This is a genomic window from Streptomyces sp. NPDC002911 (assembly GCF_053591835.1).
This window is the reverse complement of the sequence record NZ_JBSFUO010000004.1, coordinates 1-54,910: the sequence shown is the minus strand read 5'-3', so window position 1 is coordinate 54,910 and position 54,910 is coordinate 1. Positions and strand designations below refer to the sequence as shown.

The following is a 54,910-nucleotide window of genomic DNA, read 5'->3' as shown; positions in this document are numbered from 1 at the left end:
ACTCCAGCGACGACCAGATCGGCTCCACCGTGGCCTACGCGCTGATGTACGCCGTGGTGAACCTCGGGGCCTTCGCGGTGGCCGCTCTCGTGGCCCGCAGCCACCCCGGCAACCGGATCAGCGACTACCGCGGCCTGTACTCCACCCGCCCCCTGGCCGCGCTCGCCATGGGTTTCTTCCTGCTCTGCCTGGCGGGCCTGCCGCCCGGCATCATCGGCCTCTTCGCCAAGGTCACGGTCTTCTCCTCGGCCGTCGACGCCGGCCTCGGCTGGCTGGCCGTCGTCATGGCCGTCAACGTGGTGATCGCGCTGTACTACTACCTTCAATGGACAGCCGCCCTCTTCCGGGCCCCCGAGACACCCCCGGGCGCCGAGCAAGCGCCCACCGCACCCGGGCACCGGGTCCCCGCCCCGCTCGCCTGGGTGATCACCCTCACCGCCGTAGCCGGAATCACACTGTCCGGCGCCCCCCAGCTCATCCTCAGGTTCGCCGCGGCCGGCCTCTTCTGACGGCTCCGACCAGCTTGCCCGTGCAGCCGCGCACAGGGCATGGTCATGCGTGCACAGGTCACGTAAAACACGCAAGAAGAACAAAGAGGAGCCAGAGCGGTGCTGAACGGGTTCAAAGACTTCATCCTGCGCGGAAACGTCATCTCCATGGCCATCGGCCTCGCAGTGGGAGCCGCCTTCACCGCCGTCGTCACCGGCTTCAGCAACGCGTTCATCGTGCCGCTGATCGGCGTCTTCACGCGCGGAACGGGTGACTTCAGCAAAGCCACCTTCACCGTCGACGGCGCGATCTTCCCCTACGGCCTCTTCATCAGCGCCGCCATCGCCTTCCTCATCACCGCCGCCGTTCTCTACTTCCTGGTCGTCGTCCCCATGGCCAAGGTCCAGAACCGCTTCACGGCCAAGGAGGAGGAGCAGAAGGCGGACATCAAGGCCGCCCTCCGCGACTGCCCGCGCTGCTACACCGAGATCCCCGCCATCGCCACCCGCTGCGCCCACTGCACCAGCGATGTCGAGCCGGACGCGGAAGCCCGAGCGCTCGCAGGGCTCCCCGCCCAGCGCTGACCCGCTGCCGCAGGCCCCGCAGACACGCCACCCGTACGGCCCAGGGGCGGATCCACCCGGATCCGCCCCTGCTGTCCACGCCCCCGGCCACCTCGCACAAGGGAACTAGCTTCCTCCGCCTCGCGTTGACCATTTCGGGAAGTTCCACTGGGGAGTGGAGCACCACGAGCAAGGGTTCCCCTGCTGCACCACTTGGAGGGCGTACCGTGCACCGCCGGCACAACGGGCTGAAAACCGCTGCACTCCTCGGGGGCCTCTCGGCCCTCATCATCGTCATCGGCAGCTTCTTCGGACGGGCCGGCCTGATCGTGGCCCTCCTCGTCGCGCTCGCCACCAACGCCTATGCGTACTGGAAGAGCGACAAGCTCGCCCTGCGCGCCATGAGGGCACGCCCGGTCAGCGAATTCGAGGCGCCGCAGCTCTACCGCATCGTCCGCGAGCTCTCGACAGCGGCACGCCAGCCCATGCCCCGGCTGTACATCTCCCCGACGCAGGCACCCAATGCCTTCGCCACCGGACGCAACCCCCGGAACGCCGCAGTGTGCTGCACCGAAGGCATCCTCCAGATCCTCGACGAGCGCGAGCTGCGCGGCGTCCTCGGCCATGAGCTGAGCCACGTCTACAACCGCGACATCCTCATCTCGTCCGTAGCGGGCGCCCTCGCCTCGGTCGTCATGTTCCTGGTCAACTTCGCGTGGCTCATCCCCGTGGGACGGTCCGACGACGACGACGGCCCCGGGCTCCTCGGAATGCTCCTGGTCATGATCCTCGGCCCGCTCGCCGCCTCCGTGATCCAGCTCGCCGTGAGCCGTTCCCGTGAGTACCAGGCAGACGCGTCCGGGGCTCAGCTCACCGGCGACCCGCTCGCCCTGGCGTCCGCCCTGCGCAAGCTCGACGCCGGGACCAAACAGCTTCCGCTCCCGCCCGAACCACGGATCGAGACCGCGAGTCACATGATGATCGCGAACCCGTTCCGGCCCGGCCAGGGCCTGTCCAAGATGTTCTCGACCCACCCGCCCATGGCTGAACGCATCGCCCGACTCGAGCAGATGGCAGGGTATCGACCGTGAAGACAATCCTGAACGTCATATGGCTGGTCCTGTGCGGACTCTGGATGTTCCTGGGCTACATAGCCGCAGGGATCCTGCTCTGCATCACGATCATCGGCATCCCCTTCGGCCTGGCCGCGTTCCGTATCGGCGTGTACGCCCTCTGGCCCTTCGGCTACACCGTCGTCGACCGGCATGACGCCGGAGGCGCCTCCCTCATCGGCAACGTCCTCTGGGTGATCCTGGCCGGCTGGTGGCTCGCGCTCGGCCACATCTTCACCGGCATCGCCCTGTGCGTCACGATCATCGGCATTCCGCTGGGCCTCGCGAACTTCAAGCTCATCCCGGTCTCGCTGATGCCCTTCGGTAAGGAGATCGTCCGTACGGACCAGCCGTTCGCCACCCGCTGAGGGCGCCCGGCAGGCAACCGCACCCGTCCCCGCAGGCGTCCTGGCTTGCAGGAACAAGTGACGGGTAGGTACGCGAACATGAGCATCATCAGTTGGATCATCCTCGGGCTGCTGGCCGGAGCCATAGCCAAGTTTCTTCTGCCGGGCCGCGACCCCGGCGGCATCATCGGCACCACCCTCATCGGCATCGTGGGCGCCTTTCTCGGCGGCTGGCTGTCGTCCCGCTTCCTCGACCGCCCGATCAGCACAGACTTCTACGACACGGCCACCTGGGTCGCGGCCATCGCCGGGTCCCTCGTCCTGCTGATCGCCTACCGGCTGCTCTTCGGCAACTCCCGCGACCGCCGCTGACCCCGCCCGCGCAGGCCCCCGGATACGGCTACGGGGCGGGCCATGCCGACCGGCACGCCCCGCCCCGCCCGCGACCCGCTGCACACGGCAGCGAACCGCCTACCGGTAGTTGGCGAACTGCACCGCGAAGTCGAGGTCCTTGCCCTTGATCAGCGCCTGCACGGCCTGCAGGTCGTCCCGGCTCTTCGAGCTGACCCGCAGCTCGTCGCCCTGGACCAGTGCCTTGACGCCCTTCGGGCCCTCATCGCGGATGATCTTCGCCACCTTCTTGGCGTTCTCCTGGGAGATGCCCTCCTCGATCGTGGCGAAGATCTTGTACTCCTTGCCGGAAAGCTGCGGCTCGCCCGCGTCCAGCGACTTCAGGGAGATCCCGCGCTTGATCAGCTTGGACTGGAAGATGTCGAGGATCGCCTTGACCCGCTCCTCGCCGTTCGCCTCCATCAGGATCTTCTCGCCGGACCAGGAGATCGACGCACCCGTGCCCTTGAAGTCGTAGCGCTGGGAGATCTCCTTGGCGGCCTGGTTGAGGGCGTTGTCGACCTCCTGCCGCTCGACCTTCGAGACGATGTCGAAACTGGAGTCGGCCATGACGTGTGGCTCCTTGCGTCGTATGCGTTGAGGTACGGCCCAAAGCCTAGCCACACCCGCGCGCCCGGTGCTGATCAATCAGGTGGCGGAGCACCCCTGAGCATCAGGTATCGTTTACGTCGTCGCCAAGGAGCCCCCACAGGGATCCAACGCGTCGTTCCAGGCGGTGTGCCCGAGTGGCCAAAGGGAGCAGACTGTAAATCTGCCGGCTCAGCCTACCCAGGTTCGAACCCTGGCGCCGCCACAGGACGGGAAACCCCGTCCGACCTGCTTAATCCGCAGGTCGGACGGGGTTTCTGCGTGTGTGCGCACCGCCCGCCTGCGGTCAGGTCCCCTCCCCGGCAGGCCGCCGCACGAGGTAGGCGCCGGCGCACGTGACCAGCACAGCCATGCTCGCGATGAAGACCAGGCCCGCGTCCTGGAGGCCGAGGTGGTCCGAGAGGACGCCCACGCCGATCACCGGCAGCGAGATGCCCGCGTACGCCACCACGAACAGCGTCGAGATGACCGCCGCCCGCCGGTCCGCGGGTGACGCCGCTGCCACTTGGGACAGGGCTGCCCGGAAGGCGAGCCCCTGGCCCCCGCCGCCGAGGAGCGCGCTCAGTACGACCAGGGGCAGCGGGTGCCACCACAGTGCGGCGGCGAGCAGGGCCAGCCCGCCGAGGAGGCCGGCGCAGCCCAGGGGCAGTGACCGCCGCTCGCCGATCCTGCCCACCAGCGACTGCCCGGCGATCGAGGCGAAGAAGGCCAGCGCGACGATCAGCCCGCTCACGGCGTGGTTCTCCACGTCCAGGAACTGGGAGAGGAACGCCGGGCTGACCGACGTGAACACCCCGAACAACGCGAACCCCACGAACGAGGCGAGCGCCGCGGGTCGGAAAACAGCCCGGACCTCGGGCGGCAGCCCGGGCCGCTGCGGGCGGACGGTGTTCAGGGGCCGCCGCTCGGTCACGGTGTCTCCCAGGCCGAACAGGAGGACCGCCGAAGCAGCCAGCAGCACCAGATGCACGACGAACGGCAGATGCAGCGGCCAGGGCGCGTACTGCGCGAGGATTCCGGCGAGCAGCGGCCCGCAGCCCAGGCCGCCCATGTTGGCGGCCGTCGCCACGAACGAGGCTCTGAGGGAACCCTTGCCGGGCGCCAGCTCCATGACGTACGCCGTGGCCGCCCCGGTGAACAGCCCCGCGGAGAGGCCCGACAGCAGCCGTCCCGCGTACAGCCCGCCGAGAGTCGTGGCGCACAGGAAACAGGTGGCGCTCGCCGCCGCGCAGCCCAGGCCCCACAGCAGCACAGGGCGCCGGCCCACCGCGTCGGAGACGTTGCCCGACAGCAGGAGTACCCCGATGACGCCGAAGGCGTACACGGCGTACACCACGGTCACCGTCAGCTCGGAGAACCCGAGCTTGTCCTGGTAGAGGCTGTAGAGGGGGGTCGGCAGGGTGGTCCCCGCCATGCACACGGCGAACACCGCCCCGCCGAGGTAACAGGGGAGCCAGCCTCGGCGGTCAAGGACACCGTCCATGTGGCCGACGCTATCCCGCGGAGGCTTCCGCATGCCTGAACGCCTCGCGCTGGGGGTCCGGCGGACACGCCGGTGCGTCAGTCAGCCGTTCCCCGTAGAACAGGACGGCGCCCGGCCTCAGTTTCCCGCGATGTCCTTCACCGCGACGGCCACCGGCTTGGACCCGCTGATCAGCTCCAGCGTCAGGCCCGCCGTCGCCGGGGTGTCCAGCAGCTCCAGCAGCACCGCCGCCACGTCGTCGCGGGGGACCGGGCCACGGCCTGTCGACGCGGCGAGCAGGATCTGGCCGGTGCCGGCGTCGTTCGTCAGCATCCCGGGGCGCAGGATCGTCCAGTCCAGACCGCTCCTCGCACATACGTTCGCGTCCGCCTCGCCCTTGGCCCGCTGATAGACGTCGAAGACCTCGTCACCCTGGTGGCCGGGGTCGGCCCCCATGGAGGACACCACGACGTAGCGCCGTACTCCCGCCTGTTCCGCCGCGTCCGCGAAGAGCACGGCCGCTCCGCGGTCCACCGTGTCCTTGCGTGCCGAGCCGCTGTTCGGGCCGGCGCCGGCCGCGAAGACTGCCGCGTCCGCCCCGCGCAGAACCTCCGCCGCCGCCTCGACGGACGCCGATTCGAGGTCGAGCACGACGGCTTCCGCCCCTGCCGCTCTCAGGTCCTCGCCCTGCTGCGGGTTGCGGATGACGCCCACCGCTTCGTCACCGCGCGCGGCGAGCAGCCGCTCGAGCCGCAGCGCGATCTGACCATGTCCACCTGCAATGACAATGCGCATGCTTCCGACCGTACGCCGCGCCGCGCGCTCGCGCTCAAGGCCCGCCGCCGGAACCGGAATCGGCGCGTCCCTGATGCGGAAGACCGAGGGTGGCCGCAGCTGCCCCGGAGTCGCGGTACTCGCGTACGGCGCTGGTCCGCGCCACCACGCGTCCGCGGTGCACCACGATCCTGCTGTACGCGAGCGAGAGCGCCCCGGCCAGCCCGTCCCCGCGCACGGCGAGCAGCTCGGCCGGGAAGCCGGCCTCGACGCGTACGCCGGGCAGGCCCAGGGCCGCTCTGGCGGCGCCGGCCACGGCGTCGTAGGCGTGCTCGGGGCTGAGGCCCTGCTGCGCGGCCAGTAGGTACGCAGCCTCCAGGGGGTCGCCGCGGCCGACCGGGTTGGACCTGTCGCGCAGGGCTCCGCTGCCCGCCGCGATCCGCACCCCGGCGGCGCGCAGCAGCCGTACGGGAGGTGTTCCGCGGAGCAGCGCGACGGAACAGCCGCCCTGGGGGAGGCAGATCACGGTCACTGCGGCGGCGGCGAGCCGGTCCGCGGCGCGGGCCGCCTCGTCGGCGGGGAGGCGCGAGAGGCCCGCGCAGGGGCTGACGCAGACGCCTGGACGGAGCCCGTCGGCCATGGCGGCCAGTTGGGTGAGGCGGGCTGGGTCGTCACCGTCCGTGTGCAGGTCGAGTGGCCTGGCATAGGTGGCGGCGAGATCCAGGACGGCCTCGGTCCAGCCGGCCGGATCGGGGTCGAGGTCAGGGCTGCCGCCGATCACCCCCGCGCCCATCTCCAGGGCGTCACGGAGCGTGGCGAGGCGGTCGGCGCCCGCGACGCCGGTGAGGAGCCGGGGCACGGCGACGGCGGACAGGTCGGTGAGCCCGCGCAGCGAACGGCGAGCCGCCAGGACGCCTTCCAGGGCGCCGAGGCCGTGTTCGCCGCCGACACGCACGTGGGCGCGCAGCGCGGTCGCCCCGTGGCTGAGCTGGAGCAGTGCGGCCTCGGTGGCGCGGCGCCGGACGTCCTCGGGCCGGTGGGGCGGCGGATCTTCCGCGGTGGCGGTGAGGGCCGTGTCGGCGTGGGCGTGGGGCTCGGCGGGGGCGGGCAGCAGGAGGTAGCCGCCGAGGTCCAGGCGGGTCCCCCGGGTGGTGAGGCTGCCCGCTGTCCCGACCGCCTCGACGCACGGGACGCCGATCCGCACGTCGACGGTGCGCCCGTCCGCGAGCCGTGCCCCGCTGAGGAGCAGTGTGGGCGCGTCGCCGGGACTTTCGGGCATCGCGCCGCTCCTGGAAGAAAGCAGGATCACACAGAATGCGACGAGCCTAGGTGTGGGCCGGCCCGCTCCGAGGAGGGGCGGATCAGTCATACGAATGCGACGCCGTGGAGCGGGCGCGGAGAGGGAGGCCGCAGGAGCCTGAGCGGTGGTCCGCCGAGAGGGCGTACGAGTTGATCAAAGGCCTGATCAGGGGGGCGGCGGCAGGGGTCGCAGTGAGGTCGGGAGGGGGGCCGGTGGGGGCGACGGAAACGGATTTGGGCGATCGGCGACAGACCGTGTAATGTCTTCCTCGCTCGCCCCAATAGCTCAGTCGGTAGAGCGTCTCCATGGTAAGGAGAAGGTCTGCGGTTCGATTCCGCATTGGGGCTCTGGTGATCGGGTAACCCCGCTTCGGCGGGGAAACTCGGCATCAAAGCGGTGTAGCTCAGTCGGTAGAGCAAGCGGCTCATAATCGCTGTGTCACCGGTTCAAGTCCGGTCACCGCTACTAACGGTAGCCGATTGTGGGGTCGGTCCTTCGATCGGCTACTCTTTTTTGCGTTCATCCGTCCATCGTCCGTCCAAGGAGCACTCACGTGGCTGCCACCGACGTCCGCCCGAAGATCACGCTGGCCTGCGTGGAGTGCAAGGAGCGGAACTACATCACCAAGAAGAACCGGCGTAACAACCCGGACCGTCTTGAGATGAAGAAGCATTGCCCGCGCTGCAACTCGCACACTGCGCACCGCGAAACGCGCTGAAAACAGGCTCGTACACGAGGCCGTCCCCGTTGGGGGCGGCCTCGTGTCGTTGTATGGGTTGTCACTCGCCCTATTCGACTTTTCATCAGGAGGTACCGGGCTCATGGCGCTCGACCAGTCCTTCGTGGGGCGGACCTATCCGCCCACCCCGGCGTACGAGGTCGGCCGGGAGAAGATCCGGGAGTTCGCGGAGGCGGTGGGTGACACCCACCCCGCCTATGTGGACCCGGAGGCCGCCAAGGCTCTGGGGCATTCGGACGTGATCGCCCCGCCCACGTTCGTCTTCTCGATCACATTCAAGGCAGCAGGCCAGGTGATCCAGGATCCGCAGCTGGGTCTGGACTACAGCCGTGTGGTGCATGGTGACCAGAAGTTCGCGTACAGGCGTCCGGTACGGGCAGGGGACAGGCTGACGGTCACCTCGACGATCGAGGCCGTCAAGTCCATGGCAGGCAACGACATCCTGGATATCCGGGGCGAAGTGCACGACGAGTCGGGCGAGCACGTCGTGACCGCGTGGACGAAGCTGGTGGCGCGTGCCGCCGAGGAGGCGTGATGACGGCGAGTGTGGAGTACGTGGCCGTCGAGGTCGGCACCGAGCTGCCGGCGCAGTCGTTCCCGGTGACCCGGGCGACGCTGGTGCAGTACGCGGGCGCCTCGGGCGACTTCAATCCGATTCACTGGAACGAGAAGTTCGCGCGTGAGGTCGGGCTGCCGGATGTGATCGCGCACGGCATGTTCACCATGGCCGAGGCGATCCGGGTGGTCACGGACTGGGTCGGTGACCCGGGTGCGGTCGTCGAGTACGGCGTGCGGTTCACCAAGCCGGTCGTCGTACCGAACGATGCCACCGGCGCGCTGGTCGAGGTCAGTGGCAAGGTGGCCGCCAAGCTCGACGACAACCTCGTGCGGGTCGACCTGACGGCGATGAGCGACGGCAAGAAGGTACTGGGCATGTCCCGCGCCGTCGTCCGACTCGCCTGAGACCGCGACCGCCCACGACAGAGCGAAGGGCGCCTCCCCGGGCCGTCCCGGGGAGGCGCCCTTCATGCCGTCCGTGGCCCCGCCCGAGCGGCGCGGCCACGGACCGTACTCTTGTCCCCGTGCAGGAACTCCACGACGCCACCCTCGCCCCCCTGACCACCTTCCGGCTCGGCGGCCCGGCCGACCGCCTCCTGACGGCCGCCACGGACGCGGAGGTGATCGCCGCCGTACGCGAAGCCGACGACAGCGGCACCCCGCTCCTGGTCATCGGCGGCGGCTCCAACCTGGTCATCGGCGACAAGGGATTCGACGGAACAGCCCTGCGCATCGCGACGAAGGGCTTCGAGCTCTCCGGCACGACGCTCGAACTGGCCGCCGGTGAGGTCTGGACCGACGCCGTGGCCCGTACGGTCGAGGCGGGGCTGGCCGGGATCGAGTGCCTCGCCGGGATCCCCGGTTCCGCCGGGGCGACCCCGATCCAGAACGTCGGTGCCTACGGGCAGGAGGTGTCCTCGGTCATCACCGAGGTCGTCGCCTACGACCGGCACACCCGGGAGACCGTCACCCTCCCGAACGAGGCCTGCGCGTTCTCGTACCGCCACAGCCGCTTCAAGGCCGAATCCGACCGCTTCGTCGTACTGCGCGTGCGGTTCGCGCTGGAGGACGCGGGTGGGCAGTCCGCGCCCCTCCGCTACCCCGAGACGGCCAGGGCCATGGGCGTAGAACAGGGTGAGCGCGTTCCCGCCGCCTCCGCCAGCGAAACCGTCCTCCGGCTTCGGGCCGGCAAGGGCATGGTGCTCGACCCGGATGACCACGACACCTGGTCGGCCGGGTCCTTCTTCACCAACCCGATTCTCGACGAGGCCGAGCACGCGGCGTTCCTCGTACGCGCCGAGGAGCGCCTGGGCGGGGACATCACGCCCCCTGCCTTCCCCGCCGGCGAAGGCCGGGTCAAGACCTCGGCCGCCTGGCTCATCGACAAGGCGGGCTTCACCAAGGGGTACGGCACGGGTCCCGCGCGTATCTCCACCAAGCACACGCTCGCCCTCACCAACCGGGGCGGCGCGACCACCGAGGACCTGCTGGCCCTGGCCCGCGAGGTCGTCGCGGGGGTCCACGCGGCCTTCGGGGTCACGCTCGTCAACGAACCGGTGACGATCGGCGTCAGCCTGTAGCCGGCCTTCCCCCGGCCTTCCGGTCCAGGGCCTCGACGCCTGTCTCCGTGCGCCTTGCAGCAGCGGCATCAGCCGGCGAGCCACGCGTCGATCCCGCCCAGCAGCTTCTCCCGCACCTCGACGGGTGCCACCGACCCCCGCACGGACTGGCGGGCCAGCTCGGCCAGTTCCTCGTCGGTGAAGCCGTGATGGCGCCGTACGAGGTCGTACTGCGCGGCCAGCCGGGAACCGAACAGCAGGGGGTCGTCCGCGCCGAGCGCCATGGGTACCCCCGCGTCGAACAGCGTGCGCAGAGGGACGTCGGTGGGCTTCTCGTAGACGCCGAGCGCCACGTTGGAAGCCGGGCAGACCTCGCAGGTCACCCCTCGCTCCGCGAGTTTGCGCAGCAGCCTCGGGTCCTCGGCCGCCCGCACCCCGTGCCCGATCCGGGCCGCGCCGAGGTCGTCCAGGCAGTCCCGGACGCTGGAGGGGCCGGAGAGCTCGCCGCCGTGCGGGGCCGCGAGCAGACCGCCCTCGCGGGCGATGGCGAAGGCGCGGTCGAAGTCGCGGGCCATCCCGCGGCGTTCGTCGTTGGAGAGCCCGAAGCCGATGACACCCTGGTCCGCGTACCGCACGGCGAGCCGGGCCAGCGTGCGGGCGTCCAGTGGATGCTTCATCCGGTTCGCCGCGATCACCACCCGGATTCCCAGCCCGGTCTCGACGGCCGCACGGTCCACGGCGTCCAGGATGATCTCGATCGCCGGGATGAGCCCGCCGAGCAGCGGGGCGTAGGAGGTCGGGTCGACCTGGATCTCCAGCCACCCGGAGCCGTCCGCGACGTCTTCCATGGCGGTCTCGCGCACGAGCCGCTGGATGTCCTCCGGCGAGCGGAGGCAGGACCGGGCGATGTCGTAGAGGCGCTGGAACCGGAACCAGCCGCGCTCGTCGGTGGCCCGTAGTTCGGGCGGCTCACCGCCAGTAAGGGCCTCGGGCAGGCGCACCCCGTACTTGTCCGCCAGTTCGAGCAGGGTCGTGGGCCGCATCGACCCGGTGAAGTGCAGGTGCAGGTGGGCCTTGGGCAACAGCCGTACGTCACGCTCCATCCATGGATCTTGCCGCATCCCAGGGGTGTCGCGTCACCCGGTTCCCGTCCTGGATTACCAATCGAACAAAAAAAGTGGCTCCCGACCGGCGCCGGGAGCCACTTACCGGAATGCGCATCCGGTCAGTCGCGGGCCTCGCCCAGCAGCTTCTGGATCCGCGAGACGCCCTCGGCCAAGTCGTCGTCGCCCAGTGCGTAGGACAGTCGCAGGTAACCCGGCGTGCCGAAGGCCTCGCCCGGCACCACGGCGACCTCGGCCTCGTCCAGGATGAGGGCCGCGAGCTCGACGGAGTCGGCCGGGCGCTTGCCGCGGATCTCCTTGCCGAGCAGGCCCTTCACCGACGGGTACGCGTAGAACGCGCCCTCGGGCTCGGGGCAGAGCACGCCGTCGATCTCGTTGAGCATGCGCACGATCGTCTTGCGGCGGCGGTCGAACGCCGTGCGCATCTCCGCGACCGCGTCCAGCGGCCCCGAGACGGCGGCCAGCGCGGCGGCCTGCGCGACGTTGTTGACGTTGGAGGTGGCGTGCGACTGCAGGTTGGTCGCGGCCTTCACGACGTCCTTCGGACCGATGATCCAGCCCACCCTCCAGCCCGTCATGGCGTAGGTCTTGGCGACGCCGTTGACCACGATGCACTTGTCACGCAGCTCGGGCACGACCGCGGGGAGCGAGGCGGCGGCCGCGCCACCGTAGATCAGGTGCTCGTAGATCTCGTCGGTCATCACCCAGAGGCCGTGCTCGACGGCCCAGCGGCCGATCGCCTCGGTCTCGGCCTCGCTGTAGACGGCACCCGTCGGGTTGGACGGGGACACGAAGAGGACGACCTTCGTGCGCTCGGTGCGCGCCGCCTCGAGCTGCTCGACCGAAACCCGGTAGCCGGTGGTCTCGTCGGCCACGACCTCGACCGGGACGCCGCCGGCGAGACGGATCGACTCGGGGTACGTGGTCCAGTACGGGGCGGGGACGATGACCTCGTCGCCCGGGTCGAGGACCGCGGCGAAGGCCTCGTAGATGGCCTGCTTGCCGCCGTTGGTCACCAGGACCTGGGAGGCGTCGATCTCGTAGCCGGAGTCGCGCAGCGTCTTCGCCACGATGGCGGCCTTGAGCTCGGGGAGCCCGCCCGCCGGGGTGTAGCGGTGGTACTTGGGGTTGCGGCACGCCTCGATCGCGGCGTCCACGATGTAATCGGGGGTCGGGAAGTCGGGCTCGCCGGCGCCGAAGCCGATCACCGGACGCCCCGCGGCCTTGAGGGCCTTGGCCTTGGCGTCGACGGCGAGGGTGGCGGACTCGGAGATCGCACCGACGCGGGCCGAAACCCGGCGCTCGGTCGGAGAAGTTGCAGCGCTCATGCCCCCATGCTCGCAGACCGGAAAAGCCCTCGGCACAGGGGTTTCAGGGACCGGACAGGACTCGGACAGCATCCGGACAGGACCGGTCGGTAGTTGTCTGTTCGACGCGACGCCGCTGAGCACGTACACTCACCTGTCGTTGGCCTTCATCAGCCGCAGCGTTTTCCCATCCGGCTCACCGGGGAGGATGCGGTAGGTTGGTGGAAACCACAAAGGGTCGTAGCTCAATTGGTAGAGCACTGGTCTCCAAAACCAGCGGTTGGGGGTTCAAGTCCCTCCGGCCCTGCTACACACTCCTTCGCCAGGATGTGTGCGCATGTACGTACTTCAATGCACCGCCGTGCGGCTCCACCGGGCGCGGCACGGCCACGACCCGGAATCAGGTGAGTAGCGTGACGGACGCCGTGGGCTCCATCGACATGCCTGATGCCGAGGACGAAGCCCCCGAGTCGAAGAAGAAGACCCGGAAGGGCGGCAAGCGCGGCAAGAAGGGCCCTCTGGGCCGTCTCGCGCTGTTCTACCGCCAGATCGTCGCCGAGCTCCGCAAGGTCGTATGGCCCACGCGCAGCCAGCTGTCGACGTACACGGCCGTGGTGATCGTGTTCGTGGTCGTCATGATCGGTCTCGTCACCGTGATTGACTTCGGATTCGCGCGGGTCATCAAGTACGTCTTCGGCTGATCCCCGCGGAGGGCGCCTCATCGGCGCCCCTTTCGCATGTTCCACCCATTTGTATCCAGGAAGAAGCAGCCATCGTGTCTGACCCGAACCTGAACGACGACGCCGAGCCCACGGCGCGCGCCGTCGAGTCCGCCGAGGACGAGCTCGACATCGTCGAGGCGTCGGATGCCGTGGCCCCGGACCAGGTCGACGCTGCTGACGCCGCCGCGGGCGAGCCCGCCGAGCAGGATGCCGTGCGTGTCGAGTCCGACGAGGACGAAGAGACCACCGAGGACGAAGAAGCCGCCGAGGACGACGAGTCCGCGGACGAGTCCGACGCCGACGACGAGTCCGCCGGGGAGGCCGAGCCGGCCGCCCCGGTCGACGCCGTCGCCGCCCTGCGTGAAGAGCTCCGCACCCTCCCCGGTGAGTGGTACGTCATCCACACGTACGCCGGCTACGAGAAGCGCGTGAAGGCGAACCTGGAGCAGCGCGCGGTCTCGCTCAACGTCGAGGAATTCGTCTACCAGGCGGAGGTCCCCGAGGAGGAGATCGTCCAGATCAAGAACGGTGAGCGGAAGAACGTCCGTCAGAACAAGCTCCCCGGATACGTCCTGGTGCGCATGGACCTGACGAACGAGTCGTGGGGTGTTGTCCGCAACACGCCCGGCGTCACCGGCTTCGTGGGCAACGCCTACGACCCGTACCCGCTGACCCTGGACGAGATCGTCAAGATGCTCGCCCCCGAGGCCGAGGAGAAGGCGGCCCGCGAGGCGGCCGAGGCCGAGGGCAAGCCGGCTCCGGCGCGCAAGGTCGAGGTCCAGGTCCTGGACTTCGAGGTGGGCGACTCGGTCACCGTCACCGACGGCCCGTTCGCGACCCTGCAGGCGACGATCAACGAGATCAACGCCGACTCGAAGAAGGTCAAGGGCCTCGTCGAGATCTTCGGTCGCGAGACCCCGGTCGAGCTCAGCTTCGACCAGATCCAGAAGAACTGACGGGCTTCCCGCCGGTCTCCGGACACATGCCTACCGAGCAGGTCAGACAGGCTTCGCAGCCGGTCTGACCTGCTCGGTTTTTGGTCGCGCAGCTATACCCGTTATCGTTGTGCGGTATGCCTCCATCCGGATGACCGGAATGGCGGCGAAACACTCTCACTAGGACCCGGAGAGAGCAATGCCTCCCAAGAAGAAGAAGATCACGGGGCTGATCAAGCTCCAGATCAACGCCGGTGCGGCCAACCCGGCGCCGCCGGTCGGTCCCGCACTGGGCCAGCACGGCGTCAACATCATGGAGTTCTGCAAGGCCTACAACGCCGCGACCGAGTCGCAGCGTGGCATGGTCGTGCCGGTGGAGATCACGGTCTACGACGACCGCTCCTTCACCTTCATCACGAAGACTCCGCCGGCCGCCAAGCTCATCCTCAAGGCCGCGGGTGTGGACAAGGGCTCCGGCGAGCCGCACAAGACCAAGGTCGCCAAGCTGACGGCCGCGCAGGTCCGCGAGATCGCCACGACCAAGCTTCCCGACCTGAACGCCAACGACCTCGACGCCGCGTCGAAGATCATCGCTGGCACCGCCCGTTCCATGGGCATCACGGTCGAAGGCTGAGTCAGCCCCGTAGCCCCACAGTGGTAGGACCAAGCGCTGGTCCGCACCACGACTCCACACTCTGAAAAACCACAGGAGTAGATGTGAAGCGCAGCAAGAACCTCCGCGCTGCGGACGCGAAGATCGACCGGGAGCGCCAGTACGCCCCGCTCGAGGCCGTCCGTATCGCCAAGGACACCGCCGCCACCAAGTTCGACAGCACCGTCGAGGTGGCCTTTGCTCTGGGTGTCGACCCGCGCAAGGCCGACCAGATGGTCCGTGGCACCGTGAACCTCCCGCACGGCACCGGCAAGACCGCCCGGGTCCTGGTCTTCGCGACCGGTGACCGTGCTGCGGCCGCGGAAGCTGCGGGCGCCGACATCGTCGGTGCCGACGAGCTCATCGACGAGGTGGCGAAGGGCCGTCTGGACTTCGACGCCGTCGTCGCCACGCCGGACCTCATGGGCAAGGTCGGCCGCCTGGGCCGCGTGCTCGGTCCGCGTGGTCTGATGCCGAACCCGAAGACCGGCACCGTCACCCCCGATGTCGTCAAGGCTGTCAACGACATCAAGGGCGGAAAGATCGAGTTCCGCGTCGACAAGCACTCGAACCTCCACTTCATCATCGGAAAGACCTCTTTCGATGACACGAAGCTGGTCGAGAACTACGGCGCTGCCCTGGAGGAGATCCTCCGTCTGAAGCCGTCCGCCGCGAAGGGTCGCTTCATCAAGAAGGCGACCATGAGCACGACGATGGGCCCCGGCATCCCGCTGGACGCCAACCGCGTGCGCAACCTCCTCGTCGAGGAGGACCCGGCCGCCGTCTGAGCCCCCGCGCTCACCCGGTAGCCGTGTCACGGCATGGGACGGGCCCCGCAGCCTCCTTCGGAGGGTGCGGGGCCCGTCCTCGTGCAAGAAGGGGTGCTCCGAGCCGGCTGAGAGCCACTTGAACCTCTCGCACCGGTCGAGGTCGGGACGGATTTGCTCCGCACGGCCCCGGTCGCGTAGTCTCACCAAGAAGCCAAAGACCGCTGGTCGTCGCCGCGCCCTCGCAGGAGGAAACGGTGACCGAAGGATCCGTCAAGAACGGACGACCTGCGCAGGTGACTGTGGAAAGCTCCCGGATTCATTCGGTCGAGCTACGCCCTGGCGCCTGCGCCGGGGCGTTTCGTCTTTCTCGGCCCCTTCTGAGCGGTCCTCATCACCCGGAAGGAGGCCGACGCTCATGGCAAGGCCCGACAAGGCTGCCGCGGTAGCCGAGCTGACGGACCAGTTCCGCAGCTCGAACGCCGCCGTGCTGACCGAGTACCGGGGTCTCACCGTGGCACAGCTCAAGGAGCTGCGCCGTTCGCTCGGTGAGAACGCCCAGTACGCCGTGGTGAAGAACACGCTGACCAAGATTGCGGCCAACGAGGCCGGGATCGACACGCTGGACGACCTGTTCTCGGGTCCGACGGCGGTTGCCTTCGTCACCGGTGACCCGGTGGTGTCGGCGAAGGGTCTTCGTGACTTCGCCAAGGACAACCCCAACCTCATCATCAAGGGCGGTGTCCTTGACGGTAAGGCGCTGTCCGCCGATGAGTTCAAGAAGCTCGCGGACCTCGAGTCCCGCGAGGTTCTGCTCGCCAAGCTGGCCGGCGCCATGAAGGGCAAGCAGACTCAGACTGCGCAGCTCTTCCAGGCTCTGCCGTCGAAGTTCGTCCGCACCGCGGAAGCGCTTCGCGCCAAGAAGGCCGAGCAGGGCGGTGCCGGTACGCCGGCTCCCGCCGACGCCGAGGTGGCGGAGTAACACTCCGCCTCCACGGCTCGCAGCGGGCCCGTACGCCCGCCTACATATACATCCGGCACCTGCCGAATTAGTGGAAGGACGCCATCATGGCGAAGCTCAGCCAGGAAGACCTGCTCGCCCAGTTCGAGGAGCTCACCCTCATCGAGCTCTCCGAGTTCGTTAAGGCGTTCGAGGAGAAGTTCGACGTCACCGCCGCTGCCGCGGTCGCCGTCGCCGGTCCCGCCGCCGGTGGCCCCGCCGCCGAGGCCGAGGCCGAGCAGGACGAGTTCGACGTCATCCTCACGGGTGCCGGCGAGAAGAAGATCCAGGTCATCAAGGTCGTGCGTGAGCTGACCTCGCTGGGCCTCAAGGAGGCCAAGGACCTCGTCGACGGCGCCCCGAAGCCCGTCCTCGAGAAGGTCGCCAAGGAGGCCGCCGAGAAGGCTGCCGAGTCCCTCAAGGGCGCCGGCGCTTCCGTCGAGGTCAAGTGACCCTGCGAGTCATCTGACTCCGTAAGGCAGTCTCTGCCGCGAGGCGGGGATGTCACATCGCAAAGGGCGATCACCCATCCGGGTGGTCGCCCTTTGGCGTGCCCCAGAACGCTGCCTTGATCTTCCCGCCCCGGCGAGTAGGGTGATCTTCGCCGTGCCTTTCCCCCGGGCGTACGGAGGGCCGTCAACACGAGTCCTCCGGGCGCAGGTGAAGATCGACGGACGTCTGCCGGGGTCCAGGGGCCTTGACGAACCGCACGTGGCGCGCAATTCTCAGGACGCGTCGTCATCTCGATCCGCATCCGAGGCATGGATCGAGAGCGAAGAGGGCAGTAAAGAAGAGCGCACACCGCGCGAGGGCTATTTATAGGTGTTGAGAACAGCTGTTGAGAGCAACGTGGGTCTCTGAGAACCGCGACTGGACATCAGTGTGGCGTTTGGCTACACTGACCCTTTGCGCTGCCTGTTAGCTGCCTCCTGCCCGTCACCAGGGGCATTCCCACGCCTAGCACCGATGACCGGACATTCCCTGACCTTGGGAGTCTTGTCTCTGTGTGCGGCTTGGGGCCGGTACGCGCGTAGTGAGTCCGAGCCCTCGGAAGGACCCCCTCTTGGCCGCCTCGCGCAACGCCTCGACCTCGAATACGAACAACGGTGCCAGCACCGCCCCGCTGCGCATCTCTTTTGCAAAGATCAAGGAGCCCCTCGAGGTTCCGAACCTCCTCGCGCTGCAGACCGAGAGCTTTGACTGGCTCCTGGGCAATGCCGCCTGGAAGGCTCGCGTCGAGGCTGCTCTGGACAGCGGACAAGACGTCCCCACCAAGTCCGGCCTGGAAGAAATCTTCGAGGAGATTTCGCCGATCGAGGACTTCTCCGGGTCGATGTCGCTCACCTTCCGCGACCACCGCTTCGAGCCACCGAAGAACTCGATCGACGAGTGCAAGGAGCGCGACTTCACGTTCGCCGCGCCGCTCTTCGTCACGGCCGAGTTCACCAACAACGAGACCGGCGAGATCAAGTCCCAGACGGTCTTCATGGGCGATTTCCCGCTCATGACCAACAAGGGCACCTTCGTCATCAACGGCACCGAGCGTGTCGTCGTGTCGCAGCTCGTGCGCTCGCCGGGTGTCTACTTCGATTCCTCCATCGACAAGACGTCCGACAAGGACATCTTCTCCGCCAAGATCATCCCGTCCCGGGGTGCGTGGCTGGAGATGGAGATTGACAAGCGCGACATGGTCGGTGTCCGCATCGACCGTAAGCGCAAGCAGTCCGTCACCGTCCTCCTGAAGGCGCTCGGCTGGACCACCGAGCAGATCCTCGAGGAGTTCGGCGAGTACGAGTCGATGCGCGCCACCCTGGAGAAGGACCACACCCAGGGCCAGGACGACGCGCTGCTCGACATCTACCGCAAGCTGCGTCCGGGCGAGCCGCCGACGCGCGAGGCTGCTCAGACGCTGCTCGAGAACCTCTACTTCAACCCGAAGCGCTACGACCTCGCGAAGGTCGGCCGCTACAAGGTGAACAAGAAGCTCGGCGCCGACGAGCCGCTCGACGCCGGTGTCCTCACCAGCGACGACATCATCGCCACCATCAAGTACCTGGTGAAGCTGCACGCCGGTGAGACCGAGACGGTCGGTGAGTCCGGTCGCTCGATCATGGTCGAGACCGACGACATCGACCACTTCGGCAACCGTCGCATCCGTAACGTCGGCGAGCTGATCCAGAACCAGGTCCGTACGGGTCTCGCCCGTATGGAGCGCGTCGTGCGCGAGCGCATGACCACTCAGGACGTCGAGGCGATCACGCCGCAGACCCTGATCAACATCCGGCCGGTCGTCGCCTCCATCAAGGAGTTCTTCGGCACCAGCCAGCTGTCCCAGTTCATGGACCAGAACAACCCGCTGTCGGGCCTGACGCACAAGCGTCGTCTCAACGCCCTCGGCCCGGGTGGTCTGTCCCGTGAGCGGGCCGGCTTCGAGGTCCGTGACGTTCACCCGTCGCACTACGGCCGCATGTGCCCGATCGAGACGCCTGAAGGCCCGAACATCGGTCTGATCGGCTCGTTGGCCTCCTACGGGCGCATCAACCCGTTCGGCTTCATCGAGACGCCGTACCGCAAGGTCGTCGAGGGCGTCGTCACCGACGACGTCGACTACCTGACGGCCGACGAAGAGGACCGCTTCGTGATCGCCCAGGCGAACGCGACGCTCTCCGAGGAGATGCGCTTCACCGAGGCCCGCGTCCTGGTCCGCCGTCGTGGCGGAGAGATCGACTACATCCCCGGTGACGACGTCGACTACATGGACGTCTCGCCGCGGCAGATGGTGTCGGTCGCCACCGCGATGATCCCGTTCCTCGAGCACGACGACGCCAACCGTGCCCTCATGGGCGCGAACATGATGCGTCAGGCCGTCCCGCTCATCAAGAGCGAGGCGCCGCTGGTCGGCACCGGCATGGAGTACCGCTGTGCCACCGACGCCGGTGACGTGCTCAAGGCCGAGAAGGCGGGTGTGGTCCAGGAGGTCTCCGCGGACTACATCACCGTCACGAACGACGACGGCACGTACACCACGTACCGCATCTCGAAGTTCTCGCGCTCGAACCAGGGCACCTCGGTGAACCAGAAGGTCGTCGTCTCCGAGGGCGACCGGGTCATCGAGAGCCAGGTCCTCGCCGACGGGCCGGCCACCGAGAACGGTGAGATGGCGCTCGGCAAGAACCTGCTCGTGGCGTTCATGCCGTGGGAGGGTCACAACTACGAGGACGCGATCATCCTGTCGCAGCGCCTCGTGCAGGACGACGTCCTCTCCTCGATCCACATCGAGGAGCACGAGGTCGACGCCCGTGACACCAAGCTCGGCCCGGAGGAGATCACCCGGGACATCCCGAACGTCTCCGAGGAGGTCCTCGCCGACCTCGACGAGCGCGGCATCATCCGTATCGGTGCCGAGGTCGTCGCCGGCGACATCCTCGTCGGCAAGGTCACGCCCAAGGGCGAGACCGAGCTGACCCCGGAGGAGCGTCTGCTCCGTGCGATCTTCGGTGAGAAGGCGCGCGAGGTGCGCGACACCTCGCTGAAGGTCCCGCACGGCGAGATCGGCAAGGTCATCGGCGTCCGCGTCTTCGACCGCGAAGAGGGCGACGAGCTGCCGCCGGGCGTGAACCAGCTGGTCCGCGTCTACGTCGCGCAGAAGCGCAAGATCACCGATGGTGACAAGCTCGCCGGCCGTCACGGCAACAAGGGCGTCATCTCCAAGATCCTCCCGATCGAGGACATGCCGTTCCTTGAGGACGGCACCCCGGTCGACATCATCCTCAACCCGCTGGGTGTCCCGTCCCGAATGAACCCGGGACAGGTGCTGGAGATCCACCTCGGCTGGCTCGCCAGCCGCGGCTGGGACGTCTCCGGACTCGGTGACGAGTGGGCCCAGCGCCTGCAGGCCATCGGCGCCGACCAGGTCGCCCCCGGCACCAATGTCGCCACGCCCGTATTCGACGGCGCCCGCGAGGACGAGATCACCGGCCTCTTCCAGGCCACGATCCCGAACCGCGACGGCGACCGGCTGGTCCAGCCCTCGGGCAAGGCCAACCTGTTCGACGGCCGCTCCGGAGAGCCGTTCCCGGACCCGGTCTCGATCGGGTACATGTACATCCTCAAGCTGCACCACCTGGTCGACGACAAGCTCCATGCGCGTTCGACCGGCCCGTACTCCATGATCACGCAGCAGCCGCTGGGTGGTAAGGCACAGTTCGGTGGTCAGCGATTCGGTGAGATGGAGGTGTGGGCCCTTGAGGCTTACGGCGCCGCATACGCCCTCCAGGAACTCCTGACGATCAAGTCCGACGACGTCACCGGCCGCGTGAAGGTCTACGAGGCGATCGTCAAGGGCGAGAACATCCCCGAGCCCGGCATTCCCGAGTCCTTCAAGGTGCTTATCAAGGAGATGCAGTCGCTCTGCCTCAACGTGGAGGTGCTGTCCTCGGACGGCATGTCCATCGAGATGCGCGACACGGACGAGGACGTCTTCCGCGCGGCGGAGGAGCTCGGTATCGACCTGTCCCGGCGCGAGCCGAGCAGCGTCGAAGAGGTCTGACGGGTTGCCCGGCCGGATCCTCGTGATCCGGCCGGCTCTCCCCGGACCCGTTCAGACCATTGCTGAAGTGCCCCGATTTCTCGCGTGAAGCGAGGGGGCTCGAACCCCCGAAAGAGGGATTGACGACAAGTGCTCGACGTCAACTTCTTCGACGAGCTGCGGATCGGCCTTGCCACCGCGGACGACATCCGGACCTGGTCCCACGGCGAAGTGAAGAAGCCGGAGACCATCAACTACCGCACGCTCAAGCCCGAAAAGGACGGACTCTTCTGCGAGAAGATCTTCGGTCCGACCCGGGACTGGGAGTGCTACTGCGGCAAGTACAAGCGTGTCCGCTTCAAGGGCATCATCTGTGAACGCTGTGGCGTCGAGGTCACGCGCGCCAAGGTGCGTCGTGAGCGCATGGGCCACATCGAGCTTGCCGCTCCCGTCACCCACATCTGGTACTTCAAGGGCGTCCCGTCGCGCCTCGGTTACCTGCTGGACCTCGCGCCGAAGGACCTCGAGAAGGTCATCTACTTTGCCGCGTACATGATCACGTTCGTCGACGAGGAGCGCCGCACGCGTGACCTCCCGTCGCTGGAGGCTCACGTCTCCGTCGAGCGTCAGCAGGTCGAGAACCGCCGCGACTCGGACCTCGAGAACCGCGCCAAGAAGCTCGAGACCGACCTGGCCGAGCTCGAGGCCGAGGGCGCCAAGGCCGACGTACGCCGCAAGGTGCGCGAAGGTGCCGAGCGTGAGATGAAGCAGCTGCGTGACCGTGCGCAGCGCGAGATCGACCGTCTCGACGAGGTGTGGAGCCGCTTCAAGAACCTCAAGGTCCAGGACCTCGAGGGCGACGAGCTGCTCTACCGCGAGCTGCGTGACCGCTTCGGCACGTACTTCGACGGCTGCATGGGTGCCGCCGCCCTGCAGAAGCGCCTGGAGTCCTTCGACCTCGACGAGGAGGCCGAGCGCCTCCGCGAGATCATCCGTACCGGCAAGGGCCAGAAGAAGACCCGTGCGCTCAAGCGCCTCAAGGTCGTCTCCGCGTTCCTGCAGACCAGCAACAAGCCCAAGGGCATGGTGCTCGACTGCGTGCCGGTCATCCCGCCGGACCTGCGTCCGATGGTGCAGCTGGACGGTGGCCGCTTCGCGACCTCCGACCTGAACGACCTGTACCGCCGTGTGATCAACCGCAACAACCGTCTCAAGCGTCTCCTCGACCTCGGTGCCCCCGAGATCATCGTGAACAACGAGAAGCGGATGCTGCAGGAGGCCGTCGACGCGCTGTTCGACAACGGCCGCCGCGGTCGCCCGGTCACCGGTCCCGGTAACCGCCCGCTCAAGTCCCTCAGCGACATGCTGAAGGGCAAGCAGGGTCGTTTCCGTCAGAACCTCCTCGGCAAGCGTGTGGACTACTCCGCGCGTTCCGTGATCGTCGTCGGTCCGCAGCTCAAGCTGCACCAGTGCGGTCTGCCGAAGGCGATGGCGCTGGAGCTCTTCAAGCCGTTCGTGATGAAGCGCCTGGTGGACCTGAACCACGCGCAGAACATCAAGTCGGCCAAGCGCATGGTCGAGCGTGGCCGCACCGTCGTGTACGACGTCCTCGAAGAGGTCATCGCCGAGCACCCGGTGCTGCTGAACCGTGCGCCCACCCTGCACCGCCTCGGCATCCAGGCCTTCGAGCCGCAGCTGGTCGAGGGCAAGGCCATCCAGATCCACCCGCTCGTCTGCACCGCGTTCAACGCGGACTTCGACGGTGACCAGATGGCCGTGCACCTGCCGCTCTCCGCGGAGGCGCAGGCCGAGGCCCGCATCCTGATGCTGTCCTCGAACAACATCCTGAAGCCGGCCGACGGTCGTCCCGTCACCATGCCGACCCAGGACATGGTGCTGGGTCTCTTCTTCCTCACCACGGACGAAGAGGGCCGCAACGTCAAGGGCACGGACCGCGCGTTCGGCTCCACGGCCGAGGCCACCATGGCCTTCGACGCCCGCGAGCTGTCGCTTCAGGCGAGGGTCGACATCCGTTTCCCGGTGGGCACCATCCCGCCGCGTGGCTGGGTGCCGCCGGTCGCCGAGGAGGGCGAGCCCGAGTACCAGCCGGGTGACACCTTCCGGCTGCGTACGAGCCTGGGCCGCGCGCTCTTCAACGAGCTGCTGCCCGAGGACTACCCGTTCGTCGACTACTCGGTGGGCAAGAAGCAGCTCTCCGAGATCGTCAACGACCTGGCCGAGCGCTACCCCAAGGTCATCGTGGCGGCGACGCTCGACAACCTGAAGGCGGCCGGTTTCCACTGGGCGACCCGCTCCGGTGTGACCGTGGCCATCTCCGACGTCGTCGTGCCCGAGGCCAAGAAGGCCATCGTCAAGGGCTACGAGGAGCAGGACGAGAAGGTCCAGAAGCAGTACGAGCGCGGTCTGATCACCAAGGACGAGCGCACGCAGGAGCTCATCGCGATCTGGACCAAGGCGACCAACGAGGTTGCCGAGGCGATGAACGCGAACTTCCCGAAGACGAACCCCATCTTCATGATGGTCGACTCGGGTGCCCGAGGAAACATGATGCAGATGCGTCAGATCGCGGGTATGCGTGGTCTGGTGTCGAACGCGAAGAACGAGACGATTCCGCGTCCCATCAAGGCGTCGTTCCGTGAGGGCCTGACCGTTCTGGAGTACTTCATCTCCACGCACGGTGCCCGTAAGGGTCTGGCGGACACCGCCCTGCGTACCGCCGACTCGGGTTACCTGACCCGTCGTCTGGTGGACGTCTCGCAGGACGTGATCATCCGCGAGGAGGACTGTGGCACCGACCGCGGCCTCAAGCTGAAGATCGCAGTCAAGGGCGCGGACGGCGTGCTCCGCAAGACGGAGGACGTCGAGACCTCGGTCTACGCCCGCATGCTCGCCGAGGACGTCGTCGTCGACGGCAAGGTCATCGCACCTGCCAACGTCGACCTCGGTGACGTCCTGATCGACGCCCTGGTGGGCGCCGGCGTCGAGGAGGTCAAGACCCGCTCGGTCCTGACCTGTGAGTCCGCGGTCGGCACCTGTGCCTTCTGCTACGGACGCTCGCTCGCCACCGGCAAGCTGGTCGACATCGGTGAGGCGGTCGGCATCATCGCCGCCCAGTCCATCGGTGAGCCCGGTACCCAGCTGACGATGCGTACCTTCCACACCGGTGGTGTGGCGGGTGACGACATCACGCAGGGTCTGCCCCGTGTCGTCGAGCTCTTCGAGGCCCGTACGCCCAAGGGTGTCGCCCCGATCTCGGAGGCCAAGGGCCGGGTCCGTATCGAGGAGACCGAGAAGACCAAGAAGCTCGTCGTCACGCCGGACGACGGGAGCGAGGAGACGCCGTTCCCGATCTCCAAGCGCGCCCGTCTCCTGGTCGGCGAGGGCGACGCGGTCGAGGTGGGCCAGAAGCTCACCGTCGGTGCCACCAACCCGCACGACGTGCTGCGGATCCTCGGTCAGCGCGCGGTCCAGGTCCACCTGGTCGGCGAAGTCCAGAAGGTCTACAACTCGCAGGGCGTGTCGATCCACGACAAGCACATCGAGATCATCATCCGGCAGATGCTGCGCCGTGTGACGATCATCGAGTCCGGCGACGCGGAGCTGCTGCCGGGCGAGCTGGTCGAGCGTTCGAAGTTCGAGGTCGAGAACCGTCGTGTGGTCACCGAGGGCGGTCACCCCGCCTCCGGCCGTCCGCAGCTGATGGGTATCACCAAGGCCTCGCTCGCCACCGAGTCGTGGCTGTCGGCGGCGTCCTTCCAGGAGACGACCAGGGTCCTGACCGACGCGGCGATCAACGCCAAGTCGGACTCCCTGATCGGCCTCAAGGAGAACGTCATCATCGGTAAGCTCATCCCGGCCGGTACGGGCCTGTCCCGCTACCGCAACATCCGGGTCGAGCCGACCGAGGAAGCCAAGGCCGCGATGTACTCGGCCGTCGGCTACGACGACATCGACTACTCGCCGTTCGGCACGGGCTCCGGCCAGGCCGTTCCGCTGGAGGACTACGACTACGGTCCGTACAACCAGTAAGCGAGTCGCTTGATACGACCGAAGGGCGGTCCTCCCGTGTACACCACGGGGGGACCGCCCTTCGACGTGCTGCCGGTTTCAGCGGGGCGCGGGCAGGTACATGCGGAGGTGGTGCATGCGGGTGGCGTGGTCGGGATGAGATGTCAGCAGACGGGCCGGCAGGGGGGCCCGGCCGCGCGTTCCGCCGTGGGCGGCCGAGCCGGTTGCCCGGAGAGGGACAGCGGTGTCCTCCATGAGCTCCAGGGCTTCCACCAGCATCGGCGCGAAGCCCAGCGAGGCCGCGTGCAGGTCGGCCCGCAGCTCGGCACGGCGGCTGAGAGCCGCCATCGCGTAGGGGAGACTGAGCAGGCACAGCGGAAGCGGGAGGAGCACGGCCGCCCACCCGGCCGTTGTGATCGTGGCAGCGACCGTGAGAAGCAGCACCAACTGGTACGAGGGACGGATGCCGCGAGTAGCTCGGAGGAGCAGCCTCCGCGCGACCTGGCACACCACCCGCCCGGGGAGGGCGTACCAGTGGCCGAGCGAGGCGGACCAGGTGTGCCCGCCGGTGTGGTGCCCGAGCTCATGAGCGAGTACTGCGGCGAGCTGGGCCGTGGTGAGCCGCTCAAGGGCGAACCCGGTGACACCGACGATGTGTCCGGCCACAGCGAACGCGTTGAGTTCGTCGGTGTCCTCGACCCGGATCCGGTAACGGTCCCCGTCGACCCCGGCCCGGCCGGTCACCTCGCGCCAGACGGGTTCCAGCCTTGCTCGTTCGTGAGGCATCGGGTACCGGAGTTTCAGGACGTGACGCGCATACAGGTCCTCCGTCGGACTGTGGAAGATGAGCGCCCCCGACGCTAGCCACACCAGGGGGGGCACCCACAGGGGCACGCTCCAGGTGGCATCGAGGACCAGCGCAATCATCAGTACGGCCGCGAGACTGAGCAGAAAGTCCGGGAGGTGCAACGCCAGCCGGCCGAGGGCGGTGGCGTCCGCTCGTCGCTGGTGGGCAGCCAGGTGGAGGCGTCTGCCAGGTGTGTGGTAGTAGTCGAGGTCGTCGGCGGCGGGAAGCTCCGTCGGGAGTGACGGGGTGTCCGATGAATGGTCCTTGCGATCGAAAGGTTCCTGCGCATGCTTGGACATTTCCATCCTCGATGCTGTGGGCGGGTCAGCCGACGACCAGGGACGCCGGGAACATCAGGGCCCCCAGCCAGAAGGCGATCAGTCCGGCTCGTATCCACTGGTGCTTGCGGGTGGCAATGCGGCTGGTCTCCGTCAGGGCTGCCAGCAGCGCGGCCATCGGCAGGCTTTCCGTCTCAGCGAGTGCTTCGGGCAGCCGGTTCAGCCGCACCGCTCGATGGATGTCACCGAAATGGGTGAGTGGTGCGCCCGGTGCCCACGCGCTGACCCGGTAGCGCGGGAGTACGACGAGGGACAGGGACAGCAGCGCAGCGGTGAGCAGCACGGCGCCGGCCCACCACAGAAGCGCGCCGGGGCGCGCCAGTTCGTCCGGTGTCCAGTCCTGGCTGACAAGAACAGCGCTGATGACACCCGCGCTCATACCGAGGGCGGCTACAACGACGGCCGCTTTGCTATCGGCTCGGGAGATCTCCGTCCTCAGATCGGCCAGGAGCCGGGAGGCAGCTTCGGCGCCGGGCGTGGCGGTGGGCGGTGCCGGCGGGCGCGGCGGTTCCGGTGCTGGGGCCGGCAGGGGCAGGGGGTTGGTCATCGGCCCTCCTCGGTCTGCCGCCCGTGTCCGGGGTGGGTGTCAAGCGGTTTCGGCCGGGACGGCGGGACCGCGGGATGTGCCCCCGGACCGCAGGGGCTGACGGAGTCGCTCCGTGCCGAGGGTGGTTCTGTGCGTTCGTACGGATCCGCCCGCTCACCGCCCCCCGTGAGGGCGGCCCCGGCCGACTTGTCGGGCGGCCATGCCGTCACCGGCAGCCGTGGTACAGCCGGACCGTGCTCAGCGCCGGGCAACTGCTGGTTCAGGATGTCGCTCAGAGCTCGGAGTGCCAGCTCCTTCGGCCCTGCCAGTTCGTATCCCTCGGCTCCGTCGCCGCTGAGCAGTTTGGCGACCATGTCCACCTTGGCGCGGATCATGTTCACCTGGTCCTCGCGCAGACTGTTCATGACCAGCCGTGAGTCCTCCGGGTGCTCGGAGAGGTGCAGGGCCCAGGCCCGGACCCCGCCCTGTTCCAGCTGGCCTTGGTAGAAGTCGATCTTCTCCAGCTCGGCCTGCCGGAGTTCCGCGCGCCATAGCTGCTGCTGGAGAAGTACCTCCTGCTGCCGCTCCCCGTGGGCGAGCGCCCGCTCTGCCTGGAGCGCGTCCTGTTGCCGGGCTCGTCGGTCGGCCTCGAAGTCGTGCTCGGCGCCCCGCTGCTCGCTGAGGATCCGCTCCGTGGCAGCGTGCTCGATCGCCTGGATCCGGTGCTGATGGCCGACGTTTTCGGCGTCGCGGTGCAGCCGGAGCGTCCAGGTGACCAGGAGGCCTGCCGCGGCACCGAGCGCACCCTGGGCGCGTACGGCCCTCAGCACCTCCCCTTCTGCGGCCGCGCTGTTGGTGATGGGGAAGCATCGCGTCACCGGGCGGGCGGCCTGCTCGAGTTCACTCAGCAGCAGCTGCAGTACGTCGCGGTGGCCAGTGCGGACGAAGGCAGCCGGGTCGCCCACCCGCCAGGTGAGTTCGACGACGGCGTCAAACTCCAGTGCGTCGTTGCCGCTCGGCAGCGCCAGTCGTGTACGGACCGGATGGACACCCATGTCCACCTCGTACACCGAGGTGTAGCGGTTGCGGATGATCTCCGTCCGGTTGGGTCGCAGCGGAGGCAGCCAAGCGGTGTACTCACCGGTGCGGGCGGAGAAGACCAGAGCGTGATCGATCCGGGTGTGTCGACGGGGAACCAGGCCGAAGCGGGGTAGCTGGCGCACGGTCAGCACCGGGTCGTGCAGCACCGTGTGCCGATCGGCGTGCTGGTCCCATTCGGGCGGACGGCGAAAGTGGCTCATGCCTCAGAACTCCTGTACGCGATGGTCGTCCGGCACCCGGGCGGAGGGCACCGCGGTCAGCAGACGGGAAGCCACCGGTGGCGGGACGCCGTCCTCCCCGGGCACCGTGCGCAGAAGGTGCGCGACGCGCCGGCTTTCAGGACCGTTCGTCATCAGGGCGGGCAGCAGCCCGGCCAGAGCCTGTTCCGTCCGGGGGTCCCGGTCGGCCGACAGGACCCACCGGCGCAGGAGGCCGAGGGCGCGGTCACGGAGCACGCGGTCACCGAGTGCCGCACGCCAGAGCGTGGCGATGTGCGGGGCTGGTTGGCTTTCCGCTTCGACGGAACGGGCGTACCAGTCGAGTACGAGGGGCAGGCCCAGAGGGTCGTCCGCGTGGGTGTGTTCGCAGGCGCCGAGGAATCCACCCACGGCGACGAAGAACGCCGGCCGGTCCTGGTCCAGGGTCCTCAGCGATTCGGCGAGCACCTCGTCGCCCGCAGCCGACAGCAGCAGGAGTTCGACCGCCTCGGCCAGCGCCTCGGCCAGCCGGTCGCGGTCCTTCGCCGCTCCGTCAGCCTGGGTGACCTCGGTCTCGTCCAGATCCCCGTGGCGGGCCGCGGCTCGAAGCGCAGCCATCGTCTCCGTGGGGCGCTCGGGCCCGATCAGCCCGTGGGTGCGGATGGCCACCCAGCGCAGATGCGGTGTCCGGTCGTCGCACCAGGCGTCGAGGATGCGTGGAACGTTCGGTGTGCCGACGCTGTGGGCCAGGGTCAGAGCGCTCACCGCGACCGAGCGGGGACGGAACTCCCTCGCTGCTGCCCAGGGCTCGATGACCAGGGCCATCGCAGACGGCAGATCGCTGTGGGCGAGTACGGCGGCCACGGAGGCCGCACGGGTGCGTACCAGCGGCCTGCCGTCCTTCGCCAGATCCCGCAGCCACCGGACCAGGGCGGGCCGCGCCGACGGATGGCCGGTCCAGACCTCCCGCAGGATGACGAGCGCCGTCCGGTCGTCCCGATAGCGGGCCTTCACCTGACGTACGGGACCCCAGTCGGTGGGTTCCTCGGCTTCGTAGCGGCGCGCGCGTGCCAGTTGGAGACGCTTGCCGATGTGCGTGCCGAACACCGGGACCGCGGCCTGCACCTTCGTGTTGACGGTCTCCTGGAGGTGGATGTACAGGCCGTCACTCACCTCGGCCGTCAGTGCGTAAGGCCCCTCGTCGAAGGCCGCCAGAGCGATGAGGAACGCCTTCTCCCTCAGATGCAGGTTCAGGTCGTCTTCCTCGAACCACTCGCGGATCTGCTCCTCCAGAGCCCGTAGGGAGTAGTCCTCCACCTGCCTCTCATCGGCGTCTCGTGACGAGTAACGGGCGAGGACCGACGCGAACGACGCGGCCTCCCGCGGTTGGTGGTCGCGCGCGAGGAACGCTTCGACAGCGGGGAGCGCCAGCAGCTCTGCCGCGGTGCCGGCGTCTACCAGCGTCCGCAGATGCGCTCGGAGGATCTCTGCCGGGGGTGGTGGCTGCCAGATGTGCGGCACCACGTCCTCCAGGACCGATCGTGGGCCTACGGTGATCACCAGGAAGGCGTTCCGCTGGACCAGCCGGTCCCGCACCGACAGCAGGTCCGTCTCTCTCAGTGGTCCCGTCCGGTCGGTCACGAGGTCGCACAGCACATGGCCTCGGACCTCGCTTCCGTCCTCGTCTCCGGCGTCGGGCATCAGGGCGTTCCACGGGGTGTCGCAGGCTACGGCGTGGGCCGGCGAGGCCCCGAGCCGGTGCAGGAGCATGAGGGCGGCTGTTCGGCGGCCCGACGACTGCGGTCCGCCGAGGACCAGTACGCGTTCGTCGCTCAGCCGCTCGACGAGTTCGGCGAAGGCGGGGCCGGGATCGGCGAAGCGCTCGGCGAGCCGGTCGAGTGTGGATGCCGGGATCTCGCCGGAAGAGCGAGCGGTCGAGCGGCCACCGAACCGGTAATGGACGTGGGTCGTCGCCTCGAGGTGGACGTCGCCGTGGAAGGTGCCGCCGCCGATGCCGTGGTTGTCGCCGCCGAGGACACCGCCGCCGACACGGGCCCCGCTGCCGAAGTTCATGGCACGCGGCGTGTGGTCCCTCAGGTCCCGCCGTGCCGTCCACGCGTCCTGCGGCCGGTCCGCCGGTTCAGCGGTTCCCGGCTGCTCCTGGAGCCGGGGTCCCTCGGGGGCACCGTGGGATTCGCCCTCCGGGTTACCGGCGTCACGCTGTTGACCGCTCGCCTTGTCCTCGCCGCTCATCCTCGGCCTCCGCCGCCGAGCTGGATGTCGCCGTGGAAGGTGCCGCCGCCGATGCCGTGGTTGTCGCCGCCGAACACTCCGCCGTTCACCGTGGCCCCGCCGAGGTCGAAGGTGGTCCGGGGAGCGGGAGGGGCGGTGCGGGCGCCGGGGGCCGACGGGGCGGCGCGGTCGGTGGGCACCGGTGCGGGCGTATTCGCGCCGGCTGCCACGGGCCGCGCGGTGTCGCGGAGGGCCGGGCCGTGGATCCAGGCAGGAAGCGGGCCGTTCTTGCTGTCCACCGTGACGCCGTGGAACTCGTCAGCCGGCACACCGGTGTGGTCGTGCCGCACCACACCGCGGTACACAGTCTCCGCCACGCACAGAGCGAAGGCGTCCTTGCGCTCCCGCAGCGCTTGGCGGAGCACGGCGGCGTCCAGTAGCCGGCACGCGTGGTTGAGGTCGGAGCCCACCCACCCCCCGTCGTCGTCCACGGCCACGTATCCGGACGCGACCACTGCCCTGAGCCGCATCTGCGCGGAAGCGGCCGCCATGCGGTTCATGCCCCGCAACTGTGCGGGAACGAAAGTGAGCAGGGTCCGCAGCAGCGCCGTCAGCGAAGCGTTGGAGTCGATCAGCTCCATCACGCTGTCGCCGCGATCGGCGCGCCGCCGCGAGGTCTTCTCGATACCGGCGGCAAGCAGCGTGCGGTCGGTGAGGTCGAAGAGCATACGGCGCAGATACGCCTGCTCGACGTCGTCGCGGTCGCTGTACCTCTCGATATCGAAGAGGAGAATCGTGCTGTTCACGGGGCCGGACATGGTTGCCTCTCGCCGGGGACCGGGTGGAGACAGGAGCGTCCTACGCACGGCAGGACAGCGGAGAGGGCGGACGACGCAGCTGCACTGTGAACATGTGCACAGACGTCAGGTGGCCGGTGTGCTTTCCACCGGCGGTGCGCCGAGCCGGGAGGGTGGCTCGGCGGACGCAGGGTTCAGGGCGCGCGCGATGAGCCGCAGGGCGTTCGGCCGGACGACCACCAGGGCTTTGCGACCGGTGGTTACGATGCCGCGCTCCCTGAATTCCTTGAGCAGCCGCTGCACCATCTCCCTGGAGGAGCCGACCGCGCCGGCCAGCTCCTGCTTACTGAGCGGTACCTCGATCTCGATGCCCTCCTCGGTCCGCCGCCCATGTGTCCGGATGAGATCAAGAAGGAGGACCGCGAACCGCTCGCGCACGCTCATGGCGGCGAACTCCAGCCTGCGCTGGTCGGCCGCGCGGGTCCGGTCGGAGGTCAGCCCCAGCAACGTCAGGGAGACGCCGGGGGAGCGGGCGACGAAATCCCGGAACCGGCGGTGCTCGATGATGACCGCCCGTACCGGCGCGAGGGTGGTCACGGTGGCCGCTCGCGGGCGGCCTGTCAGGGCGGCGGACTCACCGACAATGTCACCGGGGCCCCTGAGCGCTAGCAGCGCTTCGTAGCCGTTCACAGCGGAGGCTGTCACCTTCGTCCAGCCGTGGAGGATCAGCAGGACGTGGGACGAGGGCTCGTACTGATGCATGAGCGCCGTGCGGGCGGCGAAGGACAATTCCCTGCCCAGTGTGAGCAGTGTCGCCCGCTCGTCTCTCTCCAGCCGGGCGAGAAAGGGGACCCGATCGTCGAGTCCACCGTCGCTTGGCAGAGAAGCGGCTGCCGGCATGCCGTCCCCCGATCTTCCGGCGCGGCGTTCAATGTACTGACGAATCGCATAAGTCTGTGCGCAAGCGGCAGTATTCGGCCACGGCGTCGGCCTCAGCCGGCCCGCCGACCGGGGCGGGGCGGGGCACCGTGCCCGGGCGGTCCGCATTTGTTTTGACCCAGCTCCGTGAGGTAGGTACGCTCAAGCCTTGTGCCTGGGGTGTGCCTGGGCTCGGGTGCGTGTCCTCAACCGCATGGCGAGTCCGTAAGTGGCCACCGCAATCTGCGTTCTTTCTGCCTTCCAGCAGGGGCGTGCAGTATTCGACACACCCGACCGCGTGGGTCGGCGAGTGTTCCAGGTTAGTTTCACGAACGGCACACAGAAACCGGAGAAGTAGTGCCTACGATCCAGCAGCTGGTCCGGAAGGGCCGGCAGGACAAGGTCGAGAAGAACAAGACGCCCGCGCTCGAGGGTTCGCCCCAGCGTCGCGGCGTCTGCACGCGTGTGTTCACGACCACCCCGAAGAAGCCGAACTCGGCGCTCCGTAAGGTCGCGCGTGTGCGTCTGACCTCCGGTATCGAGGTCACGGCCTACATCCCGGGTGAGGGACACAACCTGCAGGAGCACTCCATCGTGCTCGTGCGTGGTGGCCGTGTGAAGGACCTGCCGGGTGTTCGTTACAAGATCATCCGCGGCTCGCTCGACACCCAGGGTGTCAAGAACCGCAAGCAGGCCCGCAGCCGCTACGGCGCCAAGAAGGAGAAGTAAGAATGCCTCGTAAGGGCCCCGCCCCGAAGCGCCCGGTCATCATCGACCCGGTCTACAGCTCTCCTCTTGTCACCTCGCTGATCAACAAGATCCTCCTCGACGGCAAGCGTTCCACCGCCGAGCGGATCGTGTACGGCGCCATGGAAGGCCTCCGCGAGAAGACCGGCGCTGACCCGGTCATCACGCTGAAGCGCGCGCTTGAGAACGTCAAGCCCTCGCTCGAGGTCAAGTCCCGCCGTGTCGGAGGCGCCACCTACCAGGTGCCGATCGAGGTCAAGCCCGGTCGCGCCGCCACCCTCTCGCTGCGCTGGATCGTGGGTTACTCCCGCGCCCGTCGTGAGAAGACGATGACCGAGCGGCTCATGAACGAGCTGCTCGACGCCTCCAACGGTCTTGGCGCTGCCGTCAAGAAGCGCGAGGACACCCACAAGATGGCCGAGTCCAACAAGGCCTTCGCGCACTACCGCTGGTAGTCGCTTACCCCATCGAGACCGAGAGAAGATTGAGCCTTATGGCCACCACTTCGCTTGACCTGGCCAAGGTCCGCAACATCGGGATCATGGCCCACATCGACGCGGGCAAGACGACCACCACTGAGCGGATCCTCTTCTACACCGGCGTTTCGTACAAGATCGGTGAAGTCCACGACGGCGCAGCCACGATGGACTGGATGGAGCAGGAGCAGGAGCGCGGCATCACGATCACGTCCGCCGCGACGACCTGTCACTGGCCGCTCAATGATGTTGACCACACCATCAACATCATCGACACCCCCGGTCACGTCGACTTCACCGTCGAGGTGGAGCGTTCGCTCCGCGTCCTCGACGGTGCCGTCACCGTGTTCGACGGTGTGGCCGGCGTCGAACCGCAGTCCGAGACCGTCTGGCGTCAGGCGGACCGCTACGGCGTGCCGCGTATCTGCTTCGTCAACAAGCTCGACCGCACCGGCGCCGAGTTCCACCGCTGCGTCGACATGATCGTCGAGCGCCTCGGTGCGGTTCCGCTGGTCATGCAGCTCCCCATCGGTGCCGAAGCCGACTTCAAGGGCGTCGTCGACCTCGTGTCGATGAAGGCCTTCGTGTGGTCGGAAGAGGCCGCCAAGGGCGAGATGTACGACACCGTCGAGATCCCGGACACCCACAAGGAGGCCGCCGAGGAATGGCGTGGCAAGCTCCTTGAGGCCGTCGCGGAGAACGACGACCAGATGATGGAGCTGTACCTCGAGGGCGTCGAGCCCACCGAGGACCAGCTGCACGAGGCGATCCGTCGGATCACCCTCGCGTCGAAGGGCACGGCCGACTCCGTCACCGTGACCCCCGTCTTCTGTGGCACCGCGTTCAAGAACAAGGGCGTCCAGCCCCTGCTCGACGCGGTCGTCCGCTACCTGCCTTCCCCCCTGGACGTCGAGGCCATCGAAGGCCACGACGTCAAGGACCCGGAGCTGGTCGTCAAGCGCCGGCCTTCGGACGACGAGCCGTTCTCCGGCCTCGCGTTCAAGATCGCCAGCGACCCGCACCTGGGCAAGCTCACCTTCGTCCGGATCTACTCCGGTCGCCTCGAGGCCGGCACCGCGGTGCTGAACTCGGTCAAGGGCAAGAAGGAGCGCATCGGCAAGATCTACCGCATGCACGCGAACAAGCGTGAGGAGATCGCGTCGGTGGGCGCCGGTGACATCGTCGCCGTCATGGGCCTGAAGCAGACCACCACGGGTGAGACGCTGTCGGACGACAAGCACCCGGTGATCCTGGAGTCCATGGACTTCCCGGCGCCGGTCATCCAGGTCGCCATCGAGCCCAAGTCGAAGGGCGACCAGGAGAAGCTGGGTGTCGCCATCCAGCGCCTCTCCGAGGAGGACCCCTCCTTCCAGGTGCACTCCGACGAGGAGACCGGCCAGACCATCATCGGTGGTATGGGCGAGCTTCACCTCGAGGTGCTCGTCGACCGCATGAAGCGCGAGTTCCGCGTCGAGGCGAACGTCGGCAAGCCCCAGGTCGCGTACCGCGAGACGATCCGCAAGACCGTCGAGCGCATCGACTACACGCACAAGAAGCAGACTGGTGGTACCGGCCAGTTCGCGAAGGTGCAGATCGCCCTCGAGCCCATCGAGGGTGGCGACGCCTCCTACGAGTTCGTCAACAAGGTCACCGGTGGCCGCATCCCCCGTGAGTACATCCCCTCGGTGGACGCGGGTGCCCAGGAAGCCATGCAGTTCGGCATCCTGGCCGGCTACGAGATGGTCGGCGTCCGCGTCACCCTTCTCGACGGTGGTTACCACGAGGTCGACTCCTCGGAGCTCGCCTTCAAGATCGCCGGTTCGCAGGCGTTCAAGGAGGGTGCCCGCAAGGCGTCCCCCGTGCTCCTCGAGCCGATGATGGCCGTCGAGGTCACCACGCCCGAGGACTACATGGGCGATGTCATCGGCGACCTCAACTCCCGCCGTGGCCAGATCCAGGCCATGGAGGAGCGCAGCGGCGCTCGCGTCGTGAAGGGCCTCGTGCCCCTCTCGGAGATGTTCGGCTACGTCGGAGACCTCCGCAGCAAGACCTCGGGTCGCGCAAGCTACTCGATGCAGTTCGACTCCTACGCCGAGGTTCCGCGGAACGTCGCCGAGGAGATCATCGCGAAGGCCAAGGGCGAGTAACTCTTCCGAGCACACGCTTTAGGCTTGTCACCGGAGCCCGGTCGGACATTCGTCGCAGCGCGTAAGCGGCGCGGCGAATGCCCCCGGCACCGGCATTCCAGCAAAGATCACCTGGCGCCGATGAAGCAAGGCGTACAGAACCACTCAGGAGGACCCCAGTGGCGAAGGCAAAGTTCGAGCGGACTAAGCCGCACGTCAACATCGGCACCATCGGTCACATCGACCACGGTAAGACGACCCTCACGGCCGCCATTACCAAGGTGCTGCACGACGCGTACCCGGACCTGAACGAGGCCTCGGCCTTCGACCAGATCGACAAGGCTCCTGAGGAGCGTCAGCGCGGTATCACGATCTCGATCGCGCACGTCGAGTACCAGACGGAGTCGCGTCACTACGCGCACGTCGACTGCCCGGGTCACGCCGACTACATCAAGAACATGATCACGGGTGCGGCGCAGATGGACGGCGCCATCCTCGTGGTCGCGGCCACCGACGGCCCGATGCCGCAGACCAAGGAGCACGTGCTCCTGGCCCGCCAGGTAGGCGTGCCGTACATCGTTGTCGCGCTGAACAAGGCCGACATGGTGGACGACGAGGAGATCCTGGAGCTCGTCGAGCTCGAGGTTCGTGAGCTCCTCTCCGAGTACGAGTTCCCGGGCGACGACCTTCCGGTCGTCAAGGTGTCGGCGCTCAAGGCCCTCGAGGGCGACGCCGAGTGGGGCAAGACCGTTCTCGACCTGATGAAGGCCGTCGACGAGTCCATCCCGCAGCCCGAGCGTGACGTCGAGAAGCCGTTCCTCATGCCGATCGAGGACGTCTTCACGATCACCGGTCGCGGTACGGTCGTCACCGGCCGCATCGAGCGTGGTGTCCTCAAGGTCAACGAGACCGTTGACATCGTGGGCATCAAGCAGGACAAGACCACCACCACGGTCACCGGCATCGAGATGTTCCGCAAGCTGCTCGACGAGGGCCAGGCCGGTGAGAACGTCGGTCTGCTGCTTCGTGGCATCAAGCGCGAGGACGTCGAGCGCGGCCAGGTCATCATCAAGCCGGGTTCGGTCACGCCGCACACCGAGTTCGAGGCGCAGTCCTACATCCTGTCGAAGGACGAGGGTGGCCGTCACACCCCCTTCTTCAACAACTACCGCCCGCAGTTCTACTTCCGTACCACGGACGTGACGGGCGTTGTGACCCTTCCCGAGGGCACCGAGATGGTCATGCCGGGTGACAACACCCTCATGAACGTCACGCTGATCCAGCCGGTCGCCATGGAAGAGGGCCTGAAGTTCGCCATCCGTGAGGGTGGCCGGACCGTGGGCGCCGGCCAGGTCACCAAGATCGTCAAGTAATCACCTGACTGTCTGACCTGGTTGCTCCGCACAGAGCACCTTGAGGGGCCCCGGCCCGCCGCGCGAGCGGTGGGACGGGGCCCCTCTTCTGTGTGCGCACGCAGTTACGAGCGCCAGCTCCAGGGCAGCGCGTCCGGCCCCAGCCCCACCACCACCGGGCGGCCGTCGGCACCGAGGTGCAGTGCGGGCCCGTCCAGCGCGACGGGGCCCTGCGACCGTACGCAGTGCCGGTCCCCGGTACGGAGCTGTATCAGGCCCTCTGCGGTGCGGCCGAGAAGCGCGGGGCCGGCGGCGGTCAGCTCTCCGTACCCGTCGAAGCCGGTGAGGTCCGCGGCCGCTCCGCCCCGTACGGCCGTCGTCGCCGCCCGTGCCTCCGCCCGGTGGAACAGGTCCACGGATCCGTCGGCCGCCGGCCGTGCGGCAAGGGCGTCGGCGGGTACGGGCCCGACGTCGATCCGCGCACGGGCGGTGAGTGCGACGCCCGGCGCGTCCTGGGTCCAGTGGTGCACCGCGTGATGTCCTGCCGCGTGGACGTGGACCCGCCCGGCCCCGTCCACCACGGCACTGAGGCCGTCCTGGATCTCACCGCCGCCCATGTCCCGCCACCGGCCCCAGGTCCCGTCCGCCTCCCGCACCCGGGTGCTGAGCCCCTTCTCGGCGTTGCGCACGAAGAGGTGGACCCGGCCGTCCGGAGCCGTGACGGCCACGGGTACGCCGATGCGCCGCCCCGTGTCCCGCCCGGGGGAGGGGTTCCCCAGGCCTCGCCAGGCGCGGAAGCCCCCGGCCGGTGCGGCCTGCTCCAGGAGCACCAGCTCGCGCTCGTTGTCCGCGCCGTGTCCGCCGAGCGCGGTGAACCGCAGGCCGAAGAGCAGCAGGCGCCCGTCGCCGGAGGTGGCCGCCCCCAGCGCGGGTGCCAGCGGCCCGCCTCCGAGGTCACGCGGTGCGCCCCAGACGCCACCGCCCGCCTCGGTCTCCCGCCATCGGACCACCCGGAGCCCCACCACCGCGTACGCGGTGAGCCGCCCGCCCGGTCCCGTGGCGAGGACCGTACGGGGGCCCGGGTAACGGTGGTGGGTGGAGCGGACCCACCCTTTCCGGTTGGTCAGCGGCCGGGCGCCGCCCACGTTGTAGTCCCCGCACCCCGCCGGATTGCCGCACTCCCAGTCGGGTGAGCCCCCGTACGGGACGAGCGGGGCGGCCTTCTCGCTCAGCACGCCCGGCGGCAGGTTCTTGGGCCAGTGACGGTTGTAGTACCCGCGGAACGCGGTGGTGACGAAACCGGGTACGTCCCCGCCGTCCGCAGTGACACCGGCCACCCACCGGATCATCGCCGCCCATCCGAAGCAGGCCGCGGCGGTGTGGTCCGCGTGATCGGAGTAGCCGCGCTGCTCACTGTCGGCGCGGCGGACCGCCTCGGTGCTGTGCTGGATGTCCGGGTCGGGGTCCAGGGTGTGCACGAGGGTCGGCCGGTAGCGCTCCAGCAGCCCGGCAAGGACGTCGATCAGCTCGTCGTACGTGTACGAACCGGCGTGCCGCAGCGGTGAGTCGTCGGCGACGACCGTACGGAGGGAGAGCCGGCGGTCCTGCCAGAGGCTGGGCAGTCCCAGCCGGTGCCGTCCGGTGTGCATGGCGGTGTTGAGGAAGATCAGCTCGACCCTGCGCGTCCCGGCGGTCAGGGTGTTGATCTCGGCCCGGTGCCCGTCGTCGAGCTCGGCGACGGACATCTCCCAGGGTGCGAAGGCCTCCAGCCCGAGCAGGGTCGCGTACGCCTGCCGTAGCCCCTGGTGTCGGGCGGAGGAGTACGCACCCTTGTCCGGTGCCGGGCGGGGCGCACCGGGGATCTTGTTGACGCCGTCGGCCTCGCCGGCCGTGAGGTACACGCAGACCAGCGGGGTCCCGGCGTCGAGGACACGCCGGGTGTCCGGATTCATGAAGTACAGGTCGTCGTCCGGGTGGGCGAGTATCTGCATCAGCAGGGCTCGGCGCGTGGTGCTGATGGGTTGGCCGGGCGCCGGGTCGGGCACGGGATCCGTGCGCCGGGGCGCCGGTACCGAGCAGGCGCCGAGGGCCGCGGTGCCGGTGCCGGCGGCCAGGGCGGCGACGACCGCGCGGCGGCGCACCCCGGCCGGCGCGGAGGGTGGTCCGGGTGTACCGGTGGTCACCGGGTCCGGGGCGTCCAGGCGTGCGTGGTGCCGATCCGTCATGCCGTGTGCTCCATCCGCTTCCCCCGCAGCGGGTGGCCGACTGCTTCGTGCTGCGTACCCGTCGCTCGACGGGGCCGGCTGGTCGGGCCGTCCCGCACGGACAGACGGGGCCCGGGGAGGTCCGGTTGCCTGCACCGTGCGCCGCGCCGGCGTATCGGACGGGCGACCGGACCCGCGAGCGTGGGTCAGGCGGTGCCGTCCTCCGCCTGGTGCGTGGGGGGAGCCGGTGGCCAGGGAACCTCGGCCAGCAGGGGCAGGACCGACTCCTCCTCGTAGTCGAGGTGCGCGTTCAGCTCCGTCGACATCGCGTCCAGCTCCGTGCGGAAGCGCTGCGGGTCGGCGATGGCGATGCCGGCCAGCAGGGTCACCAGCTCACTCTGGATGCGTGCGACGGTGCGGTGTTCGTCGCGCAGCCGGTCGAAGGTGTCGGCCAGGTGGGGGTGGTAGCGGGCGATCCCGGGGAACAGATGGTCGTCCTCGCTGGTGTGGTGGAACTCCAGGGCCTGGCAGAACGCCAGGCAGCGCTGCCGGATCTGCAGGCCGAGACCGGGCGCGGGTGGCTCTCCGGGGCCCTGGTGCGCCGCGCGTACGGCGAAGTGGGCGTCGACCTCCGCCTTCACTTGGCGTAGCTGGCCGCGCAGCCAGGTGTGGACCTCCATGAGCTTGTCGGCGAGGGTGACGACGTCGCGGGGAGCGTCCCACCCGTCGGGCTCGGCGCGCTCCAGCACCACGACCGGCAGGGTGCGGGTGGTCCGGGCCTGGTAGTCGCCGTACCCGGGGGCCTCCCGCACGGCATGCGCGAACAGCTCCTCCCGCCTGGCCCCCTCTGCGGGGACCGCGAGGGCTTGGAAGGTGCGGGTGCCGACCTCCACCCGCACCACGGGGTTGGCGAGCAGGTTGTGGTACCAGTCGGGGTGGCTCGGGCCGCCGAGGTTGGACCCGACGAGCAGGAGGGCCTCGCCGTGGCGGACGTACCCGAGGGGGGTGGTCCGCTCGGCCCCGGACCTGGCGCCGGTGGTCGTCAGCAGGAGCAGGTTGCCGCCTTCGAAGGGGCCGCCTACCTTCCCCTTGTTGGCGCGGAACTCCTCGATGACCGATTCATTGAAAGACGTGGGCATACGGCTGTGTGTCTCCGGAAGATACGGGCGCGCGCCGCAGTGACTGCGGGCGATGGCCAGGGATGACGTACGCAGGGCGGAGTGGCCGCACGGTCCCGGGGCGCGAGGCTGTGCCGTCGGCGCGAGGGGGGCGACGTGCGGCTGCGCTACGTCATGTACAGGGCGCGGAGTACGAACTCATGGCGGATCCCCTGACTGAAGGGTGTTCGCCCGATCGCCGGCCGGCCCACTGCTCTGTGGCCGGCGCCACGCGACACCGCCTTCATTACATGGATCCGTCCGCCACCTGTCAACCGGGACGTCCCGCCCGTACAACAGGCGCTGTACGGGCGCTTGTCGGCCCGAATTCGGTGGTCCGTCGCCATGGAACGATCACATGAGCGTCACAGATCGCCCCGGGCCCTTGCATGCTGGAGCGCCCCGACATGGACTGGCGGTGAACGGCATCGTGGGGGAGTGGGCAGCGCAGTGAGCAGGAACGGCACACCGTCGGAAGACCGTCCGGAACAGCCCGGGGGCTCAGGTTCCCCTACCGACGAACAGTGGTCCGAGTTCGTCCGGCAGGCGGAGAACGGAGTCGGCGGAGCTCCGAAGGAACCCTCGGCCCGTGCCCGTATGGTCACCGACCGGCTGCGCGCACTGGACGAGGACGCCGCACGTGCCCAGGGCGGCAGGCGGCGCTGGGGCGGGAAGAGCAAGCCGGCCGAACCGTGGCAGCCGGCAGGCTGGCGTACCGGGCCCGCTTGGCAGGAGCGCAGCGGGCGGCGACAGAAGCGGCGCCGCCTTGCCGCGATCCTGGGGATGGCCGTGGTCGTGGCTGCCCTCGTGGTCGCCATGCGGCCGAGCCTGCTGACCGACCACCTCCCGGGCGACGACGCCGCGCCGCTGCCGGCGGAGACGGCGCCGCCGACCGACGCACCCGCCGCTGGGTCCGCACTGGACCGGCCCACGCGCGAGGAGCCGTTCCGGGGCTCGCCTGCGGCCCGCTGGGCGGACGGGGCGGAGGGGATCGAGGTCCCTGAGGCCGAGGCGGCCGGAGGAATGAGCAAGGCCCAGGTCGACCAGGCGCTGAGGGCGACCCGGCAGCTGCTCATCGCCGCCAACCTCGACCCGGCGACCCTGCGAGGGGAGAAGCCCGTCGGGGCTCTGGAGCTGATTGATCCGCTGCAGAAGGGGGAGCGGGAGCGACTTGAGCGGTCACTGGCACAGCCCGGTGAGGAACAGGACCCCCTGATGCTGTTCAGCCGGTTCGATCCGGACGAGGCACGGCTGGTGGGGGACGTCGTCAAGGCCCGTGGGCGGATCACTTTCGAGGCGGGTGCCGCCGGCTCCGTGGAGGTGCACGCCGACTACACCTTCGTCTACCCGCTGGTGAAGCCGGACGGGGACGAGGTGGCGCGCACGATCGTGCGGCGCAGACTGACGACGGCGCTCCACGACCCGGAGCGGTTCGTGGCGACGCGTGGCAAGCTCTCCATCGTCAGTTCCGAGCAGAACTTCGGCAACACCTCCTGCGAGGTGAACGACGGCTTCCTGCATCCGACGTTCCCGAGCGATATGCCGGAGCCGAGTCCCACCGGGCCTGACGTGGACCCGTACGACCGCAGGGAGTGGCAGCCGGACGGGTCCTGCGGCACGGTCACACGCACTTGAGCCGGGTCCGCGCCTCCGGCGTCGTAGTCACTCGTCGGCGAAGATCTCCTCGGCGGAGGTGGCGACGAAGGCACGGCTGAACCACTGCTCCAGAAGCTCTGTGCCAACACAGCCGGTGATCTTCTCGCGGGCCTCGTCGGGGATGTCGACCCGCGTATTTCGAGCATCCGGAGCAGGCTTTTCGCTCGGCCTTCTGGTGAAGATGCCCGGATCTTCCCGGAAGATCCGGTGCATCGCCTCGTGCGGTGAGTTGACCATGGTGCGGACGCCGGCGCCCGATCGCCTCTGGCGTATGCCGGAGGCGACAGGCCCACTCGGCCCGGTGATGCGTCGTACGTTCGTGCGGTCACCCGCAGGCTCGGCGCCTGAGGCGGTGGCGAGTGCCGTGCGCAGGGTGGCGACGGCCTGGGCGTTGGCGGCCTGCATGGGTCTCGCGCAGAGCGTTGAGCATCACGAAGTCGTGGATGGCGCCCGGGTAGTGGACCGCGGCCACCGGCACCCCCCGCCTCGCGGAGCCTGGCCGCGTAGGTCTCGCCCTCGTCGCGCAGGACATCGGCCTCGCCGGTGATGGGCGGCTCCAGCTGCAGGGCCGCCTCGGCGTGCTATCGCCTGCTGCTGGACGAGCCGGGTCCGACCTGCCCGCAGTACCTGGTGATGCTCGCGCGGTGCCTCTCGCCATCGGCGACGTGATGGGTCTGACACCCGAACAGGACGCCACCGCCAAGCACCTGCTGCGGCTGCTGACCGAGAACGTCACCCGCGGCTGACGCGCCGGGCAAGCGGGTCCGCGGGCGGATGCGAGAGGCCTCGAAGCGTGCCCCCGTTTGACCGGTCCCCCGCAGGGGGTAAGATCCCGGACCCGATTGGCCAGGCCCCCGAGCCGTGTGGCACACTAGCCAGGTTGCTCGGTTGAGTGTCAATGCTGCGCGCCTCCCGCCGGGAGGACCGGAAGCGAGTCCCACAGTACTCGTCGACCCCCAGGGTCGGACGTACGGGAATCTTTCGGGAAGCGTCAGTGGGGCCCTGACCAGGCACCCGGTGGGGTTTCGCCCCCGGTAGCGCGGTTTCGGCCCGCACCCCCTTGGTTGGGAAATCCTTCGGGAGATCTTCGTAGAGGGGATGCGACACGCCCGACCGCGTGGGTCGGAGGCGGAGTTACGAGAACTCCCGGGTTCCAGAGCGTTATGAGAGACAGGACTACTAGTAGCCATGGCGGGACAGAAGATCCGCATCCGGCTCAAGGCCTACGACCACGAGGTCATCGATTCCTCGGCGAAGAAGATCGTCGAGACGGTGACGCGAACTGGTGCGTCGGTCGCGGGCCCGGTGCCGCTGCCCACTGAGAAGAACGTGTACTGCGTCATCAAGTCGCCGCACAAGTACAAGGACTCGCGCGAGCACTTCGAGATGCGCACGCACAAGCGCCTCATCGACATCCTCGACCCCACGCCGAAGACGGTTGACTCGCTCATGCGCCTCGACCTGCCGGCGGGCGTCGACATCGAGATCAAGCTCTGAGGTGACGCGCGAGATGGCTAAGAACATTAAGGGCGTCCTGGGCGAGAAGCTCGGCATGACCCAGGTCTGGGACGAGAACAACCGGGTTGTCCCGGTGACCGTCGTCAAGGCCGGGCCCTGTGTCGTCACCCAGGTCCGCACCAACGACAGCGACGGCTACGAGTCGGTCCAGATCGCCTTCGGCGAGATCGACCCGCGCAAGGTGAACAAGCCCCTCAAGGGCCACTTCGCCAAGGCCGACGTGACCCCGCGCCGCCACCTGGTGGAGCTCCGCACCCCTGACGCCAGCGAGTACACGCTGGGCCAGGAGGTCACTGCCGAGGTGTTCGAGTCCGGCGTCAAGGTTGACGTCACGGGCAAGAGCAAGGGCAAGGGCTTCGCCGGTGTCATGAAGCGTCACAACTTCAAGGGCCTCGGCGCCGGCCACGGCGTCCAGCGCAAGCACCGTTCCCCCGGTTCGATCGGTGGCTGTGCCACCCCTGGGCGTGTCTTCAAGGGCATGCGCATGGCCGGTCGGATGGGTAACGAGCGCGTCACCACCCAGAACCTGACCATCCACGCGGTTGACGCGGAGAAGGGTCTGCTGCTCATCAAGGGCGCAGTCCCCGGTCCGAACGGCGGCCTCGTCCTGGTCCGTACCGCGGCCAAGGGGGCTTGAGGTAATGAGCACCATTGACATCCTTTCGCCGGCAGGCGACAAGGCCGGTACCGTCGAGCTCCCCGCGGAGATCTTCGACGCGAAGACCAGCGTTCCGCTGATCCACCAGGTCGTTGTCGCACAGCTGGCAGCTGCCCGTCAGGGCACGCACAAGACCAAGCGTCGCGGCGAAGTCCGTGGTGGTGGCCGCAAGCCTTACCGCCAGAAGGGCACCGGCCGCGCGCGCCAGGGTTCGACCCGCGCGCCGCAGTTCGTAGGCGGTGGCGTCGTCCACGGCCCGCAGCCGCGCGACTACTCGCAGCGCACCCCGAAGAAGATGAAGGCCGCCGCCCTGCGCGGTGCCCTCTCGGACCGGGCGCGTCACTCCCGCATCCACGTCGTCACCGGCGTGGTCGAGGGTGGAGTTTCCACGAAGGCCGCCAAGACGCTGCTCGGCAAGATCTCGGAGCGCAGCAACCTGCTCCTGGTCGTCGACCGCGCCGACGAGGCCGCGTGGCTGTCCGCGCGCAACCTGCCCCAGGTGCACATCCTGGAGCCGGGCCAGCTGAACACGTACGACGTGATCGTCTCTGACGACGTGGTCTTCACCCAGGCCGCTTTCGAGTCCTTCGTGTCTGGCCCCCAGACCGCTGAGACCGAAGGGAGCGCCGCCTGATGAGTGAGGCGACCGTCACCAGCTCGACCATCACGAGCAAGACCTACTCGGACCCGCGCGACGTGCTCGTCAAGCCGGTCGTGTCCGAGAAGAGCTACGCGCTGCTCGACGAGAACAAGTACACGTTCATCGTCGCGCCCGGCTCCAACAAGACCCAGATCAAGCAGGCCGTGGAAGCGGTCTTCTCGGTCAAGGTCACCGGGGTCAACACGATCAACCGGCAGGGTAAGCGCAAGCGCACCAAGACCGGTTTCGGCAAGCGCGCCGACACGAAGCGCGCCATCGTGACCCTCGCCGAGGGCGACCGTATCGACATCTTCGGCGGCCCGACCTCCTGACGGAGGTCGAGACGTCCAGGATCCGGAATTCTTCCGAGGACTGAGAGACAATGGGTATCCGCAAGTACAAGCCGACGACCCCGGGCCGTCGTGGCTCCAGCGTCGCCGACTTTGTCGAGATCACGCGGTCCACGCCGGAGAAGTCGCTGGTCCGCCCGCTGCACAGCAAGGGCGGCCGTAACAACGCCGGTCGTGTGACCGTTCGCCACCAGGGTGGTGGCCACAAGCGCGCCTACCGCGTGATCGACTTCCGTCGTCACGACAAGGACGGCGTGCCGGCCAAGGTCGCGCACATCGAGTACGACCCGAACCGCACCGCGCGCATCGCGCTGCTGCACTACGCGGACGGCGAGAAGCGTTACATCGTCGCTCCCCGTGGTCTGTCGCAGGGTGACCGCGTCGAGAACGGTCCGGGCGCCGACATCAAGCCGGGCAACAACCTGGCGCTGCGCAACATCCCGGTCGGTACGACCATCCACGCCATCGAGATCCGCCCCGGCGGCGGCGCGAAGTTCGCCCGCTCCGCGGGTGCCTCCGTGCAGCTGCTGGCGAAGGAGGGCACGATGGCCCACCTTCGTATGCCTTCCGGTGAGATCCGGCTGGTCGACGCCCGCTGCCGCGCCACGATCGGTGAGGTCGGCAACGCCGAGCAGTCGAACATCAACTGGGGCAAGGCCGGCCGCATGCGCTGGAAGGGCGTCCGCCCGACCGTCCGCGGTGTCGCGATGAACCCGGTTGACCACCCGCACGGTGGTGGTGAAGGCAAGACCTCCGGTGGACGTCACCCGGTCTCGCCGTGGGGTCAGAAGGAGGGTCGTACTCGCTCGCCGAAGAAGGCATCGAGCAAGTACATCGTCCGCCGCCGCAAGACGAACAAGAAGCGCTAGGAGCGGGTTTAGATGCCGCGCAGTCTCAAGAAGGGGCCCTTCGTCGACGGCCACCTCGTCAAGAAGGTGGACGTACAGAACGAAGCAGGCACCAAGAACGTCATCAAGACCTGGTCCCGTCGCTCGATGATCATCCCGGCCATGCTGGGTCACACCATCGCGGTGCACAACGGCAAGATCCATGTCCCGGTGTTCGTCACCGAGTCGATGGTCGGCCACAAGCTCGGCGAGTTCTCGCCGACTCGCACCTTCCGCGGCCACGTCAAGGACGACCGGAAGTCGAAGCGCCGCTAGCGCGGGGTGGAAACGACTATGACTCACACCGAAGGGACAACCATGGAAGCCAGGGCCCAGGCGCGGTACATCCGCGTCACGCCCATGAAGGCCCGCCGCGTGGTGGACCTCATTCGTGGCATGGATGCCACGGAGGCTCAGGCGGTCCTGCGTTTCGCCCCGCAGGCCGCGAGCGTGCCGGTTGGCAAGGTGCTTGACAGCGCCATCGCCAACGCTGCACACAACTACGACCACCCTGACGCCTCTTCGCTGGTCATCAGCGAGGCGTTCGTGGACGAGGGCCCGACCCTGAAGCGGTTCCGTCCGCGTGCTCAGGGCCGTGCCTACCGGATCCGTAAGCGGACCAGCCACATCACCGTGGTCGTCAGCAGCAAGGAAGGAACCCGGTAATGGGCCAGAAGGTAAACCCGCACGGGTTCCGGCTCGGCATTACCACGGACTTCAAGTCCCGTTGGTACGCCGACAAGCTGTACAAGGACTACGTCAAGGAAGACGTTGCCATTCGTCGCATGATGACGAAGGGCATGGAGCGGGCCGGCATCTCGAAGGTTGAGATCGAGCGCACCCGCGACCGCGTCCGCGTTGACATCCACACCGCCCGCCCGGGCATCGTCATCGGCCGCCGCGGCGCCGAGGCCGACCGCATCCGTGGCGAGCTGGAGAAGCTGACCGGCAAGCAGGTCCAGCTGAACATCCTCGAGGTCAAGAACCCCGAGGTGGACGCTCAGCTGGTGGCCCAGGCCGTCGCCGAGCAGCTCTCCTCCCGTGTCTCCTTCCGTCGTGCCATGCGTAAGAGCATGCAGAGCACGATGAAGGCGGGCGCCAAGGGCATCAAGATCCAGTGCGGTGGCCGCCTCGGCGGCGCCGAGATGTCCCGCTCGGAGTTCTACCGCGAGGGCCGCGTGCCCCTGCACACGCTCCGTGCGAACGTCGACTACGGCTTCTTCGAGGCCAAGACGACCTTCGGCCGCATCGGTGTGAAGGTCTGGATCTACAAGGGCGACGTCAAGAACATCGCCGAGGTCCGCGCCGAGAACGCAGCGGCTCGCGCCGGCAACCGTCCGGCTCGTGGCGGCGCTGACCGCCCGGCCGGCCGTGGTGGCCGTGGTGGCGAGCGTGGCGGTCGCGGCCGCAAGCCGCAGCAGTCCGCGCCGGCAGCGGAGGCCCCCAAGGCCGACGCTCCCGCCGCCGCTGCTCCGGCTGAGAGCACCGGAACGGAGGCCTGACCGAAATGCTGATCCCCCGTAGGGTCAAGCACCGCAAGCAGCACCACCCGAAGCGCAGCGGTATGTCCAAGGGTGGCACGCAGGTTGCGTTCGGCGAGTACGGCATCCAGGCGCTGTCCCCGGCGTACGTGACGAACCGCCAGATCGAGGCAGCTCGTATCGCGATGACCCGCCACATCAAGCGTGGCGGCAAGGTCTGGATCAACATCTACCCGGACCGCCCCCTGACGAAGAAGCCTGCCGAGACCCGCATGGGTTCCGGTAAGGGTTCTCCCGAGTGGTGGATCGCGAACGTCAAGCCCGGTCGGGTGATGTTCGAGCTGTCCTACCCGAACGAGAAGATTGCTCGTGAGGCGCTCACCCGCGCTGCTCACAAGCTTCCGATGAAGTGCCGGATCGTTCGGCGCGAGGCAGGTGAGTCGTGATGTCGGCCGGTACCAAGGCGTCCGAGCTGCGCGAGCTGGGCGGCGAGGAGCTTCTCGACAAGCTCCGCGAGGCCAAGGAAGAGCTGTTCAATCTCCGCTTCCAGGCGGCGACGGGGCAGCTCGAGAACCACGGTCGGCTCAAGTCCGTCCGTAAGGACATCGCCCGGATCTACACCCTGATGCGCGAGCGCGAGCTGGGCATCGAGACGGTGGAGAGCGTCTGATGAGCGAGAAGACTGTGACTGAGACCACTGCAGACAAGAGCGGCTCCGCCGTGGGCGACCGCGGCTTCCGTAAGACCCGTGAGGGTCTGGTCGTCAGCGACAAGATGGACAAGACCGTCGTCGTCGCTGTCGAGGACCGCGTCAAGCACGCGCTGTACGGCAAGGTCATCCGCCGTACGAACAAGCTCAAGGCCCACGACGAGCAGAACGCTGCAGGCGTCGGCGACCGCGTCATCATCATGGAGACGCGTCCGCTGTCTGCGACGAAGCGCTGGCGCATCGTCGAGATCCTCGAGAAGGCCAAGTAATCCCTGAGGGGGTCTCCCCTCAGGCCAGTTCCGCCAGGCTCGGCAGGGGCTTCCGGTAACGGAGCCCCTGCCGGGAACCGGCAGACGATCAGGAGATAGACGTGATCCAGCAGGAGTCGCGACTGCGCGTCGCCGACAACACGGGTGCGAAGGAAATTCTCACCATCCGTGTTCTCGGTGGCTCGGGTCGCCGCTACGCGGGTATCGGTGACGTCATCGTCGCCACCGTCAAGGACGCGATCCCCGGTGGCAACGTGAAGAAGGGTGACGTCGTCAAGGCCGTCATCGTTCGCACCGTCAAGGAGCGTCGTCGCCCGGATGGCTCGTACATCCGCTTCGACGAGAACGCCGCTGTCATTCTCAAGAACGACGGCGACCCCCGCGGCACCCGTATCTTCGGCCCGGTGGGCCGTGAGCTGCGCGAGAAGAAGTTCATGAAGATCATCTCGCTCGCGCCGGAGGTGCTGTAAGCATGAAGATCAAGAAGGGCGACCTGGTTCAGGTCATCACCGGTAAGGACAAGGGCAAGCAGGGCAAGGTCATCGTTGCCTTCCCCGCTCAGGACCGCGTCCTCGTCGAGGGTGTCAACCGGGTCAAGAAGCACACCAAGGCCGGTCAGACGGCTCGCGGTTCGCAGACGGGTGGCATTGTCACCACCGAGGCCCCGATTCACGTCAGCAATGTTCAGCTGGTCGTGGAGAAGGACGGCAACAAGGTCGTCACCCGCGTCGGCTACCGCTTTGACGACGAGGGCAAGAAGATCCGCGTTGCCAAGCGGACCGGTGAGGACATCTGATGACGACCACCACTGCGCCGCGTCTCAAGACGCGCTACCGCGAGGAAATCGCCGGCAAGCTGCGTGAGGAGTTCTCGTACGAGAACATCATGCAGGTTCCCGGTCTGGTCAAGATCGTGGTCAACATGGGTGTGGGCGACGCCGCCCGCGACTCCAAGCTGATCGACGGTGCCGTCAGGGACCTCACCACGATCACGGGCCAGAAGCCGGCCGTCACGAAGGCCCGCAAGTCGATCGCGCAGTTCAAGCTGCGCGAGGGGCAGCCGATCGGCTGCCACGTCACCCTCCGTGGTGACCGCATGTGGGAGTTCCTGGACCGTACGCTGTCGCTCGCGCTTCCGCGTATCCGTGACTTCCGTGGCCTGTCGCCGAAGCAGTTCGACGGCCGTGGCAACTACACCTTCGGTCTCACGGAGCAGGTCATGTTCCACGAGATCGACCAGGACAAGATCGACCGGGTCCGGGGCATGGACATCACCGTGGTCACCACGGCGACCAACGACGACGAGGGTCGTGCCCTGCTTCGTCACCTCGGCTTCCCGTTCAAGGAGAACTGACCGTGGCGAAGAAGGCTCTGATCGCTAAGGCCGCCCGTAAGCCGAAGTTCGGCGTGCGCGGGTACACCCGCTGCCAGCGCTGCGGCCGGCCCCACTCCGTCTACCGCAAGTTCGGCCTGTGCCGCGTGTGCCTTCGTGAGATGGCTCACCGTGGCGAGCTGCCGGGCGTGACCAAGAGCTCCTGGTAATTCTCCTTCGCCCCCCGGGCGTTGGGAGTACCAGAAGCTCTCGGTAAGTATCTGGTCGGCAGGAGCCCCGCTTTTCATGCCGTAGGCTTGAAGGGTTGGGCGCCTGCCGCCCTGACCGACTTACTACGCCGTAGGTCCCCGCACCGCACCCGTCCCGCCACTGAGTGGGGAGAGGGATGGCGCATACAGGAAACCCCGGCGAGAGAGGCCGAAGGCCAACTCATGACCATGACTGATCCCATCGCAGACATGCTCACGCGTCTGCGTAACGCGAACTCGGCGTATCACGACGATGTCGCAATGCCGCACAGCAAGATCAAGTCGCACATCGCGGAGATCCTCCAGCAGGAGGGCTTCATCACCGGCTGGAAGGTCGAGGACGCCGAGGTCGGTAAGAGCCTCGTTCTCGAGCTGAAGTTCGGGCCGAACCGCGAGCGTTCGATTGCCGGCATCAAGCGCATTTCGAAGCCGGGTCTGCGTGTATACGCAAAGTCCACCAATCTGCCGAAGGTTCTCGGCGGCCTGGGCGTGGCGATCATCTCCACGTCCCACGGTCTCCTGACCGGCCAGCAGGCCAGCAAGAAGGGCGTAGGTGGGGAAGTCCTCGCCTACGTCTGGTAGTCGGGAACGGAGGAACAGCTCATGTCGCGAATCGGCAAGCTCCCCATCCAGGTTCCCGCCGGTGTGGACGTCACCATCGATGGCCGCACGGTCGCGGTGAAGGGCCCCAAGGGTTCCCTCTCGCACACCGTCGCCGCGCCGATCGAGGTCACCAAGGGTGAGGACGGCGTGCTCAACGTCGTCCGCCCGAACGACGAGCGTCAGAACAAGGCCCTTCACGGCCTGTCCCGCACGCTGGTGGCGAACATGATCACCGGCGTGACCGCGGGATACAGCAAGGCGCTCGAGATCAGCGGTGTCGGTTACCGCGTCCAGGCGAAGGGCTCCAACCTGGAGTTCGCCCTGGGCTACAGCCACCCGATCCTCATCGAGGCCCCCGAGGGCATCACCTTCAAGGTCGAGTCGCCCACGAAGTTCAGTGTCGAGGGCATCGACAAGCAGAAGGTCGGCGAGGTCTCGGCGAAGATCCGCAAGCTGCGGAAGCCTGACCCGTACAAGGCCAAGGGCGTCAAGTACGCCGGCGAGGTTATCCGCCGCAAGGTCGGAAAGGCGGGTAAGTAAGCCATGGCATACGGTGTAAAGATCGCCAAGGGCGACGCGTACAAGCGTGCCGCCCTCAAGCGCCGCCACATCCGCGTGCGCAAGCACATCTCCGGTTCGCCGGAGCGGCCGCGCCTGGTTGTGACGCGTTCCAACCGCCACATCGTCGCCCAGGTCATCGACGACATCGCGGGCCACACGCTCGCGTCCGCGTCGACCCTGGACACGTCGATCCGTGGTGCGGAGGGTGACAAGAGCGCCCAGGCCAAGCAGGTCGGCGCCCTGGTCGCCGAGCGTGCCAAGGCTGCAGGCGTCGAGGCCGTCGTGTTTGACCGCGGTGGTAACCAGTACGCCGGGCGGATTGCCGCTCTGGCTGACGCCGCCCGTGAAGCCGGGCTGAAGTTCTAAGCCCCGGTTCCAACGCACAGCGGACGTAACAGAGAGAGGTAAATCCAATGGCTGGACCCCAGCGCCGCGGAAGCGGTGCCGGTGGCGGCGAGCGGCGGGACCGGAAGGGCCGTGACGGTGGCGCAGCCGCCGAGAAGACCGCGTACGTCGAGCGCGTCGTCGCGATCAACCGCGTCGCCAAGGTAGTGAAGGGTGGTCGTCGCTTCAGCTTCACCGCGCTGGTCGTGGTGGGCGATGGTGACGGCACCGTCGGTGTCGGATACGGCAAGGCCAAGGAAGTTCCCGCGGCCATCGCCAAGGGCGTCGAGGAAGCCAAGAAGAGCTTCTTCAAGGTCCCGCGTATCCAGGGCACCATCCCTCACCCGATCCAGGGCGAGAAGGCTGCGGGCGTCGTCCTGCTCAAGCCTGCTTCCCCCGGTACCGGTGTGATCGCGGGTGGCCCGGTGCGCGCCGTTCTGGAGTGCGCCGGCGTTCACGACATCCTGTCGAAGTCGCTCGGTTCTTCGAACCCGATCAACATCGTGCACGCGACCGTGGCGGCCCTTCAGGGCCTGCAGCGTCCCGAGGAGATCGCGGCTCGCCGTGGTCTGCCCCTCGAGGACGTCGCCCCCGCGGCTCTGCTCCGTGCGCGTGCGGGAGCGGGTGCGTAATGGCTCGCCTCAAGATCACGCAGACGAAGTCGTACATCGGCAGCAAGCAGAACCACCGTGACACCCTGCGGTCGCTCGGGCTCAAGCGCCTGAACGACTCGGTTGTCAAGGAGGACCGCCCCGAGTTCCGCGGAATGGTTCAGACCGTCCGCCACCTCGTGACGGTTGAGGAGGTTGACTGATATGGCGGAGAACAGCCCGCTGAAGGCCCACAACCTCCGGCCTGCCCCGGGCGCCAAGACCGCCAAGACCCGTGTGGGTCGTGGTGAGGCGTCCAAGGGTAAGACCGCAGGCCGTGGTACCAAGGGTACGAAGGCTCGTTACCAGGTTCCGGAGCGCTTCGAGGGTGGGCAGATGCCCCTCCACATGCGTCTCCCGAAGCTCAAGGGCTTCAAGAACCCGTTCCGCACGGAGTACCAGGTCGTGAACCTGGACAAGCTCGCGACGCTCTACCCCGAGGGTGGAGAGGTCACGGTGGCCGACCTGGTCGCCAAGGGCGCTGTGCGTAACAACCACCTCGTCAAGGTCCTCGGACAGGGCGAGATCTCCGTGGCGCTGCAGGTTTCGGTTGACGCCGTCTCCGGCTCCGCCAAGGAGAAGATTGCCGCTGCGGGCGGCACCGTCACCGAACTCGTCTGAGACAACTCGGACAGGGCGATGGCCTGAACACCCGACCGGGGATGCCTCTCATTTGGGGCATCCCCGGTTGGTCGTTCCTAGGGGGGCATGTACGCCGGTAAGGTGGCGTGCACTGTTGCTGTGGTAAGACCCGGGCAAGAGCCCGGGGTCCTTTGGCTGTTACCTAATCGTCGATCCTCAAGACCGTCACCTCACGCTTTTGCGCGGGGGTCGCAGGAGGCACCGTGCTCACCGCGTTCGCCCGGGCGTTCAAGACGCCCGACCTGCGCAAGAAGCTGCTCTTCACGCTCGGCATCATCGTGCTCTACCGTCTCGGTGCGCACATTCCCGTACCGGGGGTGAGCTACGAGAACGTCCAGATTTGTGTTGATCAGGCAAGCAAGGGCAACAACAGCCTCTTCGGTCTGGTGAACATGTTCAGCGGTGGTGCACTGCTGCAGATCACGATCTTCGCGCTCGGAATCATGCCGTACATCACGGCCAGCATCATTCTTCAGCTGCTGACCGTCGTCATCCCCCGACTCGAAGCCCTGAAGAAGGAGGGACAGTCGGGCACGGCCAAGATCACGCAGTACACGCGTTATCTGACCGTGGCGCTCGCCATCCTTCAGGGCACCGGCCTGGTGGCAACCGCCCGCAGCGGGGCGCTGTTCAGCGGCTGCCCGGTCGCCGACCAGATCGTCCCGAATCAGTCGATCTTCACGACCATCGTCATGGTGATCACCATGACCGCCGGCACCGCCGCCGTCATGTGGCTCGGTGAGCTCATCACCGACCGCGGCATCGGCAACGGCATGTCGATCCTGATGTTCATCTCGATCGCCGCCAGCTTCCCCGGTGCCCTGTGGGCCATCAAGGAGAGCGGCAAGCTGGCCGACGGCTGGATCGAGTTCATCACGGTCATCCTCATCGGCTTCGTGATGGTCGCCCTTGTCGTCTTCGTCGAGCAGGCCCAGCGCCGGGTTCCCGTGCAGTACGCGAAGCGGATGATCGGGCGCCGGTCCTACGGTGGTACGTCCACCTACATCCCGCTGAAGGTGAACCAGGCGGGTGTGATTCCCGTCATCTTCGCTTCTTCACTGCTCTACATTCCTGCTCTGATCGTTCAGTTCTCCAACTCCACCGCGGGCTGGGCGACCTGGATTCAGGACCACTTCGTCAAGGGCGACCACCCGTACTACATCGCGACGTACTTCCTGTTGATCGTGTTCTTCGCATTCTTCTATGTGGCGATCTCGTTCAACCCCGAGGAAGTCGCCGACAACATGAAGAAGTATGGTGGCTTCATCCCGGGTATCCGGGCAGGTCGACCTACTGCCGAGTATCTGAGCTACGTGCTCAACCGGATCACTTGGCCGGGCTCGCTGTACCTGGGTCTGATCGCTCTGGTGCCGACGATGGCGTTGGCAGGCTTCGGTGGCGCTAACCAGAACTTCCCGTTCGGCGGGACGAGCATCCTGATCATCGTGGGTGTGGGTCTGGAGACCGTGAAGCAGATCGAGAGTCAGCTCCAGCAGCGCAATTACGAAGGGTTCCTCCGCTGATGCGAATCGTCCTCGTCGGGCCGCCCGGTGCCGGCAAGGGAACGCAGGCCGCGTTCCTTGCAAGGAATCTTTCGATTCCGCACATCTCCACGGGCGACCTCTTCCGCGCCAACATCAGCCAGGGCACCGACCTTGGCAAGCAGGCCCGCGCCTACATGGACGCGGGACAGCTGGTGCCGGACGAAGTCACCATCGCGATGGCCAAGGACCGCATGTCCCAGCCGGACGCCGAGAACGGCTTCCTGCTGGACGGCTTCCCCCGCAATGTGGGGCAGGCCGCGGCGCTCGACGAGATGCTCCTCAGCGAGGGCGTCAAGCTCGACGCGGTTCTTGACCTCGAGGTCCCCGAGGACGAGGTGGTCAAGCGCATCGCCGGCCGCCGTATCTGCCGTAACGACAGCGCGCATGTCTTCCACGTGACGTACAACGCGCCGAAGGCGGAGGGCGTCTGCGACGCCTGTGGCGGCGAGCTGTACCAGCGTGACGACGACACCGAGGAGACGGTTCGTACCCGCCTCGAGGTGTACCACACGCAGACGGAGCCGATCATCGACTACTACCGGTCCCAGGGCCTGGTCGTGACGATCTCCGCGCTCGGCAAGGTCATCGACGTGACCGACCGGGCCATGGAGGCCCTCGACAAGTCCGACGAGGGCTGACCTCTCCCCGTCTCATCACTGCAGTCGGGGGGGGGGGCCCCGGGGGGGGGGGGGGGGGGGTGTGGGGGGGGGGGGGGGGGGGGGGCCCGCCCCCCCCCCCCCCCCCGCAAAAAGGCCCCCCCGGGGGGGGAAAAAAAAACCCCCCCAAAAAACGGA

The 54,910-nt window shown here is 67.9% G+C and carries 59 protein-coding genes, 4 tRNA genes and 1 pseudogene (1 of these 64 cut by a window edge); 49 read left to right on the top strand and 15 right to left on the bottom strand.

The features are described from left to right. The 5 genes from ACWD04_RS08070 to ACWD04_RS08050 all read left to right on the top strand — a co-directional run. A protein-coding gene (locus ACWD04_RS08070) for an NADH-quinone oxidoreductase subunit N (RefSeq protein WP_451129327.1) crosses the window boundary here: on the top strand, window positions 1-509 show its 3' end. Its footprint begins 1,027 nt before the window's first position; 509 of the gene's 1,536 nt are visible here — the last part of the coding sequence; the start codon falls outside the window, past its left edge; the stop codon is at window positions 507-509. A gap of 99 nt (window positions 510-608) precedes the next feature. Beyond that, window positions 609-1,073: a large conductance mechanosensitive channel protein MscL gene (gene mscL / locus ACWD04_RS08065; RefSeq protein ID WP_451129325.1), complete on the top strand. Its 465-nt coding sequence runs from the start codon at window positions 609-611 to the stop codon at window positions 1,071-1,073. A gap of 206 nt (window positions 1,074-1,279) precedes the next feature. Then, window positions 1,280-2,143: a zinc metalloprotease HtpX gene (gene htpX, locus ACWD04_RS08060; protein ID WP_451129323.1), complete on the top strand. Its 864-nt coding sequence runs from the start codon at window positions 1,280-1,282 to the stop codon at window positions 2,141-2,143. Continuing rightward, window positions 2,140-2,532, top strand: coding sequence for a YccF domain-containing protein (locus ACWD04_RS08055; protein ID WP_451129321.1), 393 nt, complete (start codon window positions 2,140-2,142; stop codon window positions 2,530-2,532). The genes htpX and ACWD04_RS08055 overlap by 4 nt, the downstream gene beginning before the upstream one ends. Window positions 2,533-2,610: 78 nt before the next feature. Next, entirely contained in the window at window positions 2,611-2,883 is a 273-nt protein-coding gene (locus tag ACWD04_RS08050) for a GlsB/YeaQ/YmgE family stress response membrane protein (protein WP_053930260.1), read from the top strand. A gap of 99 nt (window positions 2,884-2,982) precedes the next feature. Here ACWD04_RS08050 and ACWD04_RS08045 read toward each other — a convergent pair whose 3' ends face one another. Then, window positions 2,983-3,471, bottom strand: a complete 489-nt coding sequence (locus ACWD04_RS08045) for a YajQ family cyclic di-GMP-binding protein (protein WP_329040019.1) — start codon at window positions 3,469-3,471, stop codon at window positions 2,983-2,985. Between the two features lie 162 nt (window positions 3,472-3,633). Between ACWD04_RS08045 and ACWD04_RS08040 the strand changes: the two genes are divergently transcribed. Then, a tRNA-Tyr gene (locus ACWD04_RS08040) sits at window positions 3,634-3,715 on the top strand. 81 nt (window positions 3,716-3,796) lie between these two features. On the opposite strand, the gene ACWD04_RS08035 is transcribed toward ACWD04_RS08040, so the two are convergent. From ACWD04_RS08035 to ACWD04_RS08025, 3 genes are all read right to left on the bottom strand, one after another. Beyond that, window positions 3,797-4,993, bottom strand: coding sequence for an MFS transporter (locus tag ACWD04_RS08035; protein ID WP_451129318.1), 1,197 nt, complete (start codon window positions 4,991-4,993; stop codon window positions 3,797-3,799). 117 nt (window positions 4,994-5,110) lie between these two features. Beyond that, window positions 5,111-5,767, bottom strand: coding sequence for an SDR family oxidoreductase (locus tag ACWD04_RS08030; RefSeq protein WP_451129316.1), 657 nt, complete (start codon window positions 5,765-5,767; stop codon window positions 5,111-5,113). 34 nt (window positions 5,768-5,801) lie between these two features. Continuing rightward, window positions 5,802-7,025: a hydrolase gene (locus ACWD04_RS08025; protein ID WP_451129314.1), complete on the bottom strand. Its 1,224-nt coding sequence runs from the start codon at window positions 7,023-7,025 to the stop codon at window positions 5,802-5,804. Window positions 7,026-7,320: 295 nt separating this feature from the next. Here ACWD04_RS08025 and ACWD04_RS08020 point away from each other — a divergent pair. The 6 genes from ACWD04_RS08020 (at window position 7,321) to ACWD04_RS07995 (ending at window position 9,923) form a co-directional block, all read left to right on the top strand. Then, window positions 7,321-7,393 (top strand) — tRNA-Thr (locus ACWD04_RS08020). A gap of 45 nt (window positions 7,394-7,438) precedes the next feature. Continuing rightward, window positions 7,439-7,511, top strand: a tRNA-Met gene (locus tag ACWD04_RS08015). Between the two features lie 88 nt (window positions 7,512-7,599). Further along, window positions 7,600-7,764: a 50S ribosomal protein L33 gene (rpmG, locus tag ACWD04_RS08010; protein WP_003956487.1), complete on the top strand. Its 165-nt coding sequence runs from the start codon at window positions 7,600-7,602 to the stop codon at window positions 7,762-7,764. Window positions 7,765-7,867: 103 nt separating this feature from the next. Beyond that, window positions 7,868-8,320: an FAS1-like dehydratase domain-containing protein gene (locus tag ACWD04_RS08005; RefSeq protein ID WP_451129312.1), complete on the top strand. Its 453-nt coding sequence runs from the start codon at window positions 7,868-7,870 to the stop codon at window positions 8,318-8,320. Further along, window positions 8,320-8,748 (top strand): MaoC family dehydratase, encoded by a 429-nt coding sequence (locus tag ACWD04_RS08000; protein ID WP_451129310.1) that lies wholly within the window; start codon window positions 8,320-8,322, stop codon window positions 8,746-8,748. The genes ACWD04_RS08005 and ACWD04_RS08000 overlap by 1 nt, the downstream gene beginning before the upstream one ends. Then, window positions 8,745-9,923: a UDP-N-acetylmuramate dehydrogenase gene (locus ACWD04_RS07995; protein ID WP_451129975.1), complete on the top strand. Its 1,179-nt coding sequence runs from the start codon at window positions 8,745-8,747 to the stop codon at window positions 9,921-9,923. The genes ACWD04_RS08000 and ACWD04_RS07995 overlap by 4 nt, the downstream gene beginning before the upstream one ends. Window positions 9,924-9,991: 68 nt before the next feature. Here ACWD04_RS07995 and ACWD04_RS07990 read toward each other — a convergent pair whose 3' ends face one another. After that, on the bottom strand, window positions 9,992-11,005 hold the full coding sequence (locus ACWD04_RS07990; RefSeq protein WP_451129308.1) for an adenosine deaminase: 1,014 nt from the start codon (window positions 11,003-11,005) through the stop codon (window positions 9,992-9,994). A gap of 122 nt (window positions 11,006-11,127) precedes the next feature. Continuing rightward, complete coding sequence (locus ACWD04_RS07985; RefSeq protein ID WP_451129306.1) at window positions 11,128-12,354, bottom strand: pyridoxal phosphate-dependent aminotransferase; 1,227 nt, start codon at window positions 12,352-12,354, stop codon at window positions 11,128-11,130. 213 nt (window positions 12,355-12,567) lie between these two features. On the opposite strand from ACWD04_RS07985, the gene ACWD04_RS07980 reads away from it, so the two are divergent. The 9 genes from ACWD04_RS07980 (at window position 12,568) to ACWD04_RS07940 (ending at window position 24,987) form a co-directional block, all read left to right on the top strand. Beyond that, a tRNA-Trp gene (locus ACWD04_RS07980) sits at window positions 12,568-12,640 on the top strand. A gap of 106 nt (window positions 12,641-12,746) precedes the next feature. Then, window positions 12,747-13,034, top strand: a complete 288-nt coding sequence (secE, locus tag ACWD04_RS07975; RefSeq protein WP_031096325.1) for a preprotein translocase subunit SecE — start codon at window positions 12,747-12,749, stop codon at window positions 13,032-13,034. 74 nt (window positions 13,035-13,108) lie between these two features. Then, window positions 13,109-14,011 (top strand): transcription termination/antitermination protein NusG, encoded by a 903-nt coding sequence (nusG, locus tag ACWD04_RS07970; protein ID WP_451129303.1) that lies wholly within the window; start codon window positions 13,109-13,111, stop codon window positions 14,009-14,011. Between the two features lie 178 nt (window positions 14,012-14,189). Further along, window positions 14,190-14,624, top strand: coding sequence for a 50S ribosomal protein L11 (gene rplK / locus ACWD04_RS07965; RefSeq protein ID WP_073740413.1), 435 nt, complete (start codon window positions 14,190-14,192; stop codon window positions 14,622-14,624). 83 nt (window positions 14,625-14,707) lie between these two features. Beyond that, window positions 14,708-15,430: a 50S ribosomal protein L1 gene (gene rplA / locus ACWD04_RS07960; protein WP_451129301.1), complete on the top strand. Its 723-nt coding sequence runs from the start codon at window positions 14,708-14,710 to the stop codon at window positions 15,428-15,430. Window positions 15,431-15,827: 397 nt separating this feature from the next. Beyond that, window positions 15,828-16,391, top strand: a complete 564-nt coding sequence (gene rplJ / locus ACWD04_RS07955; RefSeq protein WP_451129299.1) for a 50S ribosomal protein L10 — start codon at window positions 15,828-15,830, stop codon at window positions 16,389-16,391. 86 nt (window positions 16,392-16,477) lie between these two features. Next, window positions 16,478-16,861, top strand: coding sequence for a 50S ribosomal protein L7/L12 (rplL, locus tag ACWD04_RS07950; RefSeq protein WP_103517760.1), 384 nt, complete (start codon window positions 16,478-16,480; stop codon window positions 16,859-16,861). 611 nt (window positions 16,862-17,472) lie between these two features. Further along, a complete protein-coding gene (rpoB, locus tag ACWD04_RS07945) occupies window positions 17,473-20,958 on the top strand; it encodes a DNA-directed RNA polymerase subunit beta (protein ID WP_451129296.1) in 3,486 nt (1,161 codons plus the stop codon). 129 nt (window positions 20,959-21,087) lie between these two features. Beyond that, on the top strand, window positions 21,088-24,987 hold the full coding sequence (locus tag ACWD04_RS07940; protein ID WP_451129294.1) for a DNA-directed RNA polymerase subunit beta': 3,900 nt from the start codon (window positions 21,088-21,090) through the stop codon (window positions 24,985-24,987). A 78-nt stretch (window positions 24,988-25,065) separates the two neighbouring features. Here the strand turns inward: ACWD04_RS07940 and ACWD04_RS07935 are convergent, their stop codons facing one another. The 6 genes from ACWD04_RS07935 to ACWD04_RS07910 all read right to left on the bottom strand — a co-directional run bounded on the left by ACWD04_RS07935 (window position 25,066) and on the right by ACWD04_RS07910 (window position 31,904). Then, a complete protein-coding gene (locus ACWD04_RS07935; RefSeq protein WP_451129292.1) occupies window positions 25,066-26,112 on the bottom strand; it encodes a M48 family metalloprotease in 1,047 nt (348 codons plus the stop codon). Between the two features lie 25 nt (window positions 26,113-26,137). After that, on the bottom strand, window positions 26,138-26,698 hold the full coding sequence (locus tag ACWD04_RS07930; RefSeq protein ID WP_451129290.1) for a Pycsar system effector family protein: 561 nt from the start codon (window positions 26,696-26,698) through the stop codon (window positions 26,138-26,140). Next, window positions 26,695-27,978, bottom strand: a complete 1,284-nt coding sequence (locus ACWD04_RS07925; RefSeq protein WP_451129288.1) for a hypothetical protein — start codon at window positions 27,976-27,978, stop codon at window positions 26,695-26,697. The genes ACWD04_RS07930 and ACWD04_RS07925 overlap by 4 nt, the downstream gene beginning before the upstream one ends. Before the next feature lie 3 nt (window positions 27,979-27,981). Beyond that, window positions 27,982-30,228 carry a hypothetical protein gene (locus tag ACWD04_RS07920; RefSeq protein ID WP_451129286.1) on the bottom strand — a complete coding sequence of 749 codons (2,247 nt, stop codon included), beginning with the start codon at window positions 30,226-30,228 and terminating at the stop codon, window positions 27,982-27,984. Further along, on the bottom strand, window positions 30,225-31,025 hold the full coding sequence (locus ACWD04_RS07915; RefSeq protein ID WP_451129285.1) for a hypothetical protein: 801 nt from the start codon (window positions 31,023-31,025) through the stop codon (window positions 30,225-30,227). Before ACWD04_RS07915 ends, ACWD04_RS07920 begins: the two co-directional genes overlap by 4 nt. Window positions 31,026-31,130: 105 nt before the next feature. Then, window positions 31,131-31,904 carry a Crp/Fnr family transcriptional regulator gene (locus tag ACWD04_RS07910; RefSeq protein ID WP_451129283.1) on the bottom strand — a complete coding sequence of 258 codons (774 nt, stop codon included), beginning with the start codon at window positions 31,902-31,904 and terminating at the stop codon, window positions 31,131-31,133. Between the two features lie 375 nt (window positions 31,905-32,279). Between ACWD04_RS07910 and rpsL the strand changes: the two genes are divergently transcribed. From rpsL to tuf, 4 genes are all read left to right on the top strand, one after another. Beyond that, window positions 32,280-32,651 carry a 30S ribosomal protein S12 gene (gene rpsL / locus ACWD04_RS07905; RefSeq protein ID WP_003948652.1) on the top strand — a complete coding sequence of 124 codons (372 nt, stop codon included), beginning with the start codon at window positions 32,280-32,282 and terminating at the stop codon, window positions 32,649-32,651. A gap of 2 nt (window positions 32,652-32,653) precedes the next feature. After that, entirely contained in the window at window positions 32,654-33,124 is a 471-nt protein-coding gene (gene rpsG / locus ACWD04_RS07900) for a 30S ribosomal protein S7 (protein WP_014154599.1), read from the top strand. Between the two features lie 38 nt (window positions 33,125-33,162). Further along, a complete protein-coding gene (gene fusA, locus ACWD04_RS07895) occupies window positions 33,163-35,292 on the top strand; it encodes an elongation factor G (protein ID WP_451129280.1) in 2,130 nt (709 codons plus the stop codon). A gap of 158 nt (window positions 35,293-35,450) precedes the next feature. Next, window positions 35,451-36,644, top strand: coding sequence for an elongation factor Tu (gene tuf, locus ACWD04_RS07890; protein ID WP_451129278.1), 1,194 nt, complete (start codon window positions 35,451-35,453; stop codon window positions 36,642-36,644). Window positions 36,645-36,748: 104 nt separating this feature from the next. Here tuf and ACWD04_RS07885 read toward each other — a convergent pair whose 3' ends face one another. Both ACWD04_RS07885 and ACWD04_RS07880 read right to left on the bottom strand, forming a co-directional pair. Continuing rightward, window positions 36,749-38,848: a PIG-L family deacetylase gene (locus tag ACWD04_RS07885; RefSeq protein ID WP_451129276.1), complete on the bottom strand. Its 2,100-nt coding sequence runs from the start codon at window positions 38,846-38,848 to the stop codon at window positions 36,749-36,751. 185 nt (window positions 38,849-39,033) lie between these two features. Further along, on the bottom strand, window positions 39,034-39,966 hold the full coding sequence (locus ACWD04_RS07880; protein WP_451129273.1) for a nitroreductase/quinone reductase family protein: 933 nt from the start codon (window positions 39,964-39,966) through the stop codon (window positions 39,034-39,036). Window positions 39,967-40,434: 468 nt separating this feature from the next. On the opposite strand from ACWD04_RS07880, the gene ACWD04_RS07875 reads away from it, so the two are divergent. Beyond that, entirely contained in the window at window positions 40,435-41,619 is a 1,185-nt protein-coding gene (locus ACWD04_RS07875; protein WP_451129973.1) for a hypothetical protein, read from the top strand. A gap of 378 nt (window positions 41,620-41,997) precedes the next feature. Here ACWD04_RS07875 and ACWD04_RS07870 read toward each other — a convergent pair. Next, window positions 41,998-42,188: pseudogene (locus ACWD04_RS07870) on the bottom strand (alpha/beta hydrolase); the annotation flags it as partial. 640 nt (window positions 42,189-42,828) lie between these two features. On the opposite strand from ACWD04_RS07870, the gene rpsJ reads away from it, so the two are divergent. The 23 genes from rpsJ (at window position 42,829) to ACWD04_RS07755 (ending at window position 54,754) form a co-directional block, all read left to right on the top strand. Next, window positions 42,829-43,137 (top strand): 30S ribosomal protein S10, encoded by a 309-nt coding sequence (rpsJ, locus tag ACWD04_RS07865; RefSeq protein WP_003948644.1) that lies wholly within the window; start codon window positions 42,829-42,831, stop codon window positions 43,135-43,137. Between the two features lie 13 nt (window positions 43,138-43,150). Beyond that, window positions 43,151-43,795, top strand: coding sequence for a 50S ribosomal protein L3 (gene rplC, locus ACWD04_RS07860; protein ID WP_014047781.1), 645 nt, complete (start codon window positions 43,151-43,153; stop codon window positions 43,793-43,795). A gap of 4 nt (window positions 43,796-43,799) precedes the next feature. After that, window positions 43,800-44,450, top strand: a complete 651-nt coding sequence (gene rplD / locus ACWD04_RS07855; RefSeq protein WP_451129269.1) for a 50S ribosomal protein L4 — start codon at window positions 43,800-43,802, stop codon at window positions 44,448-44,450. Further along, on the top strand, window positions 44,450-44,788 hold the full coding sequence (rplW, locus tag ACWD04_RS07850) for a 50S ribosomal protein L23 (protein WP_031096361.1): 339 nt from the start codon (window positions 44,450-44,452) through the stop codon (window positions 44,786-44,788). The genes rplD and rplW overlap by 1 nt, the downstream gene beginning before the upstream one ends. A 50-nt stretch (window positions 44,789-44,838) precedes the next feature. Continuing rightward, complete coding sequence (gene rplB / locus ACWD04_RS07845) at window positions 44,839-45,675, top strand: 50S ribosomal protein L2 (RefSeq protein ID WP_147959073.1); 837 nt, start codon at window positions 44,839-44,841, stop codon at window positions 45,673-45,675. Between the two features lie 12 nt (window positions 45,676-45,687). After that, window positions 45,688-45,969 carry a 30S ribosomal protein S19 gene (rpsS, locus tag ACWD04_RS07840; protein WP_015610726.1) on the top strand — a complete coding sequence of 94 codons (282 nt, stop codon included), beginning with the start codon at window positions 45,688-45,690 and terminating at the stop codon, window positions 45,967-45,969. A gap of 42 nt (window positions 45,970-46,011) precedes the next feature. Beyond that, window positions 46,012-46,359 (top strand): 50S ribosomal protein L22, encoded by a 348-nt coding sequence (rplV, locus tag ACWD04_RS07835; protein ID WP_073733141.1) that lies wholly within the window; start codon window positions 46,012-46,014, stop codon window positions 46,357-46,359. Beyond that, window positions 46,359-47,195, top strand: coding sequence for a 30S ribosomal protein S3 (gene rpsC / locus ACWD04_RS07830; RefSeq protein WP_014047784.1), 837 nt, complete (start codon window positions 46,359-46,361; stop codon window positions 47,193-47,195). Before rplV ends, rpsC begins: the two co-directional genes overlap by 1 nt. Before the next feature lie 5 nt (window positions 47,196-47,200). Further along, a complete protein-coding gene (gene rplP, locus ACWD04_RS07825; protein ID WP_014154587.1) occupies window positions 47,201-47,620 on the top strand; it encodes a 50S ribosomal protein L16 in 420 nt (139 codons plus the stop codon). Beyond that, a complete protein-coding gene (gene rpmC / locus ACWD04_RS07820; RefSeq protein WP_073718386.1) occupies window positions 47,620-47,844 on the top strand; it encodes a 50S ribosomal protein L29 in 225 nt (74 codons plus the stop codon). Before rplP ends, rpmC begins: the two co-directional genes overlap by 1 nt. Then, window positions 47,844-48,152, top strand: a complete 309-nt coding sequence (rpsQ, locus tag ACWD04_RS07815) for a 30S ribosomal protein S17 (protein WP_451129263.1) — start codon at window positions 47,844-47,846, stop codon at window positions 48,150-48,152. Before rpmC ends, rpsQ begins: the two co-directional genes overlap by 1 nt. A 101-nt stretch (window positions 48,153-48,253) precedes the next feature. Further along, complete coding sequence (gene rplN / locus ACWD04_RS07810; RefSeq protein WP_003974257.1) at window positions 48,254-48,622, top strand: 50S ribosomal protein L14; 369 nt, start codon at window positions 48,254-48,256, stop codon at window positions 48,620-48,622. Window positions 48,623-48,624: 2 nt separating this feature from the next. Then, window positions 48,625-48,948: a 50S ribosomal protein L24 gene (gene rplX, locus ACWD04_RS07805; protein WP_014047788.1), complete on the top strand. Its 324-nt coding sequence runs from the start codon at window positions 48,625-48,627 to the stop codon at window positions 48,946-48,948. After that, entirely contained in the window at window positions 48,948-49,505 is a 558-nt protein-coding gene (gene rplE, locus ACWD04_RS07800; protein ID WP_451129261.1) for a 50S ribosomal protein L5, read from the top strand. Before rplX ends, rplE begins: the two co-directional genes overlap by 1 nt. Window positions 49,506-49,507: 2 nt before the next feature. Next, on the top strand, window positions 49,508-49,693 hold the full coding sequence (locus tag ACWD04_RS07795; RefSeq protein ID WP_003948630.1) for a type Z 30S ribosomal protein S14: 186 nt from the start codon (window positions 49,508-49,510) through the stop codon (window positions 49,691-49,693). A 222-nt stretch (window positions 49,694-49,915) separates the two neighbouring features. Continuing rightward, a complete protein-coding gene (gene rpsH / locus ACWD04_RS07790) occupies window positions 49,916-50,314 on the top strand; it encodes a 30S ribosomal protein S8 (RefSeq protein WP_014154584.1) in 399 nt (132 codons plus the stop codon). 21 nt (window positions 50,315-50,335) lie between these two features. Beyond that, complete coding sequence (gene rplF, locus ACWD04_RS07785; RefSeq protein ID WP_147959075.1) at window positions 50,336-50,875, top strand: 50S ribosomal protein L6; 540 nt, start codon at window positions 50,336-50,338, stop codon at window positions 50,873-50,875. A gap of 3 nt (window positions 50,876-50,878) precedes the next feature. Then, window positions 50,879-51,262: a 50S ribosomal protein L18 gene (rplR, locus tag ACWD04_RS07780; protein WP_033297607.1), complete on the top strand. Its 384-nt coding sequence runs from the start codon at window positions 50,879-50,881 to the stop codon at window positions 51,260-51,262. A 47-nt stretch (window positions 51,263-51,309) separates the two neighbouring features. Continuing rightward, entirely contained in the window at window positions 51,310-51,912 is a 603-nt protein-coding gene (gene rpsE, locus ACWD04_RS07775; protein ID WP_014047793.1) for a 30S ribosomal protein S5, read from the top strand. After that, the gene (gene rpmD, locus ACWD04_RS07770) at window positions 51,912-52,094 is read left to right on the top strand and encodes a 50S ribosomal protein L30 (protein WP_006126892.1); all 183 of its coding nucleotides are present in this window, start codon (window positions 51,912-51,914) and stop codon (window positions 52,092-52,094) included. Before rpsE ends, rpmD begins: the two co-directional genes overlap by 1 nt. A gap of 1 nt (window position 52,095) precedes the next feature. Further along, the gene (gene rplO / locus ACWD04_RS07765; RefSeq protein ID WP_014047794.1) at window positions 52,096-52,551 is read left to right on the top strand and encodes a 50S ribosomal protein L15; all 456 of its coding nucleotides are present in this window, start codon (window positions 52,096-52,098) and stop codon (window positions 52,549-52,551) included. Window positions 52,552-52,775: 224 nt separating this feature from the next. Beyond that, window positions 52,776-54,095, top strand: a complete 1,320-nt coding sequence (gene secY, locus ACWD04_RS07760) for a preprotein translocase subunit SecY (RefSeq protein ID WP_389203103.1) — start codon at window positions 52,776-52,778, stop codon at window positions 54,093-54,095. Further along, the gene (locus ACWD04_RS07755; RefSeq protein WP_451129256.1) at window positions 54,095-54,754 is read left to right on the top strand and encodes an adenylate kinase; all 660 of its coding nucleotides are present in this window, start codon (window positions 54,095-54,097) and stop codon (window positions 54,752-54,754) included. Before secY ends, ACWD04_RS07755 begins: the two co-directional genes overlap by 1 nt. Window positions 54,755-54,910: the final 156 nt, after the last annotated feature.

What these genes read in the sequence shown, in the direction of transcription:
- rplV (WP_073733141.1), top strand. Translation starts at nt 46,012, where the DNA reads ATGGAAGCCAGGGCCCAGGCGCGGTACATCCGCGTCACGCCCATGAAG.
- ACWD04_RS07880 (WP_451129273.1), bottom strand. Translation starts at nt 39,966, where the DNA reads ATGCCCACGTCTTTCAATGAATCGGTCATCGAGGAGTTCCGCGCCAAC.
- rpsQ (WP_451129263.1), top strand. Translation starts at nt 47,844, where the DNA reads ATGAGCGAGAAGACTGTGACTGAGACCACTGCAGACAAGAGCGGCTCC.
- ACWD04_RS08005 (WP_451129312.1), top strand. Translation starts at nt 7,868, where the DNA reads ATGGCGCTCGACCAGTCCTTCGTGGGGCGGACCTATCCGCCCACCCCG.
- rplJ (WP_451129299.1), top strand. Translation starts at nt 15,828, where the DNA reads ATGGCAAGGCCCGACAAGGCTGCCGCGGTAGCCGAGCTGACGGACCAG.
- ACWD04_RS07885 (WP_451129276.1), bottom strand. Translation starts at nt 38,848, where the DNA reads ATGACGGATCGGCACCACGCACGCCTGGACGCCCCGGACCCGGTGACC.
- ACWD04_RS08050 (WP_053930260.1), top strand. Translation starts at nt 2,611, where the DNA reads ATGAGCATCATCAGTTGGATCATCCTCGGGCTGCTGGCCGGAGCCATA.
- rpmC (WP_073718386.1), top strand. Translation starts at nt 47,620, where the DNA reads ATGTCGGCCGGTACCAAGGCGTCCGAGCTGCGCGAGCTGGGCGGCGAG.
- rplK (WP_073740413.1), top strand. Translation starts at nt 14,190, where the DNA reads ATGCCTCCCAAGAAGAAGAAGATCACGGGGCTGATCAAGCTCCAGATC.
- ACWD04_RS07755 (WP_451129256.1), top strand. Translation starts at nt 54,095, where the DNA reads ATGCGAATCGTCCTCGTCGGGCCGCCCGGTGCCGGCAAGGGAACGCAG.
- rpsH (WP_014154584.1), top strand. Translation starts at nt 49,916, where the DNA reads ATGACCATGACTGATCCCATCGCAGACATGCTCACGCGTCTGCGTAAC.
- rplX (WP_014047788.1), top strand. Translation starts at nt 48,625, where the DNA reads ATGAAGATCAAGAAGGGCGACCTGGTTCAGGTCATCACCGGTAAGGAC.
- ACWD04_RS07935 (WP_451129292.1), bottom strand. Translation starts at nt 26,112, where the DNA reads ATGTCCAAGCATGCGCAGGAACCTTTCGATCGCAAGGACCATTCATCG.
- rpsJ (WP_003948644.1), top strand. Translation starts at nt 42,829, where the DNA reads ATGGCGGGACAGAAGATCCGCATCCGGCTCAAGGCCTACGACCACGAG.
- rpsS (WP_015610726.1), top strand. Translation starts at nt 45,688, where the DNA reads ATGCCGCGCAGTCTCAAGAAGGGGCCCTTCGTCGACGGCCACCTCGTC.
- fusA (WP_451129280.1), top strand. Translation starts at nt 33,163, where the DNA reads ATGGCCACCACTTCGCTTGACCTGGCCAAGGTCCGCAACATCGGGATC.
- rplB (WP_147959073.1), top strand. Translation starts at nt 44,839, where the DNA reads ATGGGTATCCGCAAGTACAAGCCGACGACCCCGGGCCGTCGTGGCTCC.
- ACWD04_RS07985 (WP_451129306.1), bottom strand. Translation starts at nt 12,354, where the DNA reads ATGAGCGCTGCAACTTCTCCGACCGAGCGCCGGGTTTCGGCCCGCGTC.
- ACWD04_RS07910 (WP_451129283.1), bottom strand. Translation starts at nt 31,904, where the DNA reads ATGCCGGCAGCCGCTTCTCTGCCAAGCGACGGTGGACTCGACGATCGG.
- rpmD (WP_006126892.1), top strand. Translation starts at nt 51,912, where the DNA reads ATGGCTCGCCTCAAGATCACGCAGACGAAGTCGTACATCGGCAGCAAG.
- ACWD04_RS08035 (WP_451129318.1), bottom strand. Translation starts at nt 4,993, where the DNA reads ATGGACGGTGTCCTTGACCGCCGAGGCTGGCTCCCCTGTTACCTCGGC.
- rplW (WP_031096361.1), top strand. Translation starts at nt 44,450, where the DNA reads ATGAGTGAGGCGACCGTCACCAGCTCGACCATCACGAGCAAGACCTAC.
- rplC (WP_014047781.1), top strand. Translation starts at nt 43,151, where the DNA reads ATGGCTAAGAACATTAAGGGCGTCCTGGGCGAGAAGCTCGGCATGACC.
- ACWD04_RS08030 (WP_451129316.1), bottom strand. Translation starts at nt 5,767, where the DNA reads ATGCGCATTGTCATTGCAGGTGGACATGGTCAGATCGCGCTGCGGCTC.
- rplO (WP_014047794.1), top strand. Translation starts at nt 52,096, where the DNA reads ATGGCGGAGAACAGCCCGCTGAAGGCCCACAACCTCCGGCCTGCCCCG.
- ACWD04_RS07925 (WP_451129288.1), bottom strand. Translation starts at nt 27,978, where the DNA reads ATGAGCCACTTTCGCCGTCCGCCCGAATGGGACCAGCACGCCGATCGG.
- ACWD04_RS07990 (WP_451129308.1), bottom strand. Translation starts at nt 11,005, where the DNA reads ATGGAGCGTGACGTACGGCTGTTGCCCAAGGCCCACCTGCACCTGCAC.
- rplP (WP_014154587.1), top strand. Translation starts at nt 47,201, where the DNA reads ATGCTGATCCCCCGTAGGGTCAAGCACCGCAAGCAGCACCACCCGAAG.
- ACWD04_RS08000 (WP_451129310.1), top strand. Translation starts at nt 8,320, where the DNA reads ATGACGGCGAGTGTGGAGTACGTGGCCGTCGAGGTCGGCACCGAGCTG.
- ACWD04_RS07920 (WP_451129286.1), bottom strand. Translation starts at nt 30,228, where the DNA reads ATGAGCGGCGAGGACAAGGCGAGCGGTCAACAGCGTGACGCCGGTAAC.
- ACWD04_RS08045 (WP_329040019.1), bottom strand. Translation starts at nt 3,471, where the DNA reads ATGGCCGACTCCAGTTTCGACATCGTCTCGAAGGTCGAGCGGCAGGAG.
- rplL (WP_103517760.1), top strand. Translation starts at nt 16,478, where the DNA reads ATGGCGAAGCTCAGCCAGGAAGACCTGCTCGCCCAGTTCGAGGAGCTC.
- rpsC (WP_014047784.1), top strand. Translation starts at nt 46,359, where the DNA reads ATGGGCCAGAAGGTAAACCCGCACGGGTTCCGGCTCGGCATTACCACG.
- ACWD04_RS07915 (WP_451129285.1), bottom strand. Translation starts at nt 31,025, where the DNA reads ATGTCCGGCCCCGTGAACAGCACGATTCTCCTCTTCGATATCGAGAGG.
- rplF (WP_147959075.1), top strand. Translation starts at nt 50,336, where the DNA reads ATGTCGCGAATCGGCAAGCTCCCCATCCAGGTTCCCGCCGGTGTGGAC.
- ACWD04_RS08025 (WP_451129314.1), bottom strand. Translation starts at nt 7,025, where the DNA reads ATGCCCGAAAGTCCCGGCGACGCGCCCACACTGCTCCTCAGCGGGGCA.
- rplR (WP_033297607.1), top strand. Translation starts at nt 50,879, where the DNA reads ATGGCATACGGTGTAAAGATCGCCAAGGGCGACGCGTACAAGCGTGCC.
- rplD (WP_451129269.1), top strand. Translation starts at nt 43,800, where the DNA reads ATGAGCACCATTGACATCCTTTCGCCGGCAGGCGACAAGGCCGGTACC.
- ACWD04_RS07930 (WP_451129290.1), bottom strand. Translation starts at nt 26,698, where the DNA reads ATGACCAACCCCCTGCCCCTGCCGGCCCCAGCACCGGAACCGCCGCGC.
- rpsE (WP_014047793.1), top strand. Translation starts at nt 51,310, where the DNA reads ATGGCTGGACCCCAGCGCCGCGGAAGCGGTGCCGGTGGCGGCGAGCGG.
- rpsG (WP_014154599.1), top strand. Translation starts at nt 32,654, where the DNA reads ATGCCTCGTAAGGGCCCCGCCCCGAAGCGCCCGGTCATCATCGACCCG.
- rplE (WP_451129261.1), top strand. Translation starts at nt 48,948, where the DNA reads ATGACGACCACCACTGCGCCGCGTCTCAAGACGCGCTACCGCGAGGAA.